This window comes from Streptomyces sp. NPDC032161 (genome assembly GCF_040636995.1).
Taxonomy (GTDB): domain Bacteria; phylum Actinomycetota; class Actinomycetes; order Streptomycetales; family Streptomycetaceae; genus Streptomyces.
Map to the genome: position 1 here is coordinate 1 of NZ_JBEZVN010000019.1, position 57,671 is coordinate 57,671.

The 57,671-nt window shown below is 68.0% G+C and carries 45 protein-coding genes and 7 pseudogenes (1 of these 52 running past the window's edge); 23 read left to right on the top strand and 29 right to left on the bottom strand.

Features of this window, described 5'->3' with window-relative positions:
- Nucleotides 1-231 precede the first annotated feature (231 nt).
- Nucleotides 232-633 carry a hypothetical protein gene (locus tag AB0E67_RS25425; protein WP_362030828.1) on the top strand — a complete coding sequence of 134 codons (402 nt, stop codon included), beginning with the start codon at nt 232-234 and terminating at the stop codon, nt 631-633.
- 12 nt (nt 634-645) lie between these two features.
- Here the strand turns inward: AB0E67_RS25425 and AB0E67_RS25430 are convergent, their stop codons facing one another.
- The 5 genes and pseudogenes from AB0E67_RS25430 to dnaB form a co-directional block, all read right to left on the bottom strand.
- Nucleotides 646-3,300: a TniQ family protein gene (locus AB0E67_RS25430; protein WP_362030830.1), complete on the bottom strand. Its 2,655-nt coding sequence runs from the start codon at nt 3,298-3,300 to the stop codon at nt 646-648.
- A complete protein-coding gene (locus tag AB0E67_RS25435) occupies nt 3,297-4,427 on the bottom strand; it encodes an AAA family ATPase (RefSeq protein ID WP_362030832.1) in 1,131 nt (376 codons plus the stop codon). Before AB0E67_RS25435 ends, AB0E67_RS25430 begins: the two co-directional genes overlap by 4 nt.
- Nucleotides 4,408-6,542 (bottom strand): annotated as a pseudogene (locus tag AB0E67_RS25440) (helix-turn-helix domain-containing protein). Before AB0E67_RS25440 ends, AB0E67_RS25435 begins: the two are co-directional and overlap by 20 nt.
- Complete coding sequence (locus tag AB0E67_RS25445; protein WP_256102491.1) at nt 6,539-7,270, bottom strand: TnsA-like heteromeric transposase endonuclease subunit; 732 nt, start codon at nt 7,268-7,270, stop codon at nt 6,539-6,541. The pseudogene AB0E67_RS25440 and the gene AB0E67_RS25445 overlap by 4 nt, the downstream one beginning before the upstream one ends.
- A gap of 202 nt (nt 7,271-7,472) precedes the next feature.
- Nucleotides 7,473-8,939: a replicative DNA helicase gene (gene dnaB, locus AB0E67_RS25450; protein ID WP_362030958.1), complete on the bottom strand. Its 1,467-nt coding sequence runs from the start codon at nt 8,937-8,939 to the stop codon at nt 7,473-7,475.
- A 466-nt stretch (nt 8,940-9,405) separates the two neighbouring features.
- Here dnaB and AB0E67_RS25455 point away from each other — a divergent pair, with 466 nt between their 5' ends.
- A complete protein-coding gene (locus tag AB0E67_RS25455) occupies nt 9,406-10,743 on the top strand; it encodes an MATE family efflux transporter (RefSeq protein ID WP_362030834.1) in 1,338 nt (445 codons plus the stop codon).
- A 213-nt stretch (nt 10,744-10,956) separates the two neighbouring features.
- Here the strand turns inward: AB0E67_RS25455 and rplI are convergent, their stop codons facing one another.
- The 4 genes from rplI to rpsF form a co-directional block, all read right to left on the bottom strand.
- Nucleotides 10,957-11,403, bottom strand: a complete 447-nt coding sequence (rplI, locus tag AB0E67_RS25460; RefSeq protein ID WP_073790804.1) for a 50S ribosomal protein L9 — start codon at nt 11,401-11,403, stop codon at nt 10,957-10,959.
- Nucleotides 11,404-11,421: 18 nt separating this feature from the next.
- Nucleotides 11,422-11,658 (bottom strand): 30S ribosomal protein S18, encoded by a 237-nt coding sequence (gene rpsR / locus AB0E67_RS25465; protein ID WP_003967857.1) that lies wholly within the window; start codon nt 11,656-11,658, stop codon nt 11,422-11,424.
- 42 nt (nt 11,659-11,700) lie between these two features.
- Nucleotides 11,701-12,291 carry a single-stranded DNA-binding protein gene (locus AB0E67_RS25470; RefSeq protein ID WP_073790802.1) on the bottom strand — a complete coding sequence of 197 codons (591 nt, stop codon included), beginning with the start codon at nt 12,289-12,291 and terminating at the stop codon, nt 11,701-11,703.
- A 73-nt stretch (nt 12,292-12,364) separates the two neighbouring features.
- On the bottom strand, nt 12,365-12,655 hold the full coding sequence (gene rpsF / locus AB0E67_RS25475) for a 30S ribosomal protein S6 (protein ID WP_015609864.1): 291 nt from the start codon (nt 12,653-12,655) through the stop codon (nt 12,365-12,367).
- A gap of 270 nt (nt 12,656-12,925) precedes the next feature.
- Between rpsF and AB0E67_RS25480 the strand changes: the two genes are divergently transcribed.
- The 3 genes from AB0E67_RS25480 to AB0E67_RS25490 all read left to right on the top strand — a co-directional run bounded on the left by AB0E67_RS25480 (nt 12,926) and on the right by AB0E67_RS25490 (nt 15,857).
- Nucleotides 12,926-13,240: a hypothetical protein gene (locus tag AB0E67_RS25480; RefSeq protein ID WP_362030837.1), complete on the top strand. Its 315-nt coding sequence runs from the start codon at nt 12,926-12,928 to the stop codon at nt 13,238-13,240.
- Between the two features lie 295 nt (nt 13,241-13,535).
- Complete coding sequence (locus AB0E67_RS25485) at nt 13,536-14,654, top strand: peptidoglycan bridge formation glycyltransferase FemA/FemB family protein (RefSeq protein ID WP_362030839.1); 1,119 nt, start codon at nt 13,536-13,538, stop codon at nt 14,652-14,654.
- A 171-nt stretch (nt 14,655-14,825) separates the two neighbouring features.
- Nucleotides 14,826-15,857: an alanine racemase gene (locus tag AB0E67_RS25490; RefSeq protein WP_362030841.1), complete on the top strand. Its 1,032-nt coding sequence runs from the start codon at nt 14,826-14,828 to the stop codon at nt 15,855-15,857.
- A gap of 148 nt (nt 15,858-16,005) precedes the next feature.
- Here the strand turns inward: AB0E67_RS25490 and AB0E67_RS25495 are convergent, their stop codons facing one another.
- From AB0E67_RS25495 to AB0E67_RS25505, 3 genes are all read right to left on the bottom strand, one after another.
- On the bottom strand, nt 16,006-17,499 hold the full coding sequence (locus AB0E67_RS25495) for a glycosyltransferase 87 family protein (protein WP_362030843.1): 1,494 nt from the start codon (nt 17,497-17,499) through the stop codon (nt 16,006-16,008).
- A 101-nt stretch (nt 17,500-17,600) separates the two neighbouring features.
- On the bottom strand, nt 17,601-20,267 hold the full coding sequence (locus AB0E67_RS25500) for a transglycosylase domain-containing protein (RefSeq protein ID WP_362030845.1): 2,667 nt from the start codon (nt 20,265-20,267) through the stop codon (nt 17,601-17,603).
- A 7-nt stretch (nt 20,268-20,274) separates the two neighbouring features.
- Nucleotides 20,275-20,430, bottom strand: coding sequence for a hypothetical protein (locus tag AB0E67_RS25505; RefSeq protein ID WP_158072100.1), 156 nt, complete (start codon nt 20,428-20,430; stop codon nt 20,275-20,277).
- 227 nt (nt 20,431-20,657) lie between these two features.
- Here AB0E67_RS25505 and AB0E67_RS25510 point away from each other — a divergent pair, with 227 nt between their 5' ends.
- From AB0E67_RS25510 to AB0E67_RS25520, 3 genes are all read left to right on the top strand, one after another.
- Entirely contained in the window at nt 20,658-21,365 is a 708-nt protein-coding gene (locus tag AB0E67_RS25510) for a helix-turn-helix transcriptional regulator (protein ID WP_351525716.1), read from the top strand.
- A 61-nt stretch (nt 21,366-21,426) separates the two neighbouring features.
- Nucleotides 21,427-22,509 (top strand): inositol-3-phosphate synthase, encoded by a 1,083-nt coding sequence (locus AB0E67_RS25515; RefSeq protein ID WP_362030847.1) that lies wholly within the window; start codon nt 21,427-21,429, stop codon nt 22,507-22,509.
- Nucleotides 22,510-22,633: 124 nt separating this feature from the next.
- A complete protein-coding gene (locus tag AB0E67_RS25520; protein WP_362030849.1) occupies nt 22,634-23,911 on the top strand; it encodes an MFS transporter in 1,278 nt (425 codons plus the stop codon).
- 133 nt (nt 23,912-24,044) lie between these two features.
- Here AB0E67_RS25520 and AB0E67_RS25525 read toward each other — a convergent pair whose 3' ends face one another.
- On the bottom strand, nt 24,045-25,487 hold the full coding sequence (locus AB0E67_RS25525; protein ID WP_362030851.1) for a CCA tRNA nucleotidyltransferase: 1,443 nt from the start codon (nt 25,485-25,487) through the stop codon (nt 24,045-24,047).
- Nucleotides 25,488-25,670: 183 nt separating this feature from the next.
- Between AB0E67_RS25525 and AB0E67_RS25530 the strand changes: the two genes are divergently transcribed.
- The 3 genes from AB0E67_RS25530 to AB0E67_RS25540 all read left to right on the top strand — a co-directional run bounded on the left by AB0E67_RS25530 (nt 25,671) and on the right by AB0E67_RS25540 (nt 32,054).
- Nucleotides 25,671-27,998 (top strand): DUF6049 family protein, encoded by a 2,328-nt coding sequence (locus AB0E67_RS25530; RefSeq protein ID WP_362030853.1) that lies wholly within the window; start codon nt 25,671-25,673, stop codon nt 27,996-27,998.
- Nucleotides 27,999-28,047: 49 nt separating this feature from the next.
- A complete protein-coding gene (gene murJ, locus AB0E67_RS25535; protein ID WP_362030855.1) occupies nt 28,048-30,207 on the top strand; it encodes a murein biosynthesis integral membrane protein MurJ in 2,160 nt (719 codons plus the stop codon).
- Between the two features lie 125 nt (nt 30,208-30,332).
- Nucleotides 30,333-32,054, top strand: a complete 1,722-nt coding sequence (locus AB0E67_RS25540) for a protein kinase family protein (RefSeq protein WP_362030857.1) — start codon at nt 30,333-30,335, stop codon at nt 32,052-32,054.
- A gap of 178 nt (nt 32,055-32,232) precedes the next feature.
- Here AB0E67_RS25540 and AB0E67_RS25545 read toward each other — a convergent pair.
- Nucleotides 32,233-32,497, bottom strand: a pseudogene (locus AB0E67_RS25545) (transposase); the annotation flags it as partial.
- A 133-nt stretch (nt 32,498-32,630) separates the two neighbouring features.
- On the bottom strand, nt 32,631-34,061 hold the full coding sequence (gene ltrA / locus AB0E67_RS25550) for a group II intron reverse transcriptase/maturase (protein ID WP_362030859.1): 1,431 nt from the start codon (nt 34,059-34,061) through the stop codon (nt 32,631-32,633).
- A 41-nt stretch (nt 34,062-34,102) separates the two neighbouring features.
- On the opposite strand from ltrA, the gene AB0E67_RS25555 reads away from it, so the two are divergent.
- Nucleotides 34,103-34,276 (top strand): hypothetical protein, encoded by a 174-nt coding sequence (locus tag AB0E67_RS25555; protein WP_362030861.1) that lies wholly within the window; start codon nt 34,103-34,105, stop codon nt 34,274-34,276.
- A 399-nt stretch (nt 34,277-34,675) separates the two neighbouring features.
- Here the strand turns inward: AB0E67_RS25555 and AB0E67_RS25560 are convergent.
- From AB0E67_RS25560 to AB0E67_RS25575, 4 genes and pseudogenes are all read right to left on the bottom strand, one after another.
- Nucleotides 34,676-34,939, bottom strand: a pseudogene (locus AB0E67_RS25560) (IS630 family transposase); the annotation flags it as partial.
- Nucleotides 34,936-35,475, bottom strand: a pseudogene (locus AB0E67_RS25565) (winged helix-turn-helix domain-containing protein). The pseudogenes AB0E67_RS25565 and AB0E67_RS25560, both read right to left, overlap by 4 nt.
- Nucleotides 35,476-35,547: 72 nt before the next feature.
- Nucleotides 35,548-36,522, bottom strand: a pseudogene (locus AB0E67_RS25570) (transposase); the annotation flags it as partial.
- Nucleotides 36,523-36,648: 126 nt separating this feature from the next.
- Nucleotides 36,649-37,005 (bottom strand): SH3 domain-containing protein, encoded by a 357-nt coding sequence (locus AB0E67_RS25575; protein ID WP_362030863.1) that lies wholly within the window; start codon nt 37,003-37,005, stop codon nt 36,649-36,651.
- A gap of 327 nt (nt 37,006-37,332) precedes the next feature.
- Here AB0E67_RS25575 and AB0E67_RS25580 point away from each other — a divergent pair.
- A pseudogene (locus tag AB0E67_RS25580) lies at nt 37,333-37,626 on the top strand (transposase); the annotation flags it as partial.
- A 341-nt stretch (nt 37,627-37,967) separates the two neighbouring features.
- On the opposite strand, the pseudogene AB0E67_RS25585 reads toward AB0E67_RS25580, so the two are convergent.
- Nucleotides 37,968-38,378, bottom strand: a pseudogene (locus AB0E67_RS25585) (ISAzo13 family transposase); the annotation flags it as partial.
- A gap of 158 nt (nt 38,379-38,536) precedes the next feature.
- Here AB0E67_RS25585 and sigM point away from each other — a divergent pair.
- The 4 genes from sigM to trxA all read left to right on the top strand — a co-directional run bounded on the left by sigM (nt 38,537) and on the right by trxA (nt 41,662).
- Complete coding sequence (sigM, locus tag AB0E67_RS25590) at nt 38,537-39,244, top strand: RNA polymerase sigma factor SigM (RefSeq protein ID WP_362030865.1); 708 nt, start codon at nt 38,537-38,539, stop codon at nt 39,242-39,244.
- Nucleotides 39,241-40,188 (top strand): zf-HC2 domain-containing protein, encoded by a 948-nt coding sequence (locus AB0E67_RS25595; RefSeq protein ID WP_362030867.1) that lies wholly within the window; start codon nt 39,241-39,243, stop codon nt 40,186-40,188. The genes sigM and AB0E67_RS25595 overlap by 4 nt, the downstream gene beginning before the upstream one ends.
- A gap of 134 nt (nt 40,189-40,322) precedes the next feature.
- Nucleotides 40,323-41,285, top strand: coding sequence for a thioredoxin-disulfide reductase (gene trxB / locus AB0E67_RS25600; protein ID WP_362030869.1), 963 nt, complete (start codon nt 40,323-40,325; stop codon nt 41,283-41,285).
- Nucleotides 41,286-41,329: 44 nt separating this feature from the next.
- Complete coding sequence (gene trxA / locus AB0E67_RS25605) at nt 41,330-41,662, top strand: thioredoxin (protein WP_362030871.1); 333 nt, start codon at nt 41,330-41,332, stop codon at nt 41,660-41,662.
- Nucleotides 41,663-41,754: 92 nt separating this feature from the next.
- Here the strand turns inward: trxA and AB0E67_RS25610 are convergent, their stop codons facing one another.
- The 9 genes from AB0E67_RS25610 to rpmH form a co-directional block, all read right to left on the bottom strand.
- Nucleotides 41,755-42,372, bottom strand: coding sequence for a GNAT family N-acetyltransferase (locus AB0E67_RS25610; protein ID WP_362030873.1), 618 nt, complete (start codon nt 42,370-42,372; stop codon nt 41,755-41,757).
- Between the two features lie 310 nt (nt 42,373-42,682).
- Complete coding sequence (locus tag AB0E67_RS25615) at nt 42,683-43,768, bottom strand: ParB/RepB/Spo0J family partition protein (RefSeq protein WP_362030875.1); 1,086 nt, start codon at nt 43,766-43,768, stop codon at nt 42,683-42,685.
- Nucleotides 43,765-44,841, bottom strand: coding sequence for a ParA family protein (locus tag AB0E67_RS25620; protein WP_351517601.1), 1,077 nt, complete (start codon nt 44,839-44,841; stop codon nt 43,765-43,767). The genes AB0E67_RS25615 and AB0E67_RS25620 overlap by 4 nt, the downstream gene beginning before the upstream one ends.
- 289 nt (nt 44,842-45,130) lie before the next feature.
- Nucleotides 45,131-45,847: a 16S rRNA (guanine(527)-N(7))-methyltransferase RsmG gene (rsmG, locus tag AB0E67_RS25625; protein WP_362030877.1), complete on the bottom strand. Its 717-nt coding sequence runs from the start codon at nt 45,845-45,847 to the stop codon at nt 45,131-45,133.
- Nucleotides 45,848-45,956: 109 nt separating this feature from the next.
- Nucleotides 45,957-46,466: a R3H domain-containing nucleic acid-binding protein gene (locus tag AB0E67_RS25630; RefSeq protein WP_362030879.1), complete on the bottom strand. Its 510-nt coding sequence runs from the start codon at nt 46,464-46,466 to the stop codon at nt 45,957-45,959.
- Between the two features lie 14 nt (nt 46,467-46,480).
- Nucleotides 46,481-47,752, bottom strand: coding sequence for a membrane protein insertase YidC (yidC, locus tag AB0E67_RS25635; RefSeq protein WP_362030881.1), 1,272 nt, complete (start codon nt 47,750-47,752; stop codon nt 46,481-46,483).
- Between the two features lie 3 nt (nt 47,753-47,755).
- On the bottom strand, nt 47,756-48,115 hold the full coding sequence (gene yidD, locus AB0E67_RS25640) for a membrane protein insertion efficiency factor YidD (RefSeq protein WP_073790757.1): 360 nt from the start codon (nt 48,113-48,115) through the stop codon (nt 47,756-47,758).
- A complete protein-coding gene (rnpA, locus tag AB0E67_RS25645; protein ID WP_073790755.1) occupies nt 48,112-48,483 on the bottom strand; it encodes a ribonuclease P protein component in 372 nt (123 codons plus the stop codon). Before rnpA ends, yidD begins: the two co-directional genes overlap by 4 nt.
- Before the next feature lie 18 nt (nt 48,484-48,501).
- Entirely contained in the window at nt 48,502-48,639 is a 138-nt protein-coding gene (gene rpmH / locus AB0E67_RS25650) for a 50S ribosomal protein L34 (protein ID WP_073790753.1), read from the bottom strand.
- 381 nt (nt 48,640-49,020) lie between these two features.
- On the opposite strand from rpmH, the gene dnaA reads away from it, so the two are divergent.
- From dnaA to gyrB, 6 genes are all read left to right on the top strand, one after another.
- Nucleotides 49,021-50,814, top strand: a complete 1,794-nt coding sequence (gene dnaA / locus AB0E67_RS25655) for a chromosomal replication initiator protein DnaA (protein WP_362030884.1) — start codon at nt 49,021-49,023, stop codon at nt 50,812-50,814.
- 1,150 nt (nt 50,815-51,964) lie between these two features.
- On the top strand, nt 51,965-53,095 hold the full coding sequence (dnaN, locus tag AB0E67_RS25660; protein ID WP_362030960.1) for a DNA polymerase III subunit beta: 1,131 nt from the start codon (nt 51,965-51,967) through the stop codon (nt 53,093-53,095).
- Between the two features lie 158 nt (nt 53,096-53,253).
- The gene (gnd, locus tag AB0E67_RS25665) at nt 53,254-54,132 is read left to right on the top strand and encodes a phosphogluconate dehydrogenase (NAD(+)-dependent, decarboxylating) (protein ID WP_362030886.1); all 879 of its coding nucleotides are present in this window, start codon (nt 53,254-53,256) and stop codon (nt 54,130-54,132) included.
- 90 nt (nt 54,133-54,222) lie between these two features.
- The gene (gene recF, locus AB0E67_RS25670) at nt 54,223-55,353 is read left to right on the top strand and encodes a DNA replication/repair protein RecF (protein ID WP_362030888.1); all 1,131 of its coding nucleotides are present in this window, start codon (nt 54,223-54,225) and stop codon (nt 55,351-55,353) included.
- Nucleotides 55,354-55,400: 47 nt separating this feature from the next.
- Nucleotides 55,401-55,934 carry a DciA family protein gene (locus AB0E67_RS25675; protein ID WP_362030962.1) on the top strand — a complete coding sequence of 178 codons (534 nt, stop codon included), beginning with the start codon at nt 55,401-55,403 and terminating at the stop codon, nt 55,932-55,934.
- 521 nt (nt 55,935-56,455) lie between these two features.
- Nucleotides 56,456-57,671, top strand: the 5' portion of a protein-coding gene (gene gyrB / locus AB0E67_RS25680; protein ID WP_362030890.1) for a DNA topoisomerase (ATP-hydrolyzing) subunit B. Its footprint extends 926 nt past the window's final position; the window shows 1,216 of its 2,142 coding nt (coding positions 1-1,216); its start codon is at nt 56,456-56,458; the stop codon falls past the right edge of the window.

Consider the following 57,671-nt stretch of genomic DNA (forward strand, 5'->3'; position numbering starts at 1 on the left):
CGCAGTCCCATCGCCTACGAGACAGCACTCGACACAACATCAATTACCCTGGCCCAACCCGCATAGCCCGTGTCCAAGATTCCGGGTCAAGGCCCCACCTCTCACGGAGCAGGTGCTGGCCTGGTTGATCACTTCGCAGGGCCGGGCGACTGCCATCACAGTCGATGCTCAGGGGCATGTGGAGGACGCCGACAGCGCCGACGCCTTCATACCTCCGGGTGAGGAGCTTCAGTGACGGCGTCGATGCCGCAACAGGCGGGCCCGGCGTCCGAGGGTCGGGCTTCTGATGCCGACTGGGAGGCTCCCTACTACCGGGTTCGGGCCGCCGGCTTCCAGGTGCTCTTCCTCGTGGAACCGGACGAGGCGATCGAAGAGGTCTGCAACGTCGATGCCGAGGTTCATCTTGCCGACGGGTCGCGCTGGAGTTCCACGATCTTCACTCTCGCCGAGGTGGATCGGCTCATGCGGAGCTGGGAGGCGAGCGGAGAGGCGGTCTCCGGGCAGTGCTTCTTCTGCGCGGACGGGCTGATCGTGCGGAATCCCGGCATCGGCAGCATGGTGCGCGTGATTGCCGGGCTCGTGGCATCCGGCGAGTTCGACGGGGTGTTTCGACACATTGCCGACCCGGAATGATCATGCCGCGTCTCAGGGCATCGTGTTGTCCTGCATCTTTCGAATGGCCTTGAGCACCTTCTTCCCCAGGGGAGTGAGCGTCATGGGCCTACCGCGTTCCGCCCGGACCAGGAGTGGTCCACCGAGTTCTCGTTCGATCCGGTTGATCTGTGCGACGAGGGTGAACGTGTTGAGGCCGAGGCCGCTCGCTGCGGCACCGAGGCTGGGGTAGGCAGATGCAGCCGCGAATCGGCTCAACCGTTCGCTGGCCCCCTGGCCGCCGAGTGCCGGCCGAAGGATGCTTGGTGCTCGGCTGGCCTGGTCGATTGCCCGAAGTACCTGGCTGTGACTGGATCCTCCGCGTGGTCGCAGCGGAACGTTGTGGGTCTTGGCCCAGCGGGCCATGTTCGCGGTGCTCATGCCAGCTTCTCGGGCGAGGTCTGGCAGGGTCCGGCGGCGGTGGACGTACTGCTCGATGAGCCAGGCCCGTTCGACGGTGCCGCGGCGCTTGTAGTCCTTGGGGCCCTCGCGGAGCGGGATGCCGTACTCCTTGGCAAGGTCGGTCAGCACTCTGCGGGAGAAGCCGGTGAGGGTGGCGATCTGCTGGAGGGACCGGTGTTCGTCAAGGTAGAGCCGGGTGAAGCGCTCTGCCGGAATGGCTTGCCGGGCCTGCTGCCGGATGCGGCCGGCGGCCCTGGCGGTGCTCTTCGTCAGCGGGGGTGCAGGGGCTGGATGTTCGTCGAGAACATGTCGGACGGCCTCGACGGTCGTGCCCAGAACCTGGGCGGCGTGCTGAACAGGGTGCTGGCGTTCGCGGACAAGCTGGTGCAGGCGGGGTAGGTCGACGTGTGCCGGGTCGGGGCCGGGAAGGGAGAGCCCTGCCAGCAGGGTGGCGGGCGGCTGCCAGGTCATGGGCTCGTCGTGGATGTGGTGTGAGGCCAGGAAGTTGAGGGCTTCCTGCTGGAGGGCGTGCGCGAGTTCAGGGGTCTGAAGCGCGGTGAACCGCAGGGACGTCGCCCGGAACTCTGCACTGTCGGGCCCGCCCAGGTCGTCGGGGGCAGACTCGGCGGGCAGGCCGCTGAGACGTTGGAAGAGCTGGCTGCGTGCGATGCGTTCGCGCCGTCCGGTTCCCGGTGGTGTTCCGGTGTGGCGGCAGATCTCCAGCCAGCGGTCATGAGGAAGCAGGCCGGTGTAGTCGAGGAGTCGGCGCCGACCGTAGTCGATGGGGGTGCTGTTGGCACCGAGGTAGTCCGCGAGCCGGTCCAGAGCAGTGGCGATGTCCGGCCATTGCGGAAGGTCGTCGACTTCCTGGAGGAGGCGTGACACCTCAGTGCCGTCGATGACGTCACCGATCAGCCCGGCTGCCTGGTCCAGGGATGTGCGGCTGTCGGGAATCAGCAACAGGGCGGCGAGAACGGGAGCCAGAGCCCGCGCATGGATTCCTTCAGGTGGTGCGAGGCGGATCGTCCAAGGCGGCCAGAACATCGTGGGGATCTTCCTGGCTCGCTGCTCGATGTCCCGAGTGGTCCGGGTCGGCCGGCGGGGGGTCTCGGTCATGATGCGGTAGCGGACGTATTCGCTGGGGCGGAGGGAAGGGGCGAGGGCCGCCAGGTGCACGGACTGCAGCACCGGGCTGATGCCCCTGCCCCAGCTGTCGATGCTGGTCGCCGAGATCTGCGTGAGTTCCTCGCGTACTGCTTCCAGCAGGCTCCGCAGGGCCTCGCCGGCCGGGTGGATTCCTGGTTGCTCCAGGATGCTCAGGGCCATGGTGACCGCGACGGCCGTGTCCGCGGCTCGGGGCGGGGCCATGAACCCCGGACGTTCCATGGCCTGTCCGGTGTGCGGGGAGACCGCATCGGTGCTGAGGTGAGCTTCTGCGATGTCAGCCGGGATCTGTTCTCGTAGGACAGCTGCGGGCAGGTCGCTCAGGACGCGTATGCCCAGGGCCCGGATGTCGGCCAGCACCGCCGAGGCCGGCTGGGGAGAGGTTCGGTAGGGGCCGAAAGCTGCCGCTGCCCCGTCGATGATCTCCATCACTCGGTTCTGCGCCGTGAGAACCGGATGGCCAGGAGGCAGGAGGAGCGTCGAAGCGCGGGTCAGATCGGTGCCGCAGCCCGCCGAGAACGGGCGGGTGGGGCGGGTCGGTGGATTGCCGCAGAGTTCAGGCCGGGGGACGGACCGGCCGGAACGGGGCCGCTGCCGCGGCACCCTCCCGCAGTGCGGGCAGCAGTCCGCCAGCAGCCTGCGGTGCCGGGTGCAGGCGAAGGAGAAACCGAGCCTCCAGGACAATTGCCATCGCCCACCAGTGGCATGAAGGCACTCCGGACAGAACCGGGATCCCCCTCCGCGGCCCCAAAGGACGTGCCGTGACACGGCCCGGCCCCCGGCACTCAGGTGGAGGGCCCGTCCGTCGTAATGAGCCAGGGTCAGGGCAGCGACTGTCTCCGGGGACGTCCCGGTGGCGTGCGCGACGGCATTGGTCTGCTGCTCGTCGAGGACGATCGTCCAGTCTGCCGGGATGCCCCTGAACTGGTTTCCGGCCCGGTGCCGGACCGGGAAGCCGAAGTGCAGCAGGACATCACCGAGCGCGGTGTCCATCCGCCTGGCCATCGCCTCCAGCCATGAGTCCAGAGCCTCGCCGGGCAGTGGAGGCAGCCGGATCGGCAGGGTGCGGACCGGCGTTCTCATGCGGGTCGCCGGCTCCGGGGCCGCGGGCGGCTGGTCAGCCGTTTCTTCTCCAGCGCGGCCTGCAGTTCGAGGCGGGCGGCCTCGGATGCCTCGTCGTTCTTCACCCGGTCCATGAGCTCCTGGTCAAGACGTTCGGCGCCGGTGCGGACCGCCCGCTGGCAGCTGCGGTTGATCAGCGTCATCAGCGAGCCGATGTGTCCGGTGCTGCGGGCGAAGAGGTAGTCCGACAGGTCGTCCGCGAGCATGCCGGGATGCTTGTCGGTGAGCACGACTCGCTGTTCGAGGGCCAGCAGCATCTGCCGCCACTCCCGGCGCCCGGCCTCCATATCGATGGTGAACGGACGAAGCCCGAGGCGGGTGGTGCGGCGGCCGGTCTGGGCCAGAGCGGTGTCGCGCCCGTTCGTTCCCTCGCCGAACAGGCCCTTCTTCGCGAGCTCGACCCCCACCATCAGCAACGTCACCGGAAACTCGTTGGCGATCCACTTCAGGTGGTTGCTCACCTCGATGCCGCTCTTCTGTCCCCATTTCAAAAAGTGCAGATCGTCCAGAACCACCAGGCGGACATCACAGGACAGCACGCAGTCCAGCACCCGCCGCCCGAACTGGGCGGTGGTCCCCCGCATCTGTCCGGGGTGGCCGAAGAACTCCAGCATGGCCCGGTTGAGATCCTTCATTCCGGTGTTCCCGGTCAGCCCGACCCGGCAGACCGGGATCCGCTCGTGCCCCTGGCTGGTGAAGGCTCCTGACTCTTCGATCTCCCGCTGGTGGAAGTCGCGGGCGAAGGCAAGCACCGAGGTCGTCTTACCCAGCCCTGGGAACGCGTCGACGGCCACCGCCCCCTTGGCCTTGTCGCCGTCCTGCTCGTTGCTGTCGACGATGTCCCATAGGTCTTCATGGAGCTCTGTCAGTTGCGGCGTCTTGACCGGGCCGATGTTCGCGTGCCACTGCCGGCGCTGACGGTCGTAGTCCGCCCGCGCCTGTGTGGGCAGGGACTTCAGCTGCTTGCGGGTCAGCAGGGCCGGCTGCGGCGAGGGCTCTCTGCGAACGCCTTGAAGTCCTCCTTCCGCGACAAGGCAAGACTGCCCGGATGCGGAACGCTGCCGTCGTTCACACGTCCTCCAGGGCATCGGCGTAGAAGTCGTCCTCCCCGGCGAGGTCCTCCAGATCGGCCTCGTCGTCATCCCCCGTCTCCGTCACCACGTCGGGCTCCCGCAGTTCCGCGGTCTGCTCGTCCTGGCCGAGGGCCTTGCGTACGGACGGAAGCGAGACGACCGTCTCCGCCTCACTCTCCGGAAGCTCGATGGCGGCCTGCTCGCGCGAGAGCCGCAGGGCCATGCGCCGCTCGGCGATCGTGGTGCCCAGCCCGAGATTCCACCGCTCCAACAAATCAGCGACGGCAAGCCGGTCGTCAGGAAAGCGATACTTCGAGGCCGCCAGCTGCCGGGCGAACGTCAACGCGTCCTCGCTCAGCGGCATCTCGGCCGACGGCGCGTGCTCCCAGACCAGCGTGCGCCAGGCCCGAGTAGCCGGATCGCGGAAGTAGATCCGGGTGATGTCGTCGGGGTCCACCTGGAAAGGCCAGCCGTTCTTGACCGGACTGTCGTAGGGGCTACGGACTCCCGGCTCGGGCAGGCCGGGGCCGCTGTAACGGCGGCGGCCGATCTCGACCCCGTAGTGCTGAACCGTGCGCCACTTCGTCTGCAGGAACTCGTAAGCCAGGTCCCGGTCGCGGGGCGCTTCGATGTAACCCGCCCGCGCCATGCCGTGCTCGAACATCTTCGCCGGGGACATCCGCAGACCCGGCAGACCCGGATCGACCAGACTGGAATGCGGCCTGCAGTGATAGACCGCCGCGGTCCACTCCCGGATGATCGCCTCAAGCTCGTCGAGGAAGAAGAACGCGTCGTCCTCCGGGCTCTCACCCCGCGAGTGGATGTCGGGGCCCTTATAGCCGGGCAGCACCTGCAGCAGCCCCTCCCGCAAAGTCCGGAAGTAGCGCTCGACCGGCCCCTTATCGCGGCCCGTCCGCAGCCGGGCCGGCTGGATGGAGATGCCCATCCGTCGGCAGACACTGGTCAGGTGCTCCGAGACATAGACCTTGCCGTGGTCGACGACCAGCGTCTCGGGAACCAAAGGCGGCGAGGCCAGCCCCGGCCCGGTGGCGCCCTTGACGTCGACCAGGACGGTGCGGGGGATGCCGTGCTCGGGCCAGACCGCGTGCCGCGGCCAGTCCCGCCCCGCAGGCCGCGGCCGAAATGACTGGAACAGCACTGCGCTGACATCCACCGCCTTCGTCGAGACCGGCGTGAGCCGGATCCCCGTGATGCAGCGGGTGTACCAGTCCATCCCGACACTCAGCTCGGCCTGCACCCACTTCAGGGTCAGCGGGTCGAACGCGAAGACGTCCAGGCGGGTGGAGTCCATCAGCAGGTACTCGCCCGGCCGCGTCGGCCGCAGCTTGCCGTACGGACCCTCCGGCCGATCGGCGATATCCCGGTTGCGCTTCGTACTCAGCCGGAACAGCGGGTGTCGCCGCTCCAGCTCTGTGAGCACCCGGTAGGCCGTGGCTTGGCTGGGCTGGGCTGGGGTACGACTTCAGGACCGAACCGCGCGATCACCCGGGCCTGAGTCCGATCTATGACCATCTTGCGTGATGGCTTCGACTCTCCGGTGTGCTCGACCATGACTTCCAGCGCGGTCTCCACCCATCGGTCATCGGCCCTGCCGAAGGACCGTGCCTGGGGACTTGTCCGCTGGACCAGGCCGGCCTCACCGTGTCGGCGGTAGTCGGCGACCCACCGTCGAATAGTGCGATCAGTGACTCCGAGTTCCGCAGCTTTCGCCGCATAGCGGGCGTCCAGCGACAGCGTCGGCGCGTACGGAGCTCGCGGTTCGCCTTCACGCGCAAGTTCGGTGCTGCCGGACCGATATCCCGTGAGGAGTTCCCGAATGTGCTCGGCCCGCTCCAGGATCTGCTGTCTGTCCTTCTCGTCCAACTGCCCCAGTACCACCGAGGCAATCTCCTCGGCGTCGTCCGAGGACGGTCCAGGCCCCTCGGGGATAAGAGTGGCCCGGTCGGAGAAGAGCAGTTCCCGCAATGACAGACGCAGGAGCCTGCCGTGGCGGTCCTTGAGGACGACCTCGTTGCCGGCCGTGGTGGCGGCCATCTCGACCACCTCGACGGTCTCCCCGTCGTAGCGGAAGTGTGTACCGACGCCGACCCGCGCTCCGGCCCTGGTCACGCCGTTCTCCTGAGCAAGTGCGCCGGGCTGAACGGCCGGTCGAGGTCCACCGTGAACTCGTGCGTCCACAGCAAGTGATAGACCGCAGATCGGACTTGCTCCTCCGGGCGACCGGGCAAGCTGGCCGCCGCACGCCGCAGAGAGACTCCGTTGAGATCAGCCCCACGGAGCTCGTCGACGAGCCCACGGTCGAACAGCCAGTCTCTGCGGTAGCCCGACAAGAAGCGGACGTTCTCCAGCTCAGCCGTGGGTGGCTCGCTCCAGACCTCGTACTTCCACCCGCGGGCCTCCACCGCCTCACGGGTCCAGCCGAAAGTGAAGGCCACCTCCGGCTTCGACAACCGGTGCAGTGGCTTCACATCCACGACCACGGGCCCCTCGTCGGTGACGAGGAGGTAGTCCGGGATGTGCTTGCGCACAGCCCCGTCCACCTCGGCCTTGAGCAGAAATGGCTGGGCCACGACACGCCGTACGGACGGATCGAAATCAGCGAAGAGGAGCCTCGCCAGTTCGAGGCGCGACTCGTAGATCACGTGGTCGCGCATCGTGGCGGACCAGTAGGTGCCCGAGTAGTGCCGCTGGCCCCTGTACCAGCGAAAGGTTCGCCAGGGTGACGCCGCCGCAAGCAGGTCGATCGAGGACGCGCTCCACTCCCGGTTCTCAACCTGGCTGCCATCCGGGCCCCGCAGGCTCACGGTGATCGATGCCGCTCTCAGCCCTGCCGCCATGCGTCACCCCCGGATCGTCGGCCGCCTCCTCCGCGAGCGCTACGTTCGCATCCGTGCGAGGCTCCCACGCCGGACCTAAGGCAAGGTCAGCCGAACGAGTGAAGGCAGTGGCCAGCGATTCTCAATCCCATGTCAGTTCGGCCAATCAGATGACATTGCGACTGAGAAAATGACACGGAATTTGAGAACCTACACGGAAGGATCAGGTCTGAGCCATGTCCACGAACCGCGAGTAATGTCCCTGGAAGGCCACGGTGATCGTCGCCGTGGGCCCGTTGCGGTGCTTGGCCACGATCAGGTCGGCCTCGCCCGCGCGGGGGGACTCCTTCTCGTACGCGTCCTCGCGGTGGAGGAGGATCACCATGTCGGCGTCCTGCTCGATGGATCCCGATTCACGCAGGTCGGACACCATCGGCTTCTTGTCGGTGCGCTGTTCGGGACCTCGGTTGAGCTGCGAGAGCGCGATGACGGGGATCTGCAGCTCCTTCGCCAGCAGCTTGAGGTTACGGGACATGTCCGAGACCTCCTGCTGTCGGCTCTCGGCGCGTTTCGAACCACCGGACTGCATGAGCTGCAGGTAGTCGATGACCACGAGCTTGAGATCGTTGCGCTGCTTCAGACGACGGCACTTCGCGCGGATCTCCATCATCGAGAGGTTCGGGGAGTCGTCGATGTAGAGAGGGGCGGCCGACACGTCCGGCATCCGCCGCGCCAGCCGCGTCCAGTCGTCGTCGGTCATGGTGCCCGAACGCATGTGATGCAGTGCCACCCTCGCCTCGGCCGAAAGCAGTCGCATCGCGATCTCATTGCGCCCCATTTCGAGCGAGAAGATCACACTGGGCATGTTGCTCTTGATCGAACAGGCCCGCGCGAAGTCCAGGGCCAGGGTCGACTTACCCATCGCGGGACGGGCGGCGATGACGATCATCTGGCCCGGGTGCAGGCCGTTCGTCAGGGCGTCGAGGTCGGTGAAGCCGGTCGGCACGCCGGTCATCTCGCCGCTGCGCGAACCGATCGCCTCGATCTCGTCGAGAGCGCCCTCCATGATGTCGCCGAGCGGCAGGTAGTCCTCGCTGGTGCGCTGCTCCGTGACGGCATAGATCTCGGCCTGGGCCGAGTTCACGATGTCGTCGACGTCACCGTCGGCCGCGTATCCCATCTGCGTGATCTTCGTACCGGCCTCGACGAGCCGCCGCAGGACGGCCCGCTCGTGGACGATCTCCGCGTAGTACGAGGCGTTGGCCGCGGTCGGCACGGACTGGACGAGCGTGTGCAGATACGGCGCTCCGCCCACCTTGGTGATCTCGCCGCGCTTGACCAGTTCGGCCGCCACAGTGATCGGGTCGGCCGGCTCGCCCTTGGCGTAGAGGTCCAGGATCGCCTGGTAGACGGTCTCGTGGGCGGGACGGTAGAAGTCGTGCCCCTTGATGATCTCCACGACGTCGGCGATGGCGTCCTTCGACAGCAGCATGCCGCCCAGCACCGACTGCTCCGCGTCAAGGTCCTGGGGCGGCACCCGCTCGAAGCCGGGAGAGCTCCCCTCCCAGCCGTCGTCGCCCATGCCGTCCTCGCGCCGGTCGGCGCGGTCACGGCCCCCGCCGCGGCGCTGGCGGGATACGGGCAGACGGTCGCCGGGACCGGTGTCGGCCCAGTCCAAAGGCTCGGGAATGCTCACCGGGCCACCTCCTCCCGTCCGCTCCGCGGACCTCGCCGTGCCACTCTTTCTTACGACACGGCACCGACAAACAAGACGCCCGACTCCGGTTCCGGCGCGTCGAGTTCTACAGGGCTTCAGGGCCGGAACAGGGTGCGGGCGCCGGACCACGGTAGGCCGCTCGGCACCGTCAGCCAATCTGGTTATCCACAGGGCATGTGGACGACAGACCAGATGCTGTGGAGAACTCCGCAGAACCTGTGCACGGAGCAGGGGACAGCACTGTGGACAAATTCATAGCGCCCCCCCGCATCGGCGCTCTGACCTGGACTTTTTCCATCCACCGGCTGTGGGGGAGAAAAACTTTTCCGCTCCGCGCAAGATCGCGCCCAACCGCACACGAAAGAACGCCGAGCCACAACAAAGGTAAGGACCCTTCCTCGATTGCATCCATTACCTGTGGAAGATTAGATTGACCCCCATGACCCAGGCCCCGGCACCGCCCACGACCATCCATCGACGACACGACCGCGAGATCATCTCTCTCGCCATTCCGGCCTTCGGCGCGCTCGTCGCCGAACCGCTCTTCGTGATGGTCGACAGTGCCATCGTCGGCCATCTCGGCACGGCACAGCTGGCCGGTCTGGCCGTCGCGGCAGCCCTGCTGACCACCGCCGTCAGCATCTTCGTCTTCCTCGCGTACGCCACCACGGCCGCCGTGGCACGAAGGGTCGGAGCGGGCGATCGGGCCTCCGCGATCCAACAGGGCATGGACGGCATCTGGCTGGCCCTCCTGCTCGGCATATGCGTCATCGGCGTCGCACTCCCTGCGGCGCCCTTGATCGTGGACGCCCTCGGAGCATCCGATACCGCAGCCCCCTACGCCATCACCTATCTGCGGATCTCCAGCCTCGGCATCCCGGCCATGCTCGTGGTGATGGCCGCGACCGGCGTTCTGCGTGGCCTGCAGGACACCCGGACCCCGCTCTACGTCGCCATCGGCGGTTTCACGGCCAACGCGGTCCTCAATGCGGGGCTTGTCTACGGGGCCGGGCTCGGCATCGCCGGGTCGGCCTGGGGAACCGTCATCGCGCAGCTTTCCATGGCCGCGGCCTATCTGGTCGTGGTGGTACGTGGGGCACGACGGTACGGTGCTTCGCTGCGCCCCGACGCTGCGGGAATCAGAGCCAGCGCCCAGGCGGGCGTGCCGCTCCTGGTCCGCACGCTGTCGCTCCGGGCCGTATTGATGATCGCCACGGCCGTCGCCGCACGCCTCGGCGACACCGAGATCGCCGCACACCAGGTCGTCCTTTCACTCTGGAGCCTGATGGCTTTCGCGCTCGACGCCATCGCCATAGCGGGGCAGGCCATCATCGGTCGGTACCTGGGAGCCGGTGACTCCGAAGGCGCACGCCAAGCCTGCCGCAGGATGGTGCAGTGGGGCATCGTTTCCGGAATCGTGCTCGGAGTGCTGATCATCCTCGCGCGACCCCTGTTCGTGCCCCTGTTCACCGGTGACCAGGCCGTCCAGGAAACCCTGTTCCCGGCACTGCTGGTGGTGGCTCTGTCCCAGCCGATCGCGGGCGTGGTCTTCGTCCTGGACGGCGTGCTGATGGGGGCCGGGGACGGACCCTATCTCGCCTGGGCAATGATCGTCACACTGGCCGCCTTCGCTCCGGCGGCCCTGCTGGTACCAGCACTCGGCGGTGGGCTGACCGCGCTGTGGTGGGCGATGACGCTGATGATGGCCGTCCGCATGGCAACGCTCTGGCTGCGCACCCGGTCCGGCAAGTGGCTGGTGACGGGCGCCACGCGTTGAGCCACCATCGGTGCCATGTTTCACGTGAAACGTCGTGTTTCACGTGAAACGGTGCCGCACTGCGCACACCGGGACTTCACTCACCGGCTCCGCACCGGGCGCCGGACCCAGATGCATCATGCGGGACCCGCCACGCATGACGTGGACTCGAGCAGAGTGAAGGGCCGAACCCGTGGGGTTCGGCCCTTCACTCTGCTCTGATGAGCGGTGCCCTTAGGCGGCGACAACCTCGATACCGAGCTGCGCAGCAACCTCGGGGTGCAGACGCACGGACACCTGGTGCCCGCCCAGCGTCTTGATCGGCGAACCGAGCTCGACGCGACGCTTGTCGACGTCGGGGCCACCGGCAGCCTTGATCGCCGAGGCGATGTCGGCCGGGGTCACGGAGCCGAAGAGGCGGCCGGCGTCGCCGGAACGAACGGCCAGACGGACCTTCACGGCCTCCAGCTTCGCCTTGACCTCGTTGGCCTGCTCGATCGTGGCGATCTCGTGGATCTTGCGGGCGCGGCGGATCTGCGCCACGTCCTTCTCGCCACCCTTGGTCCAGCGGATGGCGAAGCCACGCGGGACCAGGTAGTTGCGGGCGTACCCGTCCTTGACGTCGACGACGTCACCGGCGGCGCCGAGGCCGGAGACCTCGTGGGTCAGGATGATCTTCATGAGTCGGTCACCCTTTCCTTATCGCGCGGTGGACGTGTAGGGCAGCAGCGCCATCTCACGGCTGTTCTTCACGGCCGTGGCGACGTCACGCTGGTGCTGCGTGCAGTTGCCGGTCACGCGGCGGGCACGGATCTTGCCGCGGTCGGAAATGAACTTCCGCAGCATGTTCGTGTCCTTGTAGTCCACGTACTGGGTCTTGTCCTTGCAGAACGCGCAGACCTTCTTCTTAGGCTTGCGCACAGGCGGCTTCGCCATGATGTTTCTCCTGTGTGATCAAGAAGTGGGGGTCGAGCCGCCCTAGAAGGGAGGCTCGTCCGAGTAGCCGCCACCAGAGCCGCCGGAGCCGCCGGAGCTTCCGCCCCAGCCGCCTCCGCCGCCCTGCTGGCCGCCGGACGGACCGCTCGTGGCCCACGGGTCGTCGGCGGGAGCGCCGCCGCCACCCTGCTGGCCACCGCCACCGGGACCGCCGCCCCAGTTGCCGCCGCCCTGCTGGCCGCCGCCGTACCCACCCTGGCCACCGCGGCCGGTGGTCTTGGTGACCTTGGCCGTGGCGTTCTTGAGGCTGGGGCCGACTTCCTCGACGTCCAGCTCGTAGACCGTGCGCTTGATGCCCTCGCGGTCCTCGTACGACCGCTGCTTCAGCCGGCCCTGCACGACGACGCGCATGCCTCGCTGGAGCGACTCGGCGACGTTCTCCGCCGCCTGCCGCCAGACCGAGCAGGTGAGGAACAGGCCTTCGCCGTCCTTCCACTCGTTGGTCTGCCGGTCGAAGATGCGGGGAGTGGACGCGACGCGGAACTTCGCGACCGCCGCACCGGACGGGGTGAAGCGCAGCTCGGGGTCGTCGACGAGATTGCCGACGACCGTGATGACGGTCTCGCCTGCCATGGGTGAACCTCTCGGCGGGATTGCTTCTGGCTGCTTGCTGCTACTCGAACCCGATGACCGCTGAGCGGAATGCTCAGTGGATCTCGGGACGGAGGACCTTGGTCCGGAGGACCGACTCGTTCAGGTTCATCTGGCGGTCGAGCTCCTTGACGACCGCAGGCTCGGCCTGCAGGTCGATGACCGAGTAGATGCCCTCGGGCTTCTTCTTGATCTCGTAAGCGAGACGACGACGGCCCCAGGTGTCGACCTTCTCGACCTTTCCGTTGCCCTCACGGACGACGGAGAGGAAGTTCTCGATCAGCGGGGAGACAGCGCGCTCCTCGAGATCGGGGTCGAGGATGACCATCACCTCGTAGTGACGCATGTGGAACCCACCTCCTTTGGACTCGGCGGCCACGGTCGTTCCGTGGCAGGAGGGTCGTGATGCGTGGCATCGGTGCCTCCGCGCGGGACGGCCGCCACATCCTCCGTCGAACGGGGACTGACGTGCCTACCTGGGCAGACACCGGTGCAGACCGTACAGAGTACCCGCACACCGGCTTCCGGTTGAAATCCGTGGCTCAGGAGACGCAATCTGTACACATCGGGTGTGAGCGGTGCCACAATGCACCGCCTTTCGGCCAGGAGGTCCTCCATGGCACAGGCAATACGACCCCGTCCTCCCGTCTCCCTTCTCGCCACGGACGGCAGGCCCCATCCGCTCCAGGAGACCCTGGTGGTGGTGACCCTGGTCCTCGGTGCGCTCGCCTTCGTGACGGCGATGTTCCACAACCTGCATCTGATCAGCTCGTGGGCGGGACTCTTCGGGATCCTCACCGCCGCGTACGGGCAGTACATCTCGGTGACCACACGCGAGAGGTTCCCGCTGATCATCGGCCTGGGCGCATCCGCCATCGGATTCTTCCTGGGCATGGCACACGGCGGCCTCTTCGGCGGCGTGGTGGGCTGACCGCACCGACGGCGCCACGGGACCGCGTCCACGACGGGACAGCACCGGAGCCGTCGTGGACGGCATGACGGAAGCACACGCCGGGCGCACCACAGGTCCGGCACGAAGACACGGAACGCGGTACCAGGACCTGGCCGGTCCGTACCGGGAAGGGGCTCGGACGAGCCCCGCCCACGGGTACGGACCGGCCAGGTCGCATGCGGCCAAACGGGGCGCTCCCCCGTCGCAGTAGGCTTTCGGCGCGAGAGCCGGAGCCCCTGACCGATGGGGACACACCTGCCGAGGAGCGCCCCGCATGAGCCTGACCCTGAGGACCATCAGCCGAGAGCAGCATCTGGCATACATCCAGAATCTGCCTGCTGCGAGTCACATGCAGGTCCCGGCGTGGGCAGATGTGAAGTCCGAGTGGCGTTCGGAGAGCCTGGGCTGGTTCGACCGGGACGGACAGCTCGTCGGCGTCGGCCTGGTGCTCTACCGTCAGCTCCCCAAGATCAAGCGCTACCTCGCCTACCTGCCCGAGGGCCCGGTCATCAACTGGTACGCCCCGAACCTGGACGACTGGCTCCAGCCGATGCTGGCGCACCTCAAGCAACAGGGCGCCTTCTCCGTGAAGATGGGCCCGCCGGTCGTCATCCGCCGCTGGGACGCGGCCGCCATCAAGGCGGGCATCCAGGACCCGGACGTGAAGCGGCTGCGCGACATCGAGGCCACCCACATCGAGCCACGCGCCTTCGAAGTCGCCGACCGGCTGCGGAAGATGGGCTGGCAGCAGGGCGAGGACGGCGGCGCCGGGTTCGGCGACGTGCAGCCCCGCTACGTCTTCCAGGTGCCCCTGGCGAACCGGTCCCTCGAAGACGTCCACAAGGGCTTCAACCAGCTGTGGCGACGCAACATCAAGAAGGCCGAGAAGGCCGGCGTCGAGGTCGTCCAGGGCGGTTACGCGGAACTCGACGAGTGGCAGCGACTGTACGAGATCACGGCGGAGCGCGACCGTTTCCGTCCTCGTCCGCTGAGCTACTTCCAGCGCATGTGGACGGTCCTCAACACCGAGGACCCCAACCGCATGCGGCTCTACTTCGCCCGGCACGAGGGCGAGAACGTCGCCGCCGCGACCATGCTGATCGTCGGCGGGCACGTCTGGTACTCCTACGGCGCGTCCGCCAACCACAAGCGGGAGGTCCGGCCCTCGAACGCGATGCAGTGGCGGATGCTTCGCGACGCGTACGCCATGGGGGCAACGGTCTACGACCTGCGCGGCATCTCCGACTCGCTGGACGAGACCGACCACCTCTTCGGTCTGATCCAGTTCAAGGTGGGCACCGGCGGTCAGGCCGCCGAGTACCTCGGTGAGTGGGACTTTCCGCTGAACAAGCTGCTCCACAAGGCTCTCGACATCTACATGTCGCGCCGCTGATCCGCGTCGTCCCGCTGACGGAACCGGCTTCATTCGTTTCAATGGGGGCGTCGCACCGGCACGAACCGCGGCGGCCCCTCCGACGGATCCGGAGAGTTCCGCGGCCGGCACGGCGACACCCCCGTACACCTCTCGACACCCCGCAGCCACCAGAAAGGTTCCGGACCGGCCATGGCGCTCTCCCTGTACGTCGACACCGCGCGCTGGCGGGCGCACCAGAAATCCGTCCTCGACCAGTTCCCCGGCATCGTCCCGGTCTGCAAGGGCAACGGATACGGCTTCGGTCACGAGCGGCTCGCCGAGGAGGCGATCCGCTTCGGCTCCGACATGCTCGCCGTCGGCACCACCTACGAGGCGGCGCGCATCAAGGACTGGTTCAGCGGCGATCTGCTCGTCCTGACACCGTTCCGCCGTGGCGAGGAGCCGGTGCCGCTTCCCGACCGGGTCGTCCGCTCCGTCTCCTCCGTGGACGGTGTGCACGCCCTGGTGGGCGCGCGGGTGGTCATCGAGTGCATGAGCTCGATGAAGCGCCACGGCGTCAAGGAGGAGGAGCTCGGGCATCTGCACGCCGCGATCGAGGACGTACGCCTCGAAGGCTTCGCCCTGCATCTGCCGCTCGACCGCACGGACGGCTCGGACGCGGTCGAGGAGGTCATCGCCTGGATGGACCGGCTGCGCGCGGCGCGGCTGCCCCTGCACACCATGTTCGTCAGTCATCTGCGCGCCGAGGAGCTGGGCCGGCTCCAGCAGCAGTTCCCGCAGACCCGCTTCCGCGCCCGCATCGGTACCCGGCTGTGGCTCGGCGACCACGAGGCGACGCAGTACCGGGGCGCCGTCCTGGACGTCACCCCCGTCGTCAAGGGCGACCGCTTCGGCTACCGCCAGCAGAAGGCCGCGTCGGACGGCTGGCTGGTGGTCGTCGCGGGCGGTACGTCGCACGGCGTGGGCCTGGAGGCCCCGAAGGCCCTGCACGGCGTGATGCCGCGGGCCAAGGGGGTCGCCCGCGCGGGTCTGGCCACGGTCAACCGCAACCTGTCCCCGTTCGTCTGGGCGGGCAAGCAGCGCTGGTTCGCCGAACCGCCGCACATGCAGGTGTCGATCCTGTTCGTGCCCGCCGACGCCCAGGAGCCGAAGGTCGGCGACGAGCTGGTGGCCCACCTGCGCCACACGACCACCCAGTTCGACCGGCTCGTCGACCACTGACGCCCGGCCGAGGGCGACCGCCGACGTCCGGGGCCCTGCCCTCCGGCCGGTAGGACGTCGGCCGCGAAGGCGACGCCCCTGGGCGCGGAGAGGGCGGAGAGGACACCGAGGGTCTTCCGGTACGTCGCTGGAAGACCCTCGTCCCGTCTCAGTCCGCGGCCGGTCCCCGCTGAGCGTCCCGCTCGGTCCAGGGCCCCGCGACGGCGGCGACGGCCTGGCGCGGTGGACGCGCGGCGCGTCCCAGCACGAAAGCGTCCCCGGCCCCGTCGAGCACCCCGCCGGACGGATCGTCCGATCCGTCGCGCCGTACGACATCCCGCTCCGGCCTGAGAACGTCCCGTACGACGACGGCGCAGAGGTAGAGCGTGCCCAGCAGGTGCAGGAGGATCGCCAGCTGGTACCCCTCCGTGGGGAGCCCCTGGTGCTTGTCGCCGCTCGTCGTGTACGCGAGGTACATCCAGATGCCCAGGAAGTACATGACCTCGCACGCCTGCCAGATGAGGAAGTCGCGCCAGCGGGGCCTGGCCAGGGCGGCCAGCGGGATGAGCCACAGCACGTACTGCGGCGAGTACACCTTGTTGACCAGGATGAAAACGGCGACGACGAGGAAGGCGAGCTGAGCGAAGCGCGGCCTGCGCGGAGCCGCCAGGGTCAGTGCGCCGATCGCCGCGCACAGTACGAGCGTCAGCAGGGTCGACACGGTGTTGACGGTCGTGACCTCGATCGGCCTGCCGGTGCGCTGGGTGATGATCAGCCAGAACGAGCCGAAGTCGATGCCCCGTTCCTCGCTGAACACGTAGAACTTCTTCCATCCCTCGGGAGCGAGGAGCATCACCGGCAGATTGACCACCAGCCAGGAGCCCGCCGCCCCGAGCGTCGCCGTGGCGAACTCGCGCCACTTGCCCGCCCGCCAGCACAGCACGAAGACCGGCCCCAGCAGCAGCACGGGGTAGAGCTTGGCGGCCGTGGCGAGCCCGATGAGGACCCCGAATGCCAGTGCCCGGCCCCGGGACCACATGAGCATCGCCGCGGCCGTCAGCGCCACGGCCAGCAGGTCCCAGTTGATCGTCGCGGTGAGCGCGAAGGCCGGCGCGAGGGCGACCAGCAGCCCGTCCCAGGGGCGGTGCCGGTGCGTACGGGCCACACAGACGGCGATGATCGCGGCGCAGACCATCAGCATGCCTGCGTTGACCATCCAGTACGCCTGCTCGCGGTACTGGAGGGATCCGCCCGGCGTCAGCCAGGACGCGACCTGCATGAACACGCCCGTCAGTACGGGGTACTCCAGGTACTGCATGTCGCCGGACAGCCGGTCGAAGTACGGCACGAGCCCGTCGGAGAAGCCCCGTGCGACGAAGAGATGCGGAATGTCCGAGTAGCAGGCGTGCGTGTACTGCGATCCGGTGCCCCTGAACCATGCCCAGTTGTAGCAGGGCAGCTTCTGCACCATGCCCAGCGCGAACATGCCCAGAGCCACGAGCGCCACGATGCCCACGGGCGTGGGCGTCGTGCTGCCGAGCCGTGCCCAGCGCCCCGACCGTCCGCCGATCAGCTCGCTGCCTGCCGCTGCGATCTCGTCCTGGTGCGTGGGCCGTACGACGGGCCGTTCCTGGTCCACGCTCGTGTCTTCTGCGCTTGGCATGCCGCACATCCTGCCGTACGGGTGTGTGGAGACGACGAGGGCCGCTCGCACCGCGTGGCGCGAGCGGCCCTCGTGGGACGGTCCGGTGGATCAGGCGGGCGTCATCCGGCCGGACCGCCGAGCCAGCCGCCGGGCCCCCCGTGCCCGTTGCCGTTGTCGTTGCCGTTGTCGCCGCCCGGCGGTTCGGTCATCGGGGGGCTGGTGTGGGGACCGCCGCCGTCTCCGCCGTTCGGGCCACCGTTGTTGGTTCCGCCGTTGTTGTTCTGGCAGGGCCAGTCCCATGCGCTGCAGGTCTCGGTGGGACCGGGCTGCGGCGGGGACGTGGTCGGCGTGGTCTCCTCGGAGGGCTCCTCCTCCTGCGTGGGCTTCGTATCGACCGTGGGCGTCGGGGTCGGGCTCTGCGCACCACCGCCGTAGACCTTCTCGCCGATCGGCGTCGGCTCCGGGAAGGACTTGGCAGGCTTGCCGCGCATCGCCTCCGCCATGTAGTCGTGCCAGATCTGGGCCGGGAACGAGGCACCGTGGATCGACTTCTCGCCGCCCGTGCCGTACATCTCCTCGAACTTGCGGTTCTTGTTGTTCTCGTCGTCGTCCAGCCGGTACATGCTGATGGCCGTCGACAGCTGCGGGGTGTAGCCGACGAACCAGGCCGACTTGTTGCCGTCCGTCGTACCCGTCTTGCCCGCCACGTCACGGCCGGGAAGCTTCGCGGGGGTACCGGTCCCGTGCTCGACGACGTTCTTCAGGACGTCGGTGACGTTGTCGGCGATCGCGTTGTCGAAGGCGCGCTTGGGCGCGTCCTCGTGCCGGTAGATGGTCTCGCCCCGGTACTTCGCCTCGGTCACGGAGAAGGGCTCGCGCTGCTGGCCATTGGCCGCGAAGGTCGCGTACGCGCCGGCCATGCGGATCGCGCTGGGCGAGGACGTGCCGATGGAGAACGACGGCACGTGCCAGTCGGCCATGTTGTTGTCGTCCTTGAGCCCGGCGGCGATGGCGACTTCCTTCACCTTGTCGGTGCCGACGTCCATGCCGAGCTGCACGTACGGGGAGTTGGCGGACCACTGCATCGCCTCGCGGAGGGTGATGTTTCCCCGCGACTCCTCGCCGTCGTTGGCCTGCAGCCACTGCTTGCCGTCCTCGTCGGTCCAGATCTGACCGTTGTACCTCTTGATCTTCAGGTTGTGGTCGGCGTTGTAGATGCTCAGCGGGGAGACCTTTTGGCGATCCGACAGACCTTGGTCCTCGCCGAGCGAGGGGTCGCGCTTGCCGTACTCCATCGCCGCCGCCAGCACGAACGGCTTGAAGGTCGAACCGACCTGCGCACCCGTGGGGTCGGCGTTGTTGGTGAAGTGCTTGGTCGCGTCCTGACCGCCGTAGATCGCCTTGATGGCGCCGGTCCCGGGCTCCACCGACCCGCCGCCGAACTGGACGTGGGTGTCCGTCTTGGGGCGCCGATCTGGTTTGATCTTGCTGTCGTAGACCTTCTTGACGGCGGCTTCGAGCTGCTCGACCTGCTTCCGGTTGAAGGTGGTGTGGATCTCGTAGCCACCCTGGGCGAGCATCTCCGCCGTGACGCCGTCCTTGTTGTTGTTGAGGAAGTAGTTCTTGGCCAGGTCGACCAGGTAACCGACCTGACCGCCCAGCTGGGCGTCCTTCCGCGGAGGGTCGGGCATCGGGAACTCGGTGTACTTGGCGCGTTCCGCCGCCGAGAGCCGTCCGTCCTTCACCTCCTCGTCGAGGATCCACTTCCAGCGCTTCTTGGCCCGCTCGGTGTTGTCCTTCTTGGTCGCCCGCTCGTCGATCTCGGTGGCACCGGCCGGGTCGTAGTAGGTCGCGCCCTTGAGCAGCGTGGCGAGGAACGCGCACTGGCTCGCGTTCAGGTCCGTGGCGTCCTTGCCGTAGTACGTACGGGCCGCCGCCTGGATCCCCGACGCGCCCCGCCCGTAGTAGGAGACATTGAGGTAGCCGGTCATGACGTCCCTCTTGTCCATCTCGTTGGCGACCTTGAGCGTGATGAAGAGTTCCTCGAACTTCCGGCTCAGGGTCTGTTCCTGGGACAGGCGCGAGTTCTTCACGTACTGCTGGGTGATCGTCGAACCACCCTGCACCTGGCCGCCGGTGGCCATGTTGAACAAGGCGCGGGCGATGCCCATGGGGTCGATGCCCCAGTCGTCGTCGAACGACTTGTTCTCGGCCGAGATGACCGCGTTCCGCATGGCCTCGGGGATCTGCTCGTAGCTGATCTCCTGACGGTTGACCTCGCCGCCTGTGGCGACCATCTGGGTGTTGTCGTCCCAGAAGTAGACGTTGTTCTGCGCCTTCGCGGCATCCTTCACGTTGGGCAGGCCGACCATCGCGTAGGCGACGCCGCCGAGACCCAGGACCAGGCCGAAAAAGCCGAGACACAGTCCGGATGCCAGCTTCCACGACGGCACCCAGCGGCCCACCCCGGACTTCCCGGCGCGCGGGTAGTCGATGAACCGCTTCTTCACCGGACGCTGACCGGCCCGGCCGCGCCCCCGGCCCGGCCCCTCGTGCCCGCCGTTCCCACCGGTCCCGCGACGGCGGCCCCCGCTACGCTGGGCGGCTCGTCTGGCCGCGGCACGGCCGCCGTACGGGCTGCCCCCGCCGTGCGCATCGGAAGATGACTCCGACGTCACTCCGCGTGACGGAGCGGCTCGGCGTCCGGAGGACTGCTGGGCGGCTCGTCTGGCCGCTGCACGCCCTCCGCCCTGCGGTTGCGGCGGTTTGCGACGGTGCTCGCTCATGGAACGACTACTCCTCGGGCAGGCGAGAACGCCTGGAAGCGGCAGTTGAGATCCGGTCCCCCGACTTACGGACCAGCCCGGCGACGAGCTCGTCCACCATGCGTCCGGCTGGGCCGTCATGACGGACGCGCGCGGGCGTCTCGCGGTCACCGGTGGTCTGCATGCCGCACAGACTACGCACGGTCAAAACCCTCCTAGGACCGAACTTCACCTCAAACAACGCAAGTCGGTGCCTACGAATTCGCGATGTGACGCCGTTCACCATGCCCACCCTTGTCGCGACGCAGAGGCCGATCTATCGTCGTGATGTATCGAGTCGATACATCAGCTCGGTACATCAACCCGGCACAGGGCTCCGCGGAAGCACCGGAGAAGCAGAAGGAGGCGAAGATGAGCAGGCGCTCGGGCATCCTCGAATTCGCCGTTCTCGGTCTGCTCCGCGAATCCCCTATGCACGGGTACGAGCTACGCAAACGTCTCAACACTTCGTTGGGGATCTTCCGCGCCTTCAGCTACGGCACGCTCTATCCCTGCCTCAAGACGCTGGTCGCCAACGGCTGGTTGATCGAGGAGCCGGGGGGCGCCCCGGCCGATCTCCCGCCCTCGGTCGGGCGTCCGGTCGCCCCCGCCTCCTCGTTGGCCGGGCGCCGGGCCAAGATCGTCTACCGGCTCACGGCGGAAGGTAAGGAGCACTTCGAGGAACTGCTCTCGCACACCGGCCCCGATTCCTGGGAGGACGAGCACTTCGCGGCCCGCTTCGCCTTCTTCGGGCAGACGGAGCGCGAGGTGCGGATGCGAGTGCTGGAAGGACGGCGCAGTCGGCTGGAGGAGCGCCTGGAGAAGATGCGCGCCTCTCTGGCCCGCACGCGCGAGCGCCTCGACGACTACACGCTTGAGCTGCAGCGACACGGCATGGAGTCCGTGGAGCGCGAAGTGCGCTGGCTGAACGAGCTCATCGAGAGCGAGCGGTCGGGACGGGATCAGCGACGATCCTCGCCCGGGGGCGACGCTCAGCAGGACACCGCAGGAGAGCCGGACGGCCTGCCCCGGCACCGGGGTGACACCCGGCCGGATCCGTCCGACGACACCTCACAGTGAGGTCCCCGCAGATCCGCGGGGCCTCATCGGGAACAACCATTACACACAGGGAGCAACCGGAATGGGTTCGGTTCGCGTAGCCATCGTCGGCGTGGGCAACTGCGCCGCCTCGCTGGTCCAGGGCGTCGAGTACTACAAGGACGCCGACCCGGCCGGCAAGGTGCCCGGCCTGATGCACGTCCAGTTCGGCGACTACCACGTGCGGGACGTCGAGTTCGTCGCCGCCTTCGACGTCGACGCGAAGAAGGTCGGACTCGACCTCGCGGACGCCATTGGTGCCAGCGAGAACAACACCATCAAGCTGTGCGATGTGCCGAGCACCGGTGTCACCGTCCAGCGCGGCCACACCCTCGATGGTCTGGGCAAGTACTACCGCCAGACCATCGAGGAGTCGTCCGAGGACGCGGTCGACGTGGTCCAGGTCCTCAAGGACCACGAGGTCGACGTTCTCGTCTGCTACCTGCCGGTCGGCTCCGAGGCCGCGGCGAAGTTCTACGCCCAGTGCGCCATCGACGCCAAGGTCGCGTTCGTCAACGCCCTCCCGGTCTTCATCGCCGGCACCAAGGAGTGGGCGGACAAGTTCACCGAGGCCGGTGTCCCGATCGTCGGCGACGACATCAAGTCCCAGGTCGGCGCCACCATCACGCACCGCGTGATGGCGAAGCTCTTCGAGGACCGGGGCGTCATCCTGGACCGCACGATGCAGCTGAACGTCGGCGGCAACATGGACTTCAAGAACATGCTCGAGCGTGAGCGCCTGGAGTCCAAGAAGATCTCCAAGACCCAGGCGGTCACCTCGCAGATCCGTGACCGCGAGCTGGGCGAGAACAACGTCCACATCGGCCCGTCGGACTACGTGGCCTGGCTGGACGACCGCAAGTGGGCGTACGTGCGCCTTGAGGGCCGGGCCTTCGGCGACGTTCCGCTGAACCTCGAGTACAAGCTCGAGGTCTGGGACTCGCCGAACTCCGCGGGTGTCATCATCGACGCGCTCCGCGCCGCGAAGATCGCCAAGGACCGCGGAATCGGCGGCCCGATCCTCTCGGCGTCCTCCTACTTCATGAAGTCCCCGCCGGTCCAGTACTTCGACGACGAGGCCCGCGAGAACGTCGAGAAGTTCATCAGGGGCGAGGTCTCCAACTGACGCGACCGGACACGGCGCGTCAGCGCGGTCTGCTGAGGAGCGGCAACGTGCCTCTCGTTCCGCACCGTTGAGGGTCCCCGGGCATTCCGCCCGGGGACCCTCAACATATGTGACCCTTGATCGCATGCCAGTCGTAGGTGATCTGCGCGTACTCCTGCGCCTTCGGAACTTCCGTCGTCTACTCGCCGTACGGCTACTCTCCCAGTCGGCCGACGGCGTCTACCAGGTCGCGCTGGCGTCATACGTCGTCTTCTCCCCCGAGAGCCAGGCATCGGCGACCGCCATCGCCTCCGCGATGGCCGTCCTGCTGCTGCCCTACTCGCTCGTCGGCCCCTTTGCCGGCGTCCTGCTGGACCGCTGGCCGCGCCGCCAGGTCTTTCTGTACGGCAACGTGCTGCGCGCCGCGCTCGCCTGCTGCACCGCATTCCTGATCCTCGGCTCGGCACCGGATTGGCTCTTCTACACCTCCGCGCTCTGCGTCACCGCGGTCAACCGGTTCGTACTGGCCGGGCTCTCTGCCGCACTGCCGCGAGTCGTCGACAGCGAGCGGCTGATCCTGGCCAACTCGCTCTCACCGACCGCGGGCACGCTCGCGGCCACGGCGGGCGGTGGCCTCGCCTTCGTCGTGCGACTGGCACTCGCCGACTCCGACGCGGCGGTGGTACTGCTGGGCGCCGCGCTCTATCTCGCCTCGGCCCTGACGTCTCTGAGTCTGGCCACCCGGCTCCTCGGACCGGACCGGGACGAGCACCGGGTCCGACTGCGAACGGCGATGGCCGTCACGGCTCGTGGGCTCGTCGAGGGGCTGCGTCATCTGTCGGAGCGGAGGCATGCCGCCCGGGCACTGGCCGCCATGACCGTGATCCGCTTCTGCTACGGCGCGCTGACCGTGATGGTGCTGATGCTGTGCCGGTACGCCTGGTCCAGCAGCGACTCCGAAGGGCTCGCCCTGCTCGGACTGGCGGTGGCCGTGTCCGGCGCGGGGTTCTTCGCCGCGGCGGTGGTGACGCCCTGGGCGGCGGGACGGCTCGGACGGTTCCGCTGGATGGCGATGTGCGCGGCGGCCGCCGTTCTCGAACCCGCGCTGGGGTTGTGGTTCCTCCCCGTACCGATGCTCGTCGCCGCGTTCGTCCTCGGGCTCGTGACTCAGGGAGCGAAGATCACGACGGACACGGTGGTACAGACCTCGGTGGACGATGCCTTCCGTGGGCGGGTCTTCTCCCTCTACGACGTGCTGTTCAACGTGGCATTCGTCGGAGCCGCCGCGGTCTCCGCCGCGCTGCTGCCACCCGACGGGCGGTCGGCCCCCGTGGTGATCGGAGCGGCGGCACTGTATGCCGTCACCGGCGTGCTGCTGCTCCGGTGGAGACACACCGACAACGCGCCCCGAAGCGGCCGGTAAAGGCAAGGGGTGCCGTTTCACGTGAAACAGCACCCCTCTGTCGGTTGCCGTCGCGTTTCACGTGAAACGCGACGGCGACCGCACTTTCGTCTCCCGCTGCCCGAAACACCCCTACCGGGCAGGAGCCCGGCGTTCAGCCCTGGGCGGCCCACCACTCCTTGAGCTTGCCGACCGCGGCGTCGTGTCCCAGCGGGCCGTGCTCCAGCCGCAGCTCCAGCAGGAAGGCGTAGGCCCTGCCGACCATCGGCCCGGGGCCGATGCCCAGGGTGGTCATGATCTCGTTGCCGTCCAGATCGGGCCGGATGGCGTCCAGCTCCTCCTGCTGCTGCAACTCCGCGATGCGCTCCTCGAGGCCGTCGTAGGTCCGGGACAGGGCAGCGGCCTTGCGCTTGTTCCGCGTGGTGCAGTCCGAACGGGTCAGCTTGTGCAGCCGCTCCAGCAGCGGCCCCGCATCGCGTACGTACCGGCGCACCGCGGAGTCGGTCCACTCGCCGTCGCCGTAGCCATGGAAGCGCAGATGGAGCTCCACGAGCTTCGAGACGTCCTTGACCATCTCGTTGGAGTACTTGAGCGCGGTCATCCGCTTCCGGGTCATCTTGGCACCCACCACCTCGTGGTGATGGAACGAGACGCGCCCGTCCTTCTCGAAGCGCCTCGTCCTCGGCTTGCCGATGTCGTGCAGGAGGGCGGCAAGCCGCAGGACCAGGTCGGGGCCGTCCTGTTCCAGGTCTATCGCCTGCTCCAGGACGGTCAGCGAGTGCTCGTAGACGTCCTTGTGGCGGTGATGCTCGTCACTTTCCAGGCGCAGGGCGGGCAGCTCCGGCAGGACGTGCCGGGCCAGACCCGTGTCGACGAGCAGGGCCAGGCCCTTGCGGGGGTTGGCGGACAGCAGCAGCTTGTTGAGCTCGTCCCTGACGCGTTCGGCGGAGACGATGTCGATGCGTCCGGCCATCTCCGTCATCGCCGTGACCACGTCGGGTGCCACGTCGAAATCCAGCTGCGCGGAGAAACGGGCAGCACGCAGCATCCGCAGCGGGTCGTCGGAGAAGGACTCCTCGGGCGTACCGGGTGTGCGCAGTACCCGCTGAGCCAGGTCCTCCAGCCCACCATGGGGGTCGATGAATTCCTTCTGCGGAAGCGCGACGGCCATCGCGTTGACCGTGAAGTCGCGACGGACGAGGTCGTCCTCGATGGAGTCGCCGTAGGACACCTCGGGCTTGCGCGAGGTCCTGTCGTACGCCTCCGACCGGTAGGTGGTGACCTCGATCTGGTAGCCGTCCTTCTGGGCGCCGACCGTGCCGAAGGCGATGCCGACCTCCCACACCGAGTCGGCCCACGGCCGCACGATCTTCAGTACGGCGTCGGGGCGGGCGTCGGTCGTGAAGTCGAGGTCGTTCCCGAGCCTGCCGAGAAGGGCGTCCCGGACCGAACCGCCGACCAGAGCGAGACTGAATCCGGCATCCTGAAAGCGGCGGGCGAGGTCGTCGGCGACCGGTGACACCCGCAGCAGTTCACTGACTGCGCGATGCTGCACCTGGGTCAGGGCGCTGGAGCTGTCTTCGTTGGCGTTCGACACAACAGAAAAGGGTACGTGCCCGGACCGGCCTGGTCGTCCGGGTTCCGGCCCGCCCTGCGAGACTCTTCCGATCTTGTAGCGCACTCCGCAGCACTCGGCGCCCGCGCACCTCGTTACCATGCGTGGACGCAGCAACCGAGAACCATCGACACCATCTGACTACGACGAGGGACGGGTAGGCGCGTGGCCCAGGCGGCAGACAATCAGGGGATCGGTCCCTCTCCTGCCCGCCGGTGGCTGCGGCGCACAGCCGCGTCCATCGCCGGGGCCCCTCTGCTCGTGGCTCTGCTGGCCGGACCGGCCGCGTCCGCCGCGCCCGCAGCACCTGCCGATGTGCCGGCCAAGGCTCCCTCCGGGTCCGAGACCGTGAAGGTGTCCTTGAACACCGTGGCTCCCAGCGCCCCGGCGAAGGGGGACACGCTGACCGTCGCCGGCACGGTGACGAACAGGGGCAAGGCCACGATCACCGACGCGAGGGTCGATCTGCGGGTGGGCCAGAGGATCGCCGGCCGGACATCGATCGACGACGCCGCGAAGCGCTCCGGATACGTGCCGGGCAACGATCCCGCCCCGCTCGGCGGCAAGTACACGGTGAAGCTCCCGAAGCTCCCCTCCGGGATCAGCCAGGATTTCGAGCTGTCGGTTCCGGTCAGCAAACTGGGTCTCGGCGACGACGGCGTGTATCCGATCGGTGTCTCGTTGTCGGGGCAGACCTCCCGAGCCCAGTACGACCAGGTGCTGGGGATCCAGCGCACCTTCCTGCCGTGGCAGGAGGAGGAACGCGATTCCCGGACGAAGATCACCTACCTCTGGCCGCTCATCGCGTCCGCGCACGTCACCGCCGAGACCGGCACCGACGACGAACAGACCCCGGTCTTCGCCGACGACACGCTGGCCGACGAGCTCGCCCCCGGCGGGCGCCTCGAACAGATGGTCTCGCTGGGCAGTCGGCTGCCGGTGACCTGGGTCATCGATCCGGATCTGCTGGCCAGTGTCGACGCGATGGCGCGGGGCTACCGGGTCAAGTCCGGCGACACCACCGTCGCCGGGAAGAACGAGGCCGTCGCCAAGCAATGGCTCGCCGCCCTGGAGGCCGCGGTGTCCGACGGCGAGGTCGTCGCGCTTCCGTTCGCCGACCCCGACCTGGCGGCCATCGCCCACCGCGGCAAGAACGTGTCCGGCACCCTCAGCCATCTGCAGACCGCCACGGACGTGGCGGCGTCGAGCGTGCAGACCATCCTCCACGTGAAACCGTCGACGGATTTCGCCTGGCCCGTCGACGGAGCGATCGATCCCGCGATCGTCGATGTCGCCACCTCGGCCGGCGCCCACAACGTGATCGCCCGCAGCGACAGCCTCAAGGAGACGGGCGGGCTGTTGTACACCCCGACCGCGGCCCGCCCGATCGGCGGCGGCACCACCGCGGTGGTCGCCGACGCCCGGCTCTCCACCGCGTTCGAGGGCGACATGTCCAAGGCTGGCAGCTCCACCCTCGCCGTGCAGAAGTTCCTCGCCCAGACCCTCGCCCTGACCGACCAGGACACGGACGAGGAGCGCAGCATCGTCATCGCGCCGCAGCGGATGCCGACTGTCGCCCAGGCCCAGTCGATGGCCACTGCCCTGCACGCCCTCGACGACGACCGCTGGACCCGGCCCCTCGGGCTCGTGGACGCGGCCGAGGAGAGGCCCGACGCGGACGCCACGAGCACCGTCCCCAGCTCCTCCCGCTACCCGAAGAAGCTCCGCAACCAGGAACTGCCCACCCAGGCGTTCCAGGACATCAAGTCCACCCAGGTCTCGCTCAACAAGTTCCAGGTCATCCTCACCCAGCCCGAGCGGGTGGTCACACCCTTCGGCAACGCGGTGAACCGGTCCGTGTCGACGTCGTGGCGCGGCAGGCCCCTGGAGGCCCAGCAGTACCGGGACTCCGTTCGTTCCTATCTCCAGGGCCTCGTCGGCGAGGTTCAGCTCATCCCGAAGTCGGACGTCACCCTGTCCGGCCGTAGCGCCACGATCCCCGTGACCGTGCAGAACCGGCTGGTTCAGGGCGTGGAGAACCTGGTTCTCCGCCTGAAGTCGGACAACGCGACCCGGCTCGGGCTGAACGACGACGGAGCCGTGGCGGAGCAGCCGATCCGGATCTCCGGCGGCCACAGCCAGTCGGTGAAGTTCGACGCCGCGGCCAACGTCAACGGCCAGGTGCAGATGACGGCCCAGCTCTACACCGAGGACGGCACCCCGTACGGCGAGGAGATGGCCTTCACCGTGAAGGTCTCGGAGCTCACCCCGACCGTGCTGCTCGTGATCGCCGGCGGATTGCTGCTGCTCGTCCTCGCCGGCATCAGGATGTACACCCAGCGCAAGCGGGCCAACGCCGCCGACGCGGACGGGAACGGCGACGTACCGGACGGGAACGGCGACAGCGGACCGGAGCACCCGGGTGACCCTGCGCCGGACACCGGTCCGGACAGTCGGGAGGCATCGGGCTCGGGTGAGAAAGTGGAACGTTGAGCGATGTCTGTCGTGGCCGGTCGGCCGGGGACGATGAGGTGGGGTTTCGATGAACGCGCCGTACGACGGTGACCGCGGTCGGGGTACGGGCGGAGCCGGGTCCTCCGGCGGCCCCCCGGTGCCGCCCGGCCCGGGCGGGGTTCCGCCGGTGCCCGACCCGTACCTGCAGGCCGTATACGACCACGACCCCTACCGGGCCCAGGATCTGTCCGCCCAGGACCCGGTGGACGAGGCGCTGTACGACCGTGCCGCGCACCCCCCGCCGCCGCCCGGCGTCCATCCGCAGCCCCAGCCGCTCTACCAGCAGCCTCCTCCGGCACCGTATGCTCCCGATCCGCGCGTCTGGGCCCAAACGCCTCCGCCCGAGCCCGACGGCCCGTCGCGCCACCTGCCGTACGGCGACGCCTCCGCGGCGACCCAGTTCGTCGGGGTGGACGATCTCGTCGGCCAGGCGCCCCAGGACCGGGAGCAGCCGGACGCCTTCGCGCATCTGTACCGCGACCAGGCGGGGCCGGCGGGCGCTTCCCCCGTCGCGGCCGAACCCGAACCGGCCCCGGCGCCCGCACCGCGCAAGTCCGGCGGCCGGGCCTCCGGGCTGCTGAAGTCGAGTGCCTTGATGGCCGCCGGGACGCTCGTGTCCCGGCTCACCGGTTTCGTCCGCACGCTCGTGATGACCGCCGCACTGGGCGCGGCCCTGCTCGGCGACAGCTACACCATCGCCTACACCCTGCCGACAATGATCTACATCCTCACCGTGGGCGGCGGCCTGAACTCGGTCTTCGTTCCGCAGCTCGTCCGCTCCATGAAGGATGACGAGGACGGCGGCGAGGCCTACGCCAACCGCCTGCTGACCCTGGTGATGGTCGCGCTCGGGGTGATCGTCGCGCTCGTGGTCCTCGCCGCTCCGTGGCTGATCCACATGATGTCGCCGACGATCGCCCGGGACGCGGCGGCCAACAGCGTCGCCGTGACGTTCGCCCGGTACTGCCTGCCCACGATCTTCTTCATGGGCATCCACGTCGTGATGGGCCAGATCCTCAACGCCCGCGGCCGTTTCGGCGCGATGATGTGGACCCCGGTCCTCAACAACATCGTCATGATCTTCACGTTCGGCATGTTCATCTGGGTCTACGGCACCTCCGCCGAATCCCAGATGGGCGTCCAGACGATCCCGCCGGAGGGCGTCCGGCTCCTGGGCATCGGCACGCTGCTCGGCCTGGTCGTCCAGGCCCTGGCCATGGTCCCGTATCTGCGCGAAGCCGGTTTCCGCTTCCGCCCGCGCTTCGACTGGCGGGGACACGGCCTCGGCAAGACGGTCAGGCTGGCCAAGTGGACCGTCCTGTTCGTCCTGGCCAACCAGGCGGGCGTGATCGTCGTGACTCAGCTCGCGACCTCGGCGGGCAAGCTGTCCGGCAAGGATGGCACCGGCTTCCTCGCGTACTCCAACGCCCAGCTGATCTGGGGCATGCCGCAGGCGATCATCACCGTGTCGGTCATGGCCGCCCTGCTGCCCCGCATCTCCCGCGCCGCCCACGACGACGACCCGGGCGCCGTCCGTGACGACATCTCCCACGGGCTGCGGAACTCGGCGGTCGCCATCGTGCCGGTCGCGTTCCTGTTCCTCGCGCTCGGTCTGCCGATGTGCACCCTGCTGTACTCCTCCGCCGGCACCGAGGCCGCCCGTTCCATGGGCTTCATCCTCATGGCGTTCGGCCTCGGCCTGATCCCGTACTCCGTGCAGTACGTGGTGCTGCGCGGCTTCTACGCCTACGAGGACACCCGCACGCCCTTCTACAACACGGTGATCGTCGCCGCGGTAAACGCCGCGGCCTCGGCCCTGTGCTACGTGATCCTTCCCGCCCAGTGGGCCGTGGTCGGCATGGCTGCCTCGTACGGGCTCGCCTACGCCGTCGGTGTGGGCGTCGCCTGGCGGCGGCTGCGCAACCGGCTGGGAGGCGATCTGGACGGCGCGCACGTCGTGCGCACCTACGCCCGTCTGTGCCTGGCTGCCGTGCCGGCGTCGGTGCTCGGCGGCGGGATCGGCTTCGCCGTTCTCATGGGCCTCGGCGAGGGCGCCCTCGGTTCGCTCGTCGCGCTGGTCCTGGGTGGGGCCGTGCTCCTGGGCGTCTTCGTCGCCGCGGGCAAGCGGATGCGGATCGAGGAGATCAACGGCCTGGTCGGCATGGTTCGTGGGCGGCTCGGGCGCTGAGAACCCTGGTGCACAACCATCGCGGCCTCTGGCGTGTCGTGCATAGCGCCGGAGTGTGGGCACAATTGGCGTGACTGTGCAGAGCTGGCTGGCATCGCGCAACGGATGGGGAGGCAGGAACGACGGTGGCGGAACGTAGCACGGCTGCCGTCGACGTGGCCGACAACAGCGGTGAGGAACTGCTGGCCGCCAAGGCGGACGAGGCCACGGCCGACGGGACGGCAGAAGCGCAGGACTCGACGGACGCGAAGTCGCAGGACACGGACGGCAGGAACAGCCGTTCCGAGTCCTCCCTGCCAACCCCCGATCTGCACAGCGGGCACAAACTCGCCAGACGCTACCGGCTTGAGGAGTGCGTCACCCGTCTGGACGGATTCAGCAGCTGGCGCGCTGTCGACGAGAAGCTGCGCCGCGCGGTGGGGGTCCATGTCCTTCCAGCCGACCATCCCCGCGCGCGCTCCGTGCTGGCGGCGGCCCGGTCCGCCGCGCTGCTCGGCGACCCGCGTTTCGTGCAGGTGCTCGACGCCGTGGAGGAGGACGACCTCGTCTACGTCGTCCACGAATGGCTTCCGGACGCCACCGAGCTGACCTCCCTGCTGGCGGCCGGACCGATGGAGGCGCACGACGCGTACCAGCTCGTCAGCCAGGTCTCCCAGGCCATGGCTGCGGCCCACCGTGAGGGTCTCGCTCATCTGAGGCTGACGCCGGGGGCGGTGCTGCGAAGCTCGACCGGCCAGTACCGGATCCGTGGCCTTGCGGTGAACGCGGCCCTGCGGGGCATCACCTCCGACGGGCCTCAGCGGGCGGACACGGAGGCGATCGGAGCCCTGCTCTACGCCGCGCTGACCCAGCGCTGGCCGTACGAGACCGATGCCTACGGCCTGTCCGGGCTGCCCAAGGGTGTGGGCCTGATCGCCCCCGACCAGGTGCGGGCCGGGGTGCACCGTGGTCTCTCCGAGCTCGCCATGCGTGCCCTGGTCAATGACGGGGCCACGGCCTCCCGGCAGGAACAGCCGTGCACCACCCCGGACGAGCTGGCCAAGGCCGTGTCCGCGATGCCCCGCATCCGGCCGCCGGAGCCCGTCTTCACCGCACCCCCTGAGTACCAGCGCACCACCTACCAGCAGGGCACCTACCGACGGCCGCCGACGGGCCCCGGTGTCGTCACAACCGCGCCCGTCCCCGTCCCACCGGCACCGCTGCAGAGCCGCACCGGAAAGGCCCTGAAGTGGGCGGTCTCCGCCCTGCTCATCGCCGCACTGGGACTGGGCAGCTGGCAGCTCGCCGACGCACTGCTGCACCGTAACGGGGACTCAGGTAGACAGGAACAGACACCGACCACTAACGAGGACGACAAGCCGAAGGCGGCCATGCCGGTCGAAATCAAAGGTGCGCAGGAGTACGCGCCGGACGGAACCCCGCAGGCACCCGGTGATGTCGGCAAGACGTACGACGGAAAAAGCTCCACCTACTGGCGCTCCAAGACATTTGTGGACGGCCCGGTACTCGCACCCTACAAAAAGGGCTTCGGCATCATCTACGACCTCGGCTCGGATCAGAATATTTCCAGCGCTTCCATAACGATGCTCTACGCCGGCGACCACACAGCGGTTTCACTGTACGCGGAGGACAGCATGTCACCGAGCAAAGCCGTGGAATCTCTGAAGCCCTTCGCGACCCAGAGAACGAGTGATAGGTGGGCGCATCTGAAAGCCGAGAAACCGACTAAAACGCGTTATGTATTGGTCTGGATCACGGCCGCACCGAAGGCACCAGGAGACGCTTATACTGACTCTGGTTACAAGCAGGCCATTACTGACCTCAGCTTTTCTTCCGTACGGCAGTAGCAGCAACCGAATAGCCCTCACGAAATAAGTAAACGCCTCCCCATTCCCCCTTTCGGAAATCCTTCTTTCATAAAAATCCTAAACCGGCTCACAAACCATCAAGAGCTACCAGAACGCAGCCACACCAACCTGACCAAGCACTACTACTGAGGTTGAACTCGTGATGTCGTGCTGCTGTTCAGGTGGGTCTGATGGTCAGGCCGGTTTCGGAGACAGCCGCCGTCTATGAGGTGGCTGCGGTACTGGATGTGCCGTAGTCCGCGTCGGATGCGCTGGATGAGGTGTCCGGGGGTGGTGAAGGCAGCGTTGGAGAGCCAGCCGCGCCGCAGGAAGGACCAGATTCCTTCGACGGGGTTGAGGTCGGGTGCGCAGGGCGGCAGGTAGTAGATGGTGAGCCAGTCCCGGGCTGCGGCCCATTACCTCAGGTCGGCGGCTTTGTGGACGGTGAAGTCGATCCGGGGCGCGGTTCCGGTCTTGTCGACCGGCCCGTTTCCCCGGACCGCTTCCCGCACCCGGCATGCCCGTCTCCGAGCACCGGGCGTTCCACAAGTCCTGTGCAGGACGCGTGTGTTGTCCTCATTCCAGGCTGGGCCATGGAGTCGGGATGGCTGTTCCCCGGTAGCGGTAACGCGTGGTGGTTGCCCTCGCGGGGTTGAACAGCGGCCTTTCCTCCGAGGCCGGCCACCATCCGCCGTCGCAGTAGCGGCGGCGGAGGTCTTTCCAGGTGGCCCGGCCGTGTTTGCGGCGCAACCAGCTCCCGACCTGACGCCACGTGTAGTAGCTCAGGTAGCCGAAGGTTGCGCTGGGCACGCCGGGCCGGAAGTAGACGCACCAGCCCTTGAGCGCCGGGTTGAGCTGACGCAGCAGGGCGTCGAGCGGCTGGCTCGTGTCCGTCGTCCGGCACATCGTCCTGACCTTGCCCGTCATGGCCTTGACGGCCTTGCCGGACGGATAGGTGTAGATGAAGTACCGGTTGCTGCCCCGCTTCCGGTGACGCTGGATGCGCCAACCGAGAAAGTCGAGGCCCTTGTCGATGTGGGTGATCAGGGTCTTCTCCGGTGACAGGCGCAGGCCCATCCCGGACAAGACTTCTGCGATCTCCTCCCGGAGAGCTTCGGCGTCATCCTTCGTGCCCGACACCATCAAGCACCAGTCGTCCGCGTAGCGGACGAGCCGGTAGTTGGGCAGGCGGTGACGGCGGCGCTTGGCCCTTTCCGTCTGGCTGGACGCGGGCCCGCCGGGTCCTTGGGCGATGTGCTCGTCCAGGACCGTCAGGGCCACATTGCTCAGCAGCGGCGAAAGGATCGAACCCTGCGGGGTTCCGGCGCGATTCTCCCGCAGCATGCGGTCCTCGCCGAGGATGCCTGCCTTGAGGAACGCCTTCACCAGTGCCAGGACGCGCTTGTCGCCGACTCGTTCGCGCACCCTGTCCATCAGGGCCGTGTGCGAGATCTCGTCGAAGCAGGCCGTGATGTCGCCCTCGACGACCCACTCGTAAGAGCGGGACGCGAAGTAGCGAACCTCGGCCACGGCGTCGTGAGCGCGACGGTTCGGGCGGAACCCGTAGGAGCACGGGTGGAAATCCGCTTCGTAGATCGGCTCCAGCACCAGCTTCAAGGAAGCCTGCACCACCCGGTCGGCAACGGTGGCGATCGCCAGGCGGCGCAATTTGCCACCCGCCTTCGGGATCATCCGCTCCCGCACCGGCAGCGGGCAGAAACTGCGGTCCTTGACCTGCGACCGCAGTCCGTCGAGGAAGTCCCCGATGCCTTGCCCGGCCTCGATAGAGCGGGCCGTGCGCCCGTCCACTCCGGCCGTGCGGGCTCCCTTGTTGCCCCGCACCCGGTCCCACGCGACCAGAAGGAACGCGGGATCGGCGACGAGGTTGAACAGATCATCGAACCTGCGATAAGGGTCATCACGGGCCCAACAGTGCAGTTTGGTCTGGATCTTCAGTACCCTGCGCTCCGCCTTGAACAGAACAGAGTCAAGCTCGTCGGTATTCACCGGCGACGGCCTCCTGACCTTCCAGTACGTCTACTGCTGACTTGCTGGTCTCCTTCGCCATGTACGCGCCTCTCGCGCGCTCGGACTACTACGAGACCTCCGCCCCGCCCGACGGCCGTCAGTTGGCAACGGACCTGCCCGCCGCCGGACTGGCTGTCCGGCGGGAAGGGCGACCGCAGGCGGTTCCCACGTTCACTACAGAATCGATCAAGTAGTGAGGTGTCCGCCTCTACCCCGACAGCTTCGCCATGCCTACGCCGCAGACATTCGGCACGGCCTCCCCACCGGGCCTCAAAACCGGCTTCGGAGTTGAACGCCACCCAGATGAGTGACGGCTCACGCGCTGCAACCCGGCCCGTATCCATCAGATTTGAGCCGAGCGGGACACTTACGGGGCGTCGGACAGCGGTTCCTCTCGTACACCTTCTCCTCGCTGCTTGCCGGACCCGGGCCGTCTGACAGTGCCGACCCGTCCCGTCGTTGTCAGGGCTGCTTCCCACTGCCACCTGCGTTCCCAGGAGGCGGCTGCCCTCAGCTTCACCGGACGGCTGCGACCGTTCGGCGGTGAGGTCCTTTCACCCCCACTCGATTCCGTGGCGCCTCGTGGCGCACTTGAGGTTGTCCCAGACGAGCACGATCGGGCCGCCGAGTTGCCGATGGGCTGCGATCAGCAGGTCCCGGTAGTCACGCCAGGAGAAACTCTTGCGTCCGTCACGCCGCCCGTCGTCCCTTTTCGGCCGGTAGATCAGCCGGGACCGGTGACCGGATTTGTAGCAGGTCAGTGCGGCGATCGACACCCGTCTGCGGGAGCGGCCACGGACCCGCACCACTGGAGTGCGGCCCCTGCGCGACCGGGTTTTCGCGTGCGGCGGCGTCATGGAGAATCCGGCTTCGTCCTCGAAGACGAGCCAGGCTCCACGGGCCGCCGCGAGCCTTCCGCTCACGGCCACACCTCCTTCACCCAACCGGCCACCGCCTCGTCGTCCCGCTCCATCGCGCGCCGGGCCGGGACCTGGCAGGACCAGCCGTTACGCAACAGGAGCTTGCGCACGCCCTGGATCGTGTAGGTCAGGTGGAAACGCCGGCCGATCACCGTCTTGACCCGCGCCAGCGTCCACCGCTGGTCCTCCCACCCATGCGCGGCTGGCCTCTTGGCCAGCTCCGGCCCCAGCTGCACGAACTGCTCCTCGCTCAGCCTCGGCAGCGATGCCGGTCCCTGCGATCGCAGAGCCCGCGGACCGCCCTCCGCCCATGTCCGCCGCCATCGCTGCACCGAGCGGACACTGACCCGCAGGTCTTTCGCGATCACCGAACTCGCCTCACCCCCGGCGAACCTCTCGACCGCCTGAAGCCGTAACCCCTCGCGAAACTCCTGACGCTCGGCGGTCAGCCCGCCCCCTTGTGGACACCGCATACCCCTGGTGATACCGCAGCAGGCAACCCGCCGTCAGCCCCTACGACACCACACTCCCCTGCGTACCACCGCCGCCATGCGATCGTCATTGACCGCCGCAAGGGTCGTCACCACGTTCGTAATCAGGTGCGGGAGGTCAGGGCCACGTTTCGGTGAGATGGACCTTGTAGCCGTCCCAGTCCAGGTCGCGCTTGGAGCCGGTGCAGGTGTCGGTGTCATAGGGGGTGACCAGGCGTTGTGTGCCTGGCGGGCTGCCTTTTTGGGCCCCTTCGCTGCGCTCGCCATCGACCAGGTGAGAGTGCAGGACCCAGATCTGTCGCAGCGTCTCAACCTTCGGCAGGGCGCGCAGCTGGCAGGGAACGTCTGGCGAGGTCACGGCCTGGAGCAGCCGCATGCCGTCGGCGCCGATCCGCCGACCGGTCACTTCCCGCTTGGCGCGTGCCTTGGAGAAGCAGGAGTCCTCAACCCGGGTGGCGTAGTGCCGGAACCAGTCCGGCTCGGCCCTCTGCTCCAGCCACTCGGCGATGCCTGAGTCAGTGCGTTCAACGCTGCGCGTAACGGCTCCGAGACCATCTCCAGTCAGCGCAGGTCTCGCACCGCAGTCAGCACATGGGGGGAGTCCGTCCGCGCCTTCCCGCCACCGACAAGCAGGTGCTTTTCTCTGGCCGCGGCCAGGATGCCGTCCATCACTCGCCGCCCGTCCTCTGCCTCGATGAGGCGGTCCCGGAACTCCGAGAGCACTGAGAAGTCGAAGCCAGGATCGGTCAGCTCGAGCCCGAGCGCGTATTTGAAGTCGATCCGAGCTCACACCGCTTCCGCGGCCTGCCGGTCGGTCAGTCCCTCCACGAACTGCAGCACCGGGACCAGAGTCAGTCGCCCCGGCTGGCCTGCCCCGGGACGGAAACAAGTCGGCGAACTGCTCGTCGGTGACAACGTGCCCAGCTCGTCCCCGACCCGGATCGCCAAGCTGCCCTTGAGGAAAGCCGCTTTCGCAACCCGTGCCGTCTCCTCTGGGATTTCCCCCAGTGCCACCGGCCGCATCGACATCTACACTCTCCCCCTACAGCAACGTTGGTCTCCAAGACCACAACTGTGTCTTGGAGACCAACATCACGCAGGCCCCGAATTAGCCAACAGCATCCCATCGGGCCGGGGCAGCCGCTTATCGTTACATCAGACGCCGACGCCCACACACTCTTCGGCGACCCATCCGTCTCGCCCGTTGATCTTCACAGTCATCCAGCCATTGCCCCCACCGCATGAGGTGTAGCTCTGGCCCCTGGTGACGCTGTCCTTATCGGTACCGCAGGGCAGTTTGCCGCCGGCCGCAATCGTGCCGATGAGGGTGTACTTCGCTCCAGGCCCACTACGGACGTTGAGAGTGCTACCGGAGACGTTGTAGATGTAGCAGGAGGCAGCGGCCTTCACCGTGGTGGACTCGGTCGCGGCATTGGCCGGGGCCACAGCGATACCGAGCGCTCCCAGCACAGCCGCGCTCGTCACACTCATTAGCTTCATCGAATTACGCATGCGCCTTCTTCCCTTGAGTAACGTCAATACCATGCAACAAACGAGATCATCTTTTCTTTTGCCGTCCGGAGTCAGGGAGTTCGCACCCTACGTTCACCACCCGGACCGGGCCCACCCTCTTCCCTCGGCTTCCGTCGACCCACACGCCGCAGAGCGGTCAGCCCCCGGTGATCACGCGGTGGCCGTACCTGTTCCCAGTCGAGTACACGACAAGGTCACGAAGTCAGACTGGAGTACTAGTACTCCAGTCGCAGTTTGCTATTCTTGCTGGTCAGGAGCATGTATCTGAGTGTACTCGGCTGACGTACCGTCAGGTTGGGTGAGTTCGTGACCTCGCGTGCGATCGTCCGTTGTGCTTGTCACGCAAGACGATGTGCAGCCTGGTGCCGGGTGGACCTGCGGCGGCGAATGCGGGCCTACGTGCACGGCCTGCTCGCACCTGTGGGTCGGAAGAACAGCTGGCAGCTGGCCGAGCAGGCCGGTCACCGAACCCCTTCAGGGTTGCAGCACCTGCTGAGCAGGGCTTGCTGGGATCCCGACGGACTGCGGGACGACCTGCAGGAATACGTTGCCGAGAGACTCGGCGATCCAGCTGGGGTGCTGATCTTCGATGACACCGGCTGTGCGCCACGAGGCGCTGAGGAATCGAGCGGGAGGGAGAACCCGCCGCTGGTCATCGCAGTGACCGGTTGAAGCTGGAGGCAGGCGGAACCCCGGGTTGGGGGTGACGGGCGTCGATCGGTGTAGAGACCAGCGGCAGGGGCTTTCTGCCGGTCACCGCCGCGTCGCTGATGGAGGTCTGCTTCCCGCTGGGCCGCGCGGGCCGCTGCCAACTCGGTGACCAGCGAGTCTCATTGCTCGTGCGGGATGCCGGTGAGGGCGGGATGGGTCAGCCAGTCGCGGCCGGGGCCAGCTTCGTTCTGGGGCGGGATCGGAAGAACGCCGTCCCGGCGGTATTCCTGGGGACGGAGGGTGTAGTTCCAGTCGCCGTGCCAGTCATGGCGGCTCAGTGGCAGGGCGTTCAGCTGCCCGTCACTGATGCGGACGCCGGTCTCGCAGATGGCGGTGTCGAGTTCGGCGCGGACTGTCAGTCCCGTGCGGGTGGTGGTCGCTGCGATCCTGTTCACGATGGCTTCATGGCTGGTCAGCGGCCTGCCCCGCCAGTTCATCGTGATGCGGGAGAACAGTCGGTGCTCGATTCGGTTCCACTTGGATGTACCCGGAGGAAAGTGATGACACACGGTGCTCTCCAGGCCGGCCTCGACAGCCAGCGCGGCCAGCTCGGCCTTCCAGGCCCGGGTACGGTAGCCGTTGGAACCGCCCGCGTCCGCCGTGATCAGCAGACGGTGCGAGCGCGGGTAGGTGTCGCGCCCAGCCTCGATCCCTTCCGGACTCCCCATACCAGGGCAACGAGCCTCAGAGCCGAAAGCGACGGCTTGTTTCCCGGCAAACCCTAACTACACGGCATTGAGGCTAGGCGGGTTCATTTAACGACACAGAAGCCTCCTGCGCGCGGAATAGTGGGAAATGAATGGATAATGACTCCGGTGATTTCGGCTCCACAGACACTACGCTTATGTCCCGCCACATCGCTGGGGATCCCGACGCCTTCGGCGAGCTGGTACGCCGCCATCGCGACCGGCTGTGGGCCGTGGCGCTGCGCACCCTGGGCGACCGCGAGGAAGCGGCCGACGCCGTCCAGGACGCCCTGGTCTCCGCCTTCCGCGCCGCGCACACCTTCCGCGGACAGTCGGCCGTCACCACCTGGCTGCACCGCATCACCGTCAACGCCTGTCTCGACCGGGTGCGCAAGGCGGCCTCCCGCAAGACCTCACCGGTCGACGACGCGGAACGGTTCGAGCAGCTCCTCGAACCGCACGAGTCTGCGGAGGCACCGGCGGAACGTCAGGATCTGCACCGCGAGCTCCTGGCCGCGCTCTCCACTCTTCCCGCCGAGCAGCGCGCGGCACTCGTCCTCGTGGACATGCAGGGATATCCGGTGGCCGAGGCCGCGCGCATCCTCGATGTGCCCACCGGCACGGTGAAGAGTCGTTGCGCGCGCGGCAGGGCCCGGCTCGCTCCCCTACTCGCCCATCTCCGCGACGGAGACATGAACGCGACGGGGCCCGCCAGGGAAAGGAACCGGACGCCCCGTGCATCCGTCCCACCCGCATCGGGGCCGAAAGACACGGGCACAAGCGATCCTGCCGCGGTGAAGGGCGGAGGTGGACAGGCATGACATCGACCGACACAAGCGGGCATCCGGATGTTTCGGAGATCTCCGACCTCACGGAAGGGCTCCTCCCGTCGGCACGCGCGGACGAAGTGCGCGAGCACATGGACGAGTGCGAGCCCTGTGACAACGTCCGCGTCTCGCTCATCGAGATCCGTGAACTGCTCGGCACCGTGCCTGCTCCACAGCGCATGCCCGACGATGTCGCGGACCGTATCGACGCCGCACTCGCCGCCGCGGCCCTCGACACCACAGTCTCCGGTCCCTCGGCACATGTTTCACGTGAAACACGGCCGGCCGCGGCGACGAGACCCGACAAGGAGAACTCGGCCCAGGACCGCCCCGCAGGGCGCCCCGGGGCTGCCACAGGCCCCGGACGTCGCCCCACCCGGCACCGGCGCCGCTCGACCGTGCTCGGTGCCGCTCTCGGCACGGCCGTCATCGGGCTGGGCATCCTCCTGTTGCAGAACGACCAGACGTCCCAAGACACCGCAGCGACCAAGTCGGCGAACCGCAGCTCCGACTCCACACCCAGCGAGACCTCGGCCTTCTCGGAATCCACCCTTGAAGGAAGTGTGCGCACGCTTCTCCGGCACGCCGACAGGAGGCCATCTGCTCCGGACGGCATCGACGCCGAGCAGCAGCCGCCGTCCGTCATGGCTGAATCACCGCCCGGGAACGCCCCTTCCGCGTCCGAGGCACCTCAAACACCCCTGCGCACGTCGGCCACCTCCGTACCGGTCTGCATCCAGCAGGGCATCGGCCGTGACACCCCGGCCCTCGCCGTGGAAGCGGGCACCTACGAAGGCACGGACGCCTTCCTCGTCGTCCTCCCCCACCGTTCCGAACCGACCCGCGTCCAGGCATACGTCGTCGACGCGGCCTGTACCCAGGACAAGGGCGCCACCAAGGGGAAGCTGCTGCTCACCCACACCTACGCACGCCCCTGAGAAAGGCCTCCGACGCGGCCCCACCACGATGGGAATGCATCCCCCGTAGGATCCGTTGGGTGGGGTGGGAGTCGTTGAACTGGCCCCCAGTAGGCGTGGACCGTAGGCAGTCTGCAGAGACGAGGAAGAAACCCGTGAGCGACGTCCGTAACGTGATCATCATCGGCTCCGGCCCCGCGGGCTACACGGCCGCCCTTTACACCGCACGTGCCTCGCTGAAGCCGCTGGTCTTCGAGGGCGCCGTCACCGCAGGCGGCGCGCTGATGAACACCACCGATGTGGAGAACTTCCCGGGCTTCCAGGACGGGATCATGGGCCCCGAGCTCATGGACAACATGCGCGCCCAGGCCGAGCGCTTCGGCGCCGAGCTCGTCCCCGACGACATCGTCTCCGTGAACCTCGACGGTGACATCAAGACGGTCACCGACACGGCGGGCACGGTCCACCGCGCGAAGGCCATCATCGTGGCGACCGGATCGCAGCACCGCAAGCTCGGCCTCCCCAACGAGGACATCCTCTCCGGACGCGGTGTCTCCTGGTGCGCCACCTGCGACGGCTTCTTCTTCAAGGACCAGGACATCGCTGTGGTCGGCGGTGGTGACACCGCGATGGAGGAGGCGACCTTCCTCTCCCGCTTCGCCAAGTCGGTCACCATCGTCCACCGCCGCGACACGCTGCGCGCGTCCAAGACCATGCAGGAGCGCGCCTTCGCCGACCCGAAGATCAAGTTCGCCTGGGACAGCGAGGTTGCCGAGATCCACGGCGATCAGAAGCTCTCCGGCCTCACCCTTCGGAACACCAAGACCGGCGAGACCTCGGAGATCGCGGTGACCGGCCTGTTCATCGCGGTGGGCCACGACCCGCGCACCGAACTTTTCAAGGGACAGCTCGACCTCGACGACGAGGGCTACCTCAAGGTCGACGCCCCCTCGACCCGCACCAACCTGACCGGTGTATTCGGCGCCGGTGATGTTGTCGACCACACCTACCGGCAGGCGATCACCGCCGCCGGCACGGGCTGCTCCGCCGCTCTCGACGCCGAGCGCTTCCTCGCCGCGCTCGCCGACGAGGAGAAGGCCGCAGCGGCGGCCGCCTGACCCACGTCCCACACCCCACACCCCAAGTAGTTAAGGAGACCGCCGTGGCCGGCGCCCTGAAGAACGTGACCGACGACACCTTCGACGAGGTCGTCCTGAAGAACGAGAAGCCCGTCCTGGTGGACTTCTGGGCCGCCTGGTGCGGTCCGTGCCGCCAGATCGCGCCGTCTCTGGAGGCCATCGCCGCCGAGCACGGCGACCAGATCGAGATCGTCAAGCTCAACATCGACGAGAACCCCGGCACGGCCGCCAAGTACGGCGTCATGTCCATCCCGACCCTGAACGTCTACCAGGACGGCGAGGTCGCCAAGACCATCGTCGGCGCCAAGCCGAAGGCTGCGATCCTCCGCGACCTTGAGAGCTTCATCAGCGAATAAGGCAGTCGTTCGTTGTTTCACGTGAAACGGTCCGTCCCCTGAGGGACGGACCGTTTCGCTTTGCTCCAGGATCCCGGATCACAGCAAATGGATCACAGCGGCCGTAGAGCCGGCTCCTTCTGAACGGCTCCCAGCAACCTGTCCAGTGCCAGCTCGACGTCCTCCTTCCAGGACAGAGTCGCCCTGAGTTCCAGTCTCAGCCGCGGATGAACAGGATGGGGCCGCACAGTCTTGAAACCGACCGCGAGAAGGTGATCCGCGGGAAGCACACAGGCCGGTTCCTTCCAACGGGCGTCCCCGAAAGCCTCGATCGCCTTGAACCCCCGACGCAGCAGATCCTTGGCGACGGTCTGCACCATCACCCGGCCCAGCCCCTGCCCCTGATACCCGGGAGTGATCCACGCGGTCATCAGCTGCACGGCGTCGGCAGAGACCGGACTCGTCGGAAACGCCATCGACCGCGGCACATAGGCCGGCGGCGCGTAGAGCACAAAGCCCACCGGCACATCGTCGACATAGACAACACGGCCGCACGATCCCCACTCCAGCAGAACGGCGGAGATCCACGCTTCCTTCTCCAGCTCTGGCGTTCCCGCCTTCACCGCGGCATCCCCACTGACCGGATCAAGCTCCCAGAAGACGCATGTGCGGCAACGCTTGGGTAGATCGGAGAGATTGTCCAGTGTGAGCGGTACGAGCCGTCGCCCCATGAAGGCTGTTCCTCGCTTCCTTCGCCTGCCGCATCGCGTACGACCATGAGTGCGCCGCGCACGTGGAACGGGAGCGGAAGTGGACCACCGGCGAGCCCTCCGACAGCGCCCGAGTCCAGCCTCCACCGTCACTGATCGGCCGCGACTCGCCGGTCGCGGCCCCGCTCCGCCGAGGCGGCTCAAGCCGGATGGGCCGTACCAGAACGCATCGTATCCACCGCAGGATCAAGCCGACACCGTGAGAAAGCAAAGGGCGGGCCGAGTTCCGGTATCTTCCGGAGCACAGCCCGCCCTCTTCTTCTGTCCCGGCTCAGGCCTCGTCGCCCTCGGCGCTCTCCTCGGCCTCCCGGTCCAGCACCCGGCCCTCGCCCGGTGCCAGGCTGCCGAGGATGCGGTCGAGATCCTCCATGGACGCGAACTCGACGACGATCTTCCCCTTCTTCTGCCCGAGGTCGACCTTCACCCTGGTCTCGAAGCGATCCGACAGGCGGGAGGCGAGCTCGGACAGCGCCGGCGACACTCGGCCACCGGGCCGCGGCCCCTTGGACTTGGCGGAAGCCGCGGACGTGGAGCCCATCAGCGTCACGATCTCTTCGACCGCACGCACCGACAGGCCTTCGGCCACGATGCGATGCGCCAGCTTGTCCTGCTCCTCCGAGTCGTCCACGGAGAGCAGCGCCCGCGCGTGTCCGGCCGACAACACCCCGGCCGCGACTCTCCGTTGAACCTGCGGCGACAGCCTCAGCAGGCGCAAGGTGTTGGAGACCTGCGGGCGGGAACGTCCGATCCGGTCGGCCAGCTGGTCATGCGTGCACTTGAAGTCCTTGAGCAGCTGGTCGTACGCCGCCGCCTCCTCCAAGGGGTTCAACTGAGCCCGATGGAGGTTCTCCAGGAGAGCGTCCAGCAGAAGCTTCTCGTCCTCCGTGGCCCGGACGATGGCGGGGATCCGCTCCAGTCCCGCCTCCCGGCACGCCCTCCAGCGCCGCTCCCCCATGATGAGCTCATAGCGGTCCGGCCCTGCCTTCCGGACGACGACGGGCTGGAGAAGGCCCACTTCCTTGATGGACGTCACCAGTTCGGCGAGCGCGTCCTCGTCGAACACCTCGCGGGGCTGACGCGGATTGGGCGTGAGGGCGCCGAGCGGAATCTCGGCGAAATACGCCCCATCGACACCCACCGCTTCCACGGCCGCCACGGATTCCGAAACCGGCGCACTGGGCTCCGGCACAACCGGCGCGGACGTCAGAGAGGCCACCTTTGCGGCAGCCACGCCACGACCCGGCGCCACGACAGGGCCCGCACCGGCAGAGGCCGCTCCCGGCACCTGCTTCTCCTGCGGAGCGGCGGGAATCAGGGCACCCAGCCCACGCCCCAACCCTCTACGACGCTCACTCACTGAATCCCCTCCGAATTGCTCTGCTGGCTGTTCCCGCTGCCCGCATGGGCATGCCGGGCCTCGTACTGCACCCCAACACCTCGCAGGGCGATCTCACGCGCCGCTTCGAGGTAGGACAGCGACCCGCTCGAACCCGGGTCATAGGTCAGCACGGTCTGCCCGTAACTCGGTGCCTCCGAAATACGCACCGACCGGGGGATGTTGGTGCGCAGCACCTCCTTGCCGAAGTGGGTCCGCACCTCCTCCGCGACCTGCGACGCGAGCCTGGTCCTGCCGTCGTACATGGTGAGCAGAATCGTCGACACATGAAGCTCGGGATTGAGATGTCCACGCACCAGATCCACGTTGCGCAGCAGCTGGCCGAGCCCTTCCAGTGCGTAGTACTCGCACTGGATGGGGATCAGTACCTCCGCACCGGCGACCAGGGCGTTGACCGTCAGCAGACCGAGCGAGGGCGGGCAGTCGATCAGGATGTAGTCCAACGGCTGCTCGTACGCCTGGATCGCTCGCTGGAGCCGGCTCTCCCGCGCCACCAGCGACACCAGTTCGATCTCTGCACCGGCGAGATCGATGGTGGCGGGAGCACAGAAGAGGCCCTCGACGTCCTGAACGGGCTGAACCACCTCGGACAGGGGCCTGCTCTCCACCAAGACGTCATAGATGGAGGGGACTTCGGCGTGGTGATCGATCCCCAGGGCGGTAGAGGCGTTCCCCTGTGGGTCGAGATCGATCACCAGAACGCGTGCGCCGTGAAGCGCGAGGGAAGCAGCGAGGTTGACCGTCGTGGTCGTCTTGCCCACGCCGCCCTTCTGGTTGGCCACCACCATGATGCGTGTCCGGTCGGGGCGGGGCAGTCCCTCGCCGGCGCGGCCGATGGCCTCGACCGCCAGCTGTGCCGCACGACCGATGGGTGTGTCATCCATCGGCGGCGGTGTTTCACGTGAAACACCCTCCCCCGCCGATTCGGTTCTGGGACCGGGGACCGGGTCGGTCATCGGTCCCGCGATGTTGGCGTCGGACCGCAAGGATTCACTCTCCTCGACTTCAGGCTCGCAATGAACAGAGCCTGCCATGCTTTCGGGGTCGTGAACCAGCGAGGCCCGCTCTTCTGTGGACGAATCCACTTCTGTGGACAACTCCGTAGCCCTAACGGGCCTGCGATGCCGCGGTGCGGCAGCGGCGCGACCGCGGCTGATGATCCCCTGCAGCAGAGAGCGACGTTTCACGTGAAACACGATGCCCCTGCAGCGTAGCTACAGGGGCACGACACTCCGCATCACGTGCGTACGGCGACGTGCCGGGCCGCCCCTCCAAGCTGCCCGACTCTGAGCAACCGGCGCTTCCGCGGCACGTCCGAGGGTGTCAGCGACGACGCCTCGCGCGGCTCGTCCTCGCGGCCTTGGCCCTCTTCGCGGCGAACCTCACACCGCCCGGACTCTCCCCGACCACCACCCGCACAACCGTGGACATGGGATCGACGATGCCCTCACCGACGTGCAGCACCTCGGTCTCCACCACACCCAGCTTGCTCAGCGCGGCACGCGCTCCACTGAGCTCCTCCTCGGCGGTGTCGCCCTTGAGGGCCAGCATCTCTCCGTACGGGCGCAGGAGCGGAACGCCCCAGCCGGCCAGTCGATCGAGCGGCGCCACGGCGCGAGCCGTCACCACGTGGACCGGCTGGACCTTTCCCAGAACCTCCTCGGCCCGGCCGCGCACCACCGTCACATGATCCAGTCCCAGCAGTTCGACGACTTCCTGGAGGAAGTTGGTGCGTCGCAGCAGAGGCTCCAGCAGAGTGATCTTCAGGTCGGGGCGCACCAGTGCCAGCGGAATCCCCGGAAGGCCCGCACCAGAGCCCACATCGCAGACCGTGACGCCTTCGGGCACGACCTCGGAGAGCACCGCGCAGTTCAGCAGATGCCGCTCCCACAGCCGAGGAACCTCGCGCGGACCGATCAGTCCCCGCGTCACCCCGGCGTCCGCCAGCAGTTCCGCGTACCGGACAGCCTCCGGGAAGAAGTCACCGAATACCGCCCGCGCGCCCTCGGGCGCTTGGGGAAGCTCTACTTCCGCCGTCACGGAAACCGTCCTTCCATACCACTCGACCGCGCTGCGGCCGGCTGACTATCAGGCTGACAAAGATCGGCCCCGTCTGCGAACAGACGGGGCCGACAGAACAAGGGTCCGGTCAGGCCGGGAGAACGACGACGAAGCGCTGCGGCTCCTCGCCCTCGGACTCGCTGCGCAGACCGGCTGCCGCGACCGCGTCGTGCACGACCTTGCGCTCGAACGGCGTCATCGGGTCCAGCTTCACCGGCTGACCGGTGCTCTTGACCTCGTCCGCGGCCTTGGCGCCCAGTTCGGCGAGCTGGGCGCGCTTCTTGGCCCGGAAGCCGGCGATGTCCAGCATCAGACGGCTTCGGTCACCGGTTTCCCGGTGCACGGCGAGTCGCGTCAGCTCCTGGAGCGCCTCCAGCACCTCACCGTCGCGGCCCACGAGCTTCTGCAGATCACGTGCCGAGTCGCTGATGATCGAGACCGCGGCCCGGTCCGCCTCGACGTCCATGTCGATGTCGCCGTCGAGATCGGCGATGTCGAGCAGGCCCTCGAGGTAGTCCGCCGCGATCTCGCCCTCCTGCTCGAGGCGGGTCAAGGTGTCGCTGCCCTCAGCGGCCGTGGAGGTGGTGCCTTCCGTCACGGATGGACTCCTTCTTACTTCTTGGACGGGTGCTTGGGCCGCTGCGGACCCTTGCGCTGTCCGGACTTGGCTTGGCGTGAGGAGCCGGATGCGGCCTCGCCCGCCGGCTTGGACGTGTCGTCCTGCGAGGTGTCCGACTTCTGCTGGGAAGCCTTGGCCCGCGCGGGAGTGCTTCCGGCGGCCCTGGCTCCCGCCGAGTGGGCCGTACCGGCACCGGTCTGACGCTGGGCCTTGGTCTGGCGCTTGGGCTGCTGGCGCCGCTGCGCGGCTCCGCCCTCGGCCTCGGCGACAGCCGTGTCGCTCTTGATCACCGTGCCGTCCTCCTGGGCGGCGTAGCCCTGCTTCGCCAGGCCGGTGATGAACTTCCGCTCGATGTCATTGCGGTCAGGACCCTTGGCCACAATGCGCTTGATCATGTTCCGCCTGGTCCTGCCGCGGACCTGTCCATGGGTGCTGATGCTCTTCAGCAGCCGTCCGAGGTACTGGTCCTGCGCCTTGCTGCCCGGGGTCGGGTTCTGGTTGATCACGTACATCTGCTGACCCATGGTCCAGACGTTGGTGGTCAGCCAGTACACGAGGACACCGACGGGGAAGTTGACGCCCATGACGGCGAAGATCACCGGGAAGATGTACATCAGCATCTTCTGCTGGTGCATGAACGGCGTCTTGACCGTCAGGTCGACGTTCTTCGTCATCAGCTGGCGCTGGGTGAAGAACTGGGACGCCGACATCATCACGATCATGACCGCGGTGACGACCCGGACGTCGGTGAGAGAGGCGCCGAGAGCCTGGGCCTTCTCCTCGGTGTCCATGAACTTGACGGCGAGCGGAGCCCCGAAGATGTGCGCCTGACGTGCGCTGTCGAGCAGCGGCTGGTCGATGACCCCGATGGTCTTGCCCGAGGCGATGGACGAGAGCACGTGGTACAGGGCGAAGAAGAACGGCGACTGCGCGAGGATGGGAAGGCACGAGGAGAGCGGGTTGGTGCCCGTCTCCTTGTACAGCTTCATCATCTCTTCGGACTGACGCTGCTTGTCGTTCTTGTAGCGATCCTGGATCGCCTTCATCTTCGGCTGGAGCACCTGCATGTTCCGGGTCGACTTGATCTGCTTCACGAAGAGCGGGATCAGGCAGATCCGGATCAGTACCACCAGGGACACGATGGACAGGCCCCAGGCCCAGCCGGTGTTGTCGCCGAAGATCGCTCCGTACAACTTGTGGAACTGAACGATGACCCATGAGACGGGCCAGGTGATAAAGCTGAACAGACTGGCAATCGTGTCCACTAATCAGGCTCCTTGAGCATTGGGCGAAGTCTCTGCGGCCGGGCTCGAAGGTTCGGAAACCGACCCTCCGGGAGGCACATCAGCGGCGGAGTCCCCGCCCTTGCCACCGCGCATGGCGTTGCGCAGCAGTTCGTGCCAACGCGGACGTTTGCGCGGTGGAACATGGTCCACGCCACCGGGTGACCACGGATTGCACCGCAGGATGCGCCAAGCCGTCAGCGCGGTTCCCTTGATCGCTCCGTGCCGGTCGATCGCCGTATATCCATAGTGGGAACACGACGGGTAGTAACGGCAGACAGGCCCGAGAAGCGGGCTGATCGTCCACTGATAGAGCTTGATGAGAGCCAGCAGCGGGTACTTCATCGCGCGCCCCTTCCCAGCAGCCGCTGGAGTGCGGCGTCCAGGTCTCGGGCCAGTTGTTCGTGCTCGGCGTCGCCCGCTCCGGGCAGCGCTCGTACGACAACCAGGCTACCGGGGGGCAGCAGGGCCAGCCGTTCGCGGACCAGATGGCGAAGCCTGCGCTTCACTGCCGTGCGCACGACCGCCCCGCCCACGGCTTTGCTGACAACGAAACCCGCACGTGGCGGGGGAGCATCCTCCCCAGTCACGTGCGGGTCCGTGGCACCGCTGCGTAGATGAACGACGAGGAGCGGGCGGCCAGCCCGGCGTCCTCGGCGTACTGCGGTCGCGAAGTCCTCGCGCCGCCTCAGCCGATTCTCGGTAGGCAGCACGTCATGACCTGTAAGCGATCAGGCGGACAGGTTGGCGCGACCCTTGGCACGGCGGGACGCGAGAATCGCGCGGCCGGCACGGGTGCGCATCCGCAGCCGGAAGCCGTGGGTCTTCGCGCGACGACGGTTGTTCGGCTGGAAGGTGCGCTTGCTCACTCGGGGGCTCCAGAAATGACTCGGGTTTTGGCGGGACGTCGTCTGGCTGTCACCGTGCGCCCACGAGAGACTCGCGTAAACGCTCAAGTGCACCGCTTCACGATCACAGATCGTGATCTTTGCCCATCGGAGGCAGGCGGCAGCAGCCATCGACAACTCGACCTGGTCACGGTACGCGCGGCTACGCCATCCGGTCAAACCAGCTCCGCGAGACCCCCCACTGTGCACAGGCTGTGGACAACAACTTGAACGACCCGGGTCGCCCTGACTACCGTGGCTGAACTCCGGTTCTTTTTCTTCCTGCCTGCCGGTCCTCACCCATACCGACCCACCCCGTCCCGAGAACCACACATTCGTGGGACCAGCGAGAGAGCGTGCTTTGTGGCTGACGTACCTGCCGATCTTGCCGCAGTGTGGCCACGCGTGCTGGAGCAGCTCCTCGGGGAGGGCCAGCAGGGCATCGAGCCGAAGGACAAGCAGTGGATCGAGCGCTGCCAGCCGCTCGCGCTGGTCGCCGACACCGCGCTGCTCGCCGTCCCCAACGAGTGGGGCAAGCGCGTTCTGGAGGGCCGGCTGGCGCCACTGATCAGCGAGACGCTGAGCCGCGAGTGCGGCCGCCCGATCCGTATCGCGATCACCGTCGACGACTCCGCGGGGGAACCCGCGAGCCCGCCCGCGCCTCCGATGCACCAGCCGCCGCAGCCGCCGCGCTATCCGGGGCCCCCGCACGACGATCGTCAGCACGGTGACGCGTACGACGGGTACGGCCACCGGCCCTCGGACGACGGCATGCCGACCGCCCGGCCCGCCTATCCCGACTACCAGCAGCAGCGCCGCGACCCCGGTGCGTGGCCGCGCACCCAGGAGGACCTCTCCTGGCAGCAGCCCCGGCTCGGTGCCTTCCAGGAGCGCGACACCGCCGCGGACCATTGGCGCGAGCCGTACCCCGGCGGGCACCAGCAGCACGACTACCGGCCCCAGCCGCCCGAGCGCCAGGGTTACGAGCAGCAGCGGCCCGAGCGCCACGAGCTGCCCGATGCCCAGGCCCCGCACCGACCCGCCACCCCCGGTACCGGACGGCCCGGCGGCGCGGCCGGGCCGATGGGAACCCAGCCCGCCGCCGCACCCGGCCCCGGGGAACCGGCGGCGCGGCTGAATCCGAAGTACCTCTTCGACACCTTCGTGATCGGCGCGTCCAACCGGTTCGCGCACGCCGCGGCGGTCGCGGTCGCCGAGGCCCCCGCCAAGGCATACAACCCGCTCTTCATCTACGGGGAGTCCGGGCTCGGGAAGACGCACCTGCTGCACGCCATCGGGCACTACGCCCGCAGCCTCTACCCGGGCACCCGGGTGCGGTACGTGAGCTCCGAGGAGTTCACCAACGAGTTCATCAACTCGATCCGCGACGGCAAGGGCGACACCTTCCGCAAGCGGTACCGCGACGTGGACATCCTGCTGGTCGACGACATCCAGTTCCTGGCGAGCAAGGAGTCGACGCAGGAGGAGTTCTTCCACACCTTCAACACGCTCCACAACGCCAACAAGCAGATCGTGCTGTCCTCGGACCGGCCGCCCAAGCAGCTGGTGACCCTGGAGGACCGGTTGCGCAACCGCTTCGAGTGGGGGCTGACCACCGATGTGCAGCCGCCGGAGCTGGAGACGCGGATCGCCATCCTCCGCAAGAAGGCGGTCCAGGAGCAGCTCAACGCCCCGCCAGAGGTCCTCGAGTTCATCGCTTCCCGCATCTCCCGGAACATCAGGGAGCTGGAGGGCGCACTGATCCGGGTCACGGCGTTCGCCAGCCTCAACCGCCAGCCGGTGGACCTGGGGCTGACCGAGCACGTGCTGAAGGACCTGATCCCGGGCGGCGAGGACACGGCACCGGAGATCACGGCGACGGCCATCATGGCCTCGACCGCGGACTACTTCGGGCTGACGGTGGACGATCTCTGCGGAACCTCGCGCAGCCGTGTGCTGGTGACGGCCCGCCAGATCGCCATGTACCTGTGCCGTGAGCTGACCGATCTCTCGTTGCCCAAGATCGGGGCGCAGTTCGGTGGCCGCGACCACACGACGGTGATGCACGCGGACCGGAAGATCCGCGCGCTGATGGCGGAGCGACGGTCCATCTACAACCAGGTCACCGAGCTCACGAACCGCATCAAGAACGGCTGACCGGCCGGGCCACGCCACTGGGCCCGCTGCCCTTGCCGCCGCCCGGCCGGGCACCACCGGGGCCCTTGGTTGCCGGGGCCCGGCTGCCGGGCCCTGCCGCCTGGAACACGCCGTACGTACCCGCAGGGGCACCTGCGGTGGAGCCCTCGCCGGGGTCCGCCGCGGGCGCCCCTGTACGTCGGCGCTTCTGCGCGGGCGCGATGCGCTCACGGCCTCCGCACGCGCGCCGAGCCTCTCCACCGCCCCGCCGACGCCCGAATGCCCGTCCCGAGGCCCGTCCGAGGCCCGTCCGAGGCATCCCCGGCCCCCTGCGAAGCCTGTTCAAGGCAGGTTCGAGGTCCTTCCGGACCCCCTCCCCCGGCCCCGACGCGTTCGCAGTGTTCGAATACCTGCCGCCTCGGGCCTCTTCTCCACAGATCTGGGGAGATTTTCCCCTCCACAGCCTGGGGATCCAGAAGTTGTCCATACTGCTTCCACAGCAGTCGCTGCCGATGCTCCATCAGCCCAGGTCACAGGCCTGGGGATTTGTGGCAAACAGTGATCCACGGCCTGTGGAAAAAATCTTTGCCCACAGGACGCTGCTGCTGTTGTCCACTGACACCCCACAGCTACGAACCCGTTGTCCCCAGCCAACCCGGGCTTCTCCACACCCCTGTCCACTGTTCGGCAACGCGACACCGCTTCTCACTACGCCGAGTGAAAGGCGTCACACCAAGAGGGGCGGTTGGGCTGTGGGGAACGCGGGTAAAACTGGGGACGGCTCTGGGGAGAAACCCCCCTGCCCTGTGTATCCGTTGTGCAGAACTTTCGCGTGTCCACAGAAGTGCCGGGTTCTCCACCGCGGCGCCCACAGGGGCAGTGGACAAAAAATCGGCCCTGACCTGCGGCAACGACGTTATCCACGGTTTCCACAAGCCCTACTACTACTCCCACATAGAGTTAGCTCGGAATCCGTTTCGAAGCAGGGGCTGTGCACAACTCGGGGCCGACGCTCGCCGGACGCCTCGCCGCGACTTGACCCCGAGCAGCACCGAGTGTCGGTGCCGTACGTCAGACTGGTCTCCGGCGTCATCCCGTCGTCATGGACGGGGGGCCCGATCAGATGTCGAAGGCCGGCAGGGCGAGCGAGCAACAGCAGGAGGCGGTTCCGGTGAAGATCCGGGTGGAGCGCGATGTACTCGCGGAGGCGGTGGCCTGGGTGGCCCGCAGCCTCCCGGCCCGTCCGCCGGCGCCCGTTCTCGCGGGCCTTCTGCTGAAGGCGGAGGACGGCGCCCTCAGCTTCTCCAGCTTCGACTACGAGGTCTCGGCCCGGGTCTCGGTGGACGCCGAGGTGGAGGAGGACGGCACGGTCCTGGTCTCCGGCCGCCTGCTCGCCGACATCTGCCGCGCCCTTCCCAACCGCCCGGTGGAGATCTCCACAGACGGTGTACGGGCGACCGTGGTCTGCGGCTCCTCGCGGTTCACACTCCACACCCTTCCTGTGGAGGAGTACCCGGCACTTCCGGAGATGCCGACGGCGACCGGGACCGTTCCCGGTGAGGTCTTCGCCTCGGCCGTCGCCCAGGTGGCCATCGCCGCGGGCCGTGACGACACGCTGCCGGTCCTGACCGGTGTGCGCATCGAGATCGAGGGCGAGACGGTCACCCTGGCCTCCACCGACCGGTACCGCTTCGCGGTCCGTGAGTTCCTGTGGAAGCCGGAGAACCCGGACGCCTCGGCCGTCGCGCTGGTGCCCGCCAAGACGCTGCTGGACACCGCCAAGGCGCTGACCAGTGGTGACACGGTGACGCTGGCGCTGTCGGGCTCGGGCGCCGGTGAGGGTCTGATCGGTTTCGAGGGCGCGGGCCGGCGCACCACCACGCGGCTGCTCGAAGGCGACCTGCCGAAGTACCGCACGCTGTTCCCGACCGAGTTCAACTCGGTCGCGGTGATCGAGACCGCCCCGTTCGTCGAGGCCGTCAAGCGCGTCGCCCTCGTCGCCGAGCGGAACACACCGGTGCGGCTCAGCTTCGAGCAGGGCGTGCTGGTCCTGGAGGCCGGTTCGAGCGATGACGCACAGGCTGTGGAGCGGGTGGACGCGGTGCTGGAGGGCGACGACATCTCGATCGCCTTCAACCCGACCTTCCTGCTGGACGGTCTGAGCGCGATCGACTCCCCCGTCGCGCAACTGTCCTTCACGACGTCGACCAAGCCCGCCCTGCTGAGCGGCCGTCCGGCCGTCGACGCCGAGGCCGACGAGGCGTACAAGTACCTGATCATGCCGGTGCGTCTCTCCGGCTGACCGGGCTCTGCGTGCCCCGCTCGCCTGACGGTCCCGTCGGGGGCCGGGGCACCGACCACGGCGTGCGTGCCCCCGCCGGGCACGCACGCCGGTCCGTCCCTTTGCGGGCGTAGGCTCGGTCCCGGGTACGAATCGGCACAACGCTTAAGGAATCTCTGATGGAGCTCGGTCTCGTCGGCCTCGGCAAGATGGGCGGCAACATGCGCGAGCGCATCCGCCGCGCAGGCCACACCGTCCTCGGCTACGACCGCAATCCGGACCTCTCGGACGTCGCCAGCCTGGAAGAGCTCGTGGGCAAGTTGAAGGGCCCGCGGGTCGTCTGGGTGATGGTGCCGGCCGGCGCCCCGACCCAGGCCACGATCGACGAGCTGGCCGGGCTCCTGTCCCCTGGCGACGTCGTCGTGGACGGCGGGAACTCCCGCTGGACGGACGACGAGAAGCACGCGGTCGAGCTGGGCATCAAGGGCATCGGCTTCGTGGACTGCGGGGTCTCCGGCGGCGTCTGGGGCCTGGAGAACGGCTACGCGCTGATGTACGGCGGCGACGCCGAGAACGTGGCGAAGGTCCAGCCGGTCTTCGACGCGCTCAAGCCCGCGGGAGACTTCGGTTCCGTCCACGCCGGCAAGGTCGGCGCGGGCCACTTCGCGAAGATGGTCCACAACGGCATCGAGTACGCCATGATGCAGGCGTACGCCGAGGGCTGGGAGCTGCTGGAGAAGGTCGACTCCGTCACCGACGTGCGCGAGGTCTTCCGTTCCTGGCAGGAGGGCACGGTCATCCGTTCCTGGCTGCTGGACCTGGCGGTGAACGCGCTGAACGAGGACGAGCACCTCGACGGGCTCCGCGGTTACGCCGCCGACTCCGGCGAGGGACGCTGGACGGTGGAGGCCGCGATCGACAACGCGGTCCCGCTGCCCGCGATCACGGCGTCGCTCTTCGCGCGGTTCGCCTCGCGACAGGAGGACTCCCCGCAGATGAAGATGATCGCCGCACTGCGCAACCAGTTCGGTGGCCACGCGGTCGAGACCAAGAAGTAGCCGCGACGGGGTACGGAAAGGGGGCCGCCCCGGCCCGTACCCCGGAGCACGAAGTACGGAGCAGTAAGCCGGGAAGGTCGGCGCACACCCATGCATGTCACGCATCTCTCGCTGGCCGACTTCCGCTCGTACGCCCGGGTCGAGGTACCCCTTGATCCGGGCGTCACCGCGTTCGTGGGGGCCAACGGTCAGGGCAAGACGAACCTGGTGGAGGCCGTCGGCTACCTGGCGACGCTCGGCAGCCACCGGGTCTCCTCGGACGCGCCGCTGGTGCGGATGGGCGCGGACCGGGCGGTGGTCCGGGCCGCCGTCACCCAGGGCGAGCGTTCCCAGCTGATCGAGCTGGAGCTCAACCCGGGCAAGGCCAACCGGGCCAGGATCAACCGATCCTCGCAGGTCAGGCCCAGGGATGTGCTGGGGATCGTGCGTACGGTGCTGTTCGCGCCGGAGGATCTGGCGCTGGTCAAGGGCGACCCCGGTGAGCGTCGGCGTTTCCTCGACGAGCTGATCACGGCGCGTTCGCCGAGGATGGCGGGGGTGCGTACCGACTACGAGCGGGTGCTCAAGCAGCGCAACACCCTGCTGAAGTCGGCGGCGATGGCGCGCCGGCACGGCGGCCGGTCGATGGACCTGTCCACCCTCGACGTGTGGGACCAGCATCTGGGCCGGGTGGGCGCGGAGCTGTTGGCGCGGCGGCTGGACCTCATCGCCACGCTGCAGCCGCTGGCCGACAAGGCGTACGGGGACGTGGCGCCGGGCGGTGGTCCGGTGACGCTGGAGTACCGGAGCTCGGTCGGTACGGACGTGGGGTCGGCGGGGACGCGCGAGGAGCTGTACGAGCGGTTGATCGCGGCCCTGGAGCAGGCCCGCAAGCAGGAGATCGAGCGGGGTGTGACGCTGGTCGGCCCGCACCGTGACGATCTGCTGCTGGGGCTGCGCGGGATGCCGGCCAAGGGGTACGCGAGTCATGGCGAGTCCTGGTCGTACGCGCTGGCGCTGCGGCTGGCCTCGTACGAGCTGCTGCGCGGCGAGGGCAACGAGCCGGTGCTGGTGCTGGACGACGTCTTCGCCGAGCTGGACGCCCGTCGGCGGGAGCGGCTGGCGGAGCTGGTCGCGCCGGGCGAGCAGGTGCTGGTGACGGCCGCGGTGGGCGACGACGTCCCCGGCGTGCTGTCGGGCGCGCGGTACGCGGTGTCCGCGGGTGAGGTGGGGCGGCTGTGACCGGCCGGGGCGAGGCCGCCGGGGCCTCCGGGACGCCCGGGGAGGGGCTGCGTCCGGCGGGGGCGGCGCTGCCGGAGCCGTCGGGCGTCGATCTGGCCCGGGTGGCGCTGCGCGCGGCGAAGGAACAGGCGCGGGCGCGTGGTGCCGCCGTGCAGCAGCGCAAGCAGGCCCGGCGGGGCGGAGGGCTGCGTTCCGGAGCGCGGGCCGACGGGCGTGATCCACTGCCGCTGGGCACCGCGATCAACCGTCTGATCACCGAGCGGGGCTGGGAGACGCCCGCCGCGGTGGGCGGGGTGATGGGGCGCTGGCCGCAGATCGTGGGCGAGGACCTGGCCAAACACTGCGTGCCGCTGCGGTACGACGAGGACCCGGACGAGCGGGTGCTGACGGTGCAGTGCGACTCGACGGCATGGGCGACGCAGCTGCGGCTGCTGGCGCCCCAGCTGGTGGCCCGGCTGAACGCGGACCTGGGGCAGGGCACGGTGCGGATGATCAAGGTGCTGGGGCCGGGGGGCCCGCAGCGCCGGTTCGGTCCGCTGCGGGCCCCGGGGAGCAGGGGCCCCGGCGACACCTACGGCTGACGTGTACGTCCACGCCTGACGTGCCCGGTCCGGGCCCAGGTCGTTCCGAGGGCTCCGGCCCGTTCCGAGGCGGCCCCCGGGCGGGGCGAGCGCCGGAGCGGGCCGTGGAGCCGCGGCATCCGGTTCGTGGCCGTGCCGGTTCCGGGCCGCGGACCTGCGGGTTTCCGGCCCGGGACGGTGAGGGGACCCGTTCTGCGGCCGCTCGGCGCGCCGACCGTCGCGCCCGTGTCGTACGGCTGTGCGGCGGTCGAAACCACGACGCGGAAGTGGGGTGTCCCTCACGGTAGCGGGTGGTTGACAGCCCGAAGCGCACAATGCCCGCGTGAGCCCCCTGGGGGCCCTTCCCGAATATGGGGAGTCGTCAGCCGCTCGTTGAGGGCGGCACATGCGTACTCAGGTACCGGCAAACCCCCATGAGTGTCAGCGCTACCGGTAGACTGGTGGACAATCCCGCATTTCGCGGGAGTCGTCGATTACAAGCCGAACGACGCAGCCGCTCCGGACTGTCCGGAGGATGGCCTGTGCTGTGCCAGAAAGGGCGCTTCGTGGCCGATTCCGGCAACCCCAACGAGAACATTCCGTCCGCATCCGGTGAGAACGGCGGGGGCGGCGCTCCCACCGGGGCCGCTGCCCTCGCCGAGGCCGTGGCCACCGTCGGGGCGCCCGCCTCCGGCGAGGCCGCGGCCTCGTACGACGCCAGTGCCATCACCGTCCTGGAGGGCCTGGACGCGGTCCGCAAGCGACCTGGCATGTACATCGGCTCGACCGGTGAGCGCGGCCTCCACCACCTCGTGTACGAGGTCGTCGACAACTCGGTCGACGAGGCCCTGGCCGGGCACGCGGACACCATCGACGTCACGATCCTCGCCGACGGCGGTGTCCGCGTGGTCGACAACGGCCGCGGCATCCCGGTCGGCATCGTGCCGTCGGAGAACAAGCCGGCGGTCGAGGTCGTGCTGACGGTCCTGCACGCGGGCGGCAAGTTCGGCGGCGGCGGCTACGCCGTCTCCGGCGGTCTGCACGGTGTCGGTGTCTCCGTGGTGAACGCGCTGTCGACGCGCCTGTCCGTGGACGTCAAGACGGACGGCTACCGCTGGAGCCAGGACTACAAGTTCGGCGCGCCCACGGCCGCGCTGGCCCGCAACGAGGCGACCGACGAGTCCGGTACGTCGGTCACCTTCTGGGCCGACGGGGGCATCTTCGAGACCACCGAGTACTCCTTCGAGACGCTGTCGCGTCGCTTCCAGGAGATGGCCTTCCTCAACAAGGGCCTGACGATCCGGCTCACCGACGAGCGCGAGTCGGCCAAGGCGACGGCGGGTGCGGACGTCGCCGAGGTGGCCGAGGTCGCCGAGGAGGAGCAGGCCCGTACGGTCACGTACCACTACGAGGGCGGCATCGTCGACTTCGTGAAGTACCTCAACTCCCGCAAGGGCGACGTCATTCACCAGTCGGTGATCGACATCGAGGCCGAGGACAAGGAGCGCATGCTCTCGGCCGAGATCGCGATGCAGTGGAACACGCAGTACACCGAGGGCGTGTACTCCTTCGCAAACACGATCCACACGCACGAGGGCGGTACGCACGAGGAGGGCTTCCGCGCGGCGCTGACCGCGCTGGTCAACAAGTACGCGCGCGACAAGAAGCTGCTCCGCGACAAGGACGACAACCTCACGGGCGACGACATCCGCGAGGGTCTGACGGCGATCATCTCGGTGAAGCTGGGCGAGCCCCAGT

Excerpts from the sequence above, each read along its gene's own strand:
- AB0E67_RS25430 (WP_362030830.1), bottom strand. The coding sequence starts at position 3,300 with ATGAGAACGCCGGTCCGCACCCTGCCGATCCGGCTGCCTCCACTGCCC.
- AB0E67_RS25435 (WP_362030832.1), bottom strand. The coding sequence starts at position 4,427 with ATGCCCTGGAGGACGTGTGAACGACGGCAGCGTTCCGCATCCGGGCAG.
- AB0E67_RS25445 (WP_256102491.1), bottom strand. The coding sequence starts at position 7,270 with ATGGCGGCAGGGCTGAGAGCGGCATCGATCACCGTGAGCCTGCGGGGC.
- AB0E67_RS25455 (WP_362030834.1), top strand. The coding sequence starts at position 9,406 with ATGACCCAGGCCCCGGCACCGCCCACGACCATCCATCGACGACACGAC.
- rplI (WP_073790804.1), bottom strand. The coding sequence starts at position 11,403 with ATGAAGATCATCCTGACCCACGAGGTCTCCGGCCTCGGCGCCGCCGGT.
- rpsR (WP_003967857.1), bottom strand. The coding sequence starts at position 11,658 with ATGGCGAAGCCGCCTGTGCGCAAGCCTAAGAAGAAGGTCTGCGCGTTC.
- AB0E67_RS25470 (WP_073790802.1), bottom strand. The coding sequence starts at position 12,291 with ATGGCAGGCGAGACCGTCATCACGGTCGTCGGCAATCTCGTCGACGAC.
- rpsF (WP_015609864.1), bottom strand. The coding sequence starts at position 12,655 with ATGCGTCACTACGAGGTGATGGTCATCCTCGACCCCGATCTCGAGGAG.
- AB0E67_RS25480 (WP_362030837.1), top strand. The coding sequence starts at position 12,926 with ATGGCACAGGCAATACGACCCCGTCCTCCCGTCTCCCTTCTCGCCACG.
- AB0E67_RS25485 (WP_362030839.1), top strand. The coding sequence starts at position 13,536 with ATGAGCCTGACCCTGAGGACCATCAGCCGAGAGCAGCATCTGGCATAC.
- AB0E67_RS25490 (WP_362030841.1), top strand. The coding sequence starts at position 14,826 with ATGGCGCTCTCCCTGTACGTCGACACCGCGCGCTGGCGGGCGCACCAG.
- AB0E67_RS25495 (WP_362030843.1), bottom strand. The coding sequence starts at position 17,499 with ATGCCAAGCGCAGAAGACACGAGCGTGGACCAGGAACGGCCCGTCGTA.
- AB0E67_RS25500 (WP_362030845.1), bottom strand. The coding sequence starts at position 20,267 with ATGAGCGAGCACCGTCGCAAACCGCCGCAACCGCAGGGCGGAGGGCGT.
- AB0E67_RS25505 (WP_158072100.1), bottom strand. The coding sequence starts at position 20,430 with ATGCAGACCACCGGTGACCGCGAGACGCCCGCGCGCGTCCGTCATGAC.
- AB0E67_RS25510 (WP_351525716.1), top strand. The coding sequence starts at position 20,658 with ATGAGCAGGCGCTCGGGCATCCTCGAATTCGCCGTTCTCGGTCTGCTC.
- AB0E67_RS25515 (WP_362030847.1), top strand. The coding sequence starts at position 21,427 with ATGGGTTCGGTTCGCGTAGCCATCGTCGGCGTGGGCAACTGCGCCGCC.
- AB0E67_RS25520 (WP_362030849.1), top strand. The coding sequence starts at position 22,634 with ATGCCAGTCGTAGGTGATCTGCGCGTACTCCTGCGCCTTCGGAACTTC.
- murJ (WP_362030855.1), top strand. The coding sequence starts at position 28,048 with ATGAACGCGCCGTACGACGGTGACCGCGGTCGGGGTACGGGCGGAGCC.
- AB0E67_RS25575 (WP_362030863.1), bottom strand. The coding sequence starts at position 37,005 with ATGCGTAATTCGATGAAGCTAATGAGTGTGACGAGCGCGGCTGTGCTG.
- sigM (WP_362030865.1), top strand. The coding sequence starts at position 38,537 with ATGGATAATGACTCCGGTGATTTCGGCTCCACAGACACTACGCTTATG.
- AB0E67_RS25595 (WP_362030867.1), top strand. The coding sequence starts at position 39,241 with ATGACATCGACCGACACAAGCGGGCATCCGGATGTTTCGGAGATCTCC.
- AB0E67_RS25610 (WP_362030873.1), bottom strand. The coding sequence starts at position 42,372 with ATGGGGCGACGGCTCGTACCGCTCACACTGGACAATCTCTCCGATCTA.
- AB0E67_RS25620 (WP_351517601.1), bottom strand. The coding sequence starts at position 44,841 with ATGGCAGGCTCTGTTCATTGCGAGCCTGAAGTCGAGGAGAGTGAATCC.
- yidD (WP_073790757.1), bottom strand. The coding sequence starts at position 48,115 with ATGAAGTACCCGCTGCTGGCTCTCATCAAGCTCTATCAGTGGACGATC.
- gnd (WP_362030886.1), top strand. The coding sequence starts at position 53,254 with ATGGAGCTCGGTCTCGTCGGCCTCGGCAAGATGGGCGGCAACATGCGC.
- recF (WP_362030888.1), top strand. The coding sequence starts at position 54,223 with ATGCATGTCACGCATCTCTCGCTGGCCGACTTCCGCTCGTACGCCCGG.